The organism is Massilia sp. BSC265, assembly GCF_000740675.1.
Lineage (GTDB): Bacteria > Pseudomonadota > Gammaproteobacteria > Burkholderiales > Burkholderiaceae_D > Telluria.
In genome coordinates this window covers 114,346-171,352 of record NZ_JPXI01000039.1, presented here as the reverse complement: position 1 = coordinate 171,352, position 57,007 = coordinate 114,346, and the positions used below count along the sequence as shown (strand labels likewise).

The following is a 57,007-nucleotide window of genomic DNA, read 5'->3' as shown; positions in this document are numbered from 1 at the left end:
CCCACCGCGAACGCGTGTTCTCGCGCGCACAGCTGCTCGACAAGGTGTGGGGCGACCACGCCGTGATCGAGGAGCGCACGGTGGACGTGCACGTGCTGCGGCTGCGCAAGGCGCTCAAGAGCGCCGATGGCCTGATCCGCACGGTGCGCAGCGTCGGCTATATGCTGTCCGAGAAGTGAGCGACGCATTGGTTAGCGAGTCGGCACGCTCGATGAACCCGAAGGTGCTGTTCTGGGTGCCGGCGATCCTGCGCCTGGGCCTCGTGTTCGCCGCGGCCGCCGTCGTCTGGTGGATGTCGGGCGTGGTCGAGGCGCTGGTGTTCGCACTGGCGGCGGTGCTGATCGCGCTGTTCGTCCAGCTGCGCTACCTGCACGAGCTGGGCGAATGGCTGAACGACCCACACTCGAGCCGGCTGCCGGACGGGTGGGGCGCCTGGACCGACGTGTTCGCGCGCCTGTATCGCCTGCGGCGCGAGGACGAGCGCCACCAGGCCGAGATGGCCGAGTGGCTGGCGCGCTTCCGCCAGGCGATGCAGATGCTGCCGGAAGGCGTGGCGATCATGGACGACGTCCTGTTCCTGGAGTGGTGCAACGAGGCGGCCGAGCGCCACCTCGGTCTCACCATGGCACGCGACAAGGGCCTGAGGGTGACCAACCTGGTGCGCCATCCCGAATTCATCGACTACGTGATCCTGGGGCGCTACGAGCAGCCGCTGACGCTTTCCTTCCGCGGCCGCAAGCTGGAATGCCGCATCATCCCCTTTGAGAACCGGCGCCAGATCCTGGTGACGCACGACGCCACCGATACCGAACGCATCGAAGCGATGCGCCGCGACTTCATCGCCAACGCCTCGCACGAACTGCGCACGCCGCTGACCGTGATCGTGGGCTTCCTCGAGATCGCGATGTCCGATCCGGGGCTCGATGTAGCCACCCGCACCGCACACCTGAACCTGATGACCGAGCAGGCGCACCGCATGCAGCGCCTGATCGGCGACATGCTGACCCTGTCTCGACTGGAGTCCGACGAATTCCCGCTCAAGCGCGAGCGGGTGGACATGCGGGCGATGATCGACTCGGTGGCGCTTGAGGCCCGCGCCTTGTCGGGCGGGCGGCACGAAGTGGTGGTGGAGTTCGATGGCCCCGACGTGATGGGCAGCCTGGAAGAGCTGCGCAGCGCCTTTGCCAACCTGGCCTCGAACGCGGTGCGCTACTCGCCGGACGGCGGCACGATCCGCCTGTCCTGGATGCGCGGTCCGGACGAGCTGCGCTTCGCGGTGACGGACTGCGGCATCGGGATCGAGCCGATCCACATTTCCAGGCTCACCGAGCGTTTTTACAGGGTGGACAAGAGCCGCTCGCGCGAGACCCAGGGCACGGGCCTGGGGCTGGCGATCGTCAAGCACGTGCTGATCCGGCATGGCGGGCGGCTGATGATCAGTTCGGTGCCGGGGAAGGGCAGTACGTTTACGGCGGTGTTGCCGAATACCTCCTTGCCGGGCTGATGCCTAGGTGGGGGATCGCGCTGAAGTTGGCTGTTACCAGCTTGATCATGGCTGATAAGGTCGAGCAGGGTCTTGCGTGGGCTGAACGTGCCCGCGCCCTGAACGCGGTGTCTCGGGAGATGTCCGCCGTAACGATCATTACGAGCCTTCCGACCGCGCTGACATCGTCGAATCATGCCGAGGAGGCGTTGCCGTTTGTCGAACAGCTGAGAGACGTCTATGCGCATTTGCATGTCACCGATCTCACCTTCCTCTATGGGCACCGGCTTCCCTAGTTCCACGTCTTCCTGAAGAAGAGTGCCGGGATCGTCGATAGGCTCCTTGCTGCCGTTCTCCGGCCTAGGCATGCCGAGCGATCAGCCGACGAGTCAGGTTACAATCGTGCCTCGTTCTTTTCGGCACCCCATATGTTCTCTCGTCGTAGCTCCCTGATTGCCTGCGCCGCGTTGTTGCTCACCGCCTGCGGCAGCACCCCGACCCAGCCCCCCGCCACCCCCGCCGCCCAGCAGGTGACACCGCCCCCGCCGCCGCGCAAGGTGAGAATCGGCCTCGCCCTCGGCGGTGGCGCCGCGCGCGGCTTCGCCCACATCGGCGTCATCAAGGCCCTGGAAGCCCAGGGAATCGTTCCCGAGATCGTGGTCGGCACCAGCGCCGGCTCGGTAGTCGGCTCGCTGTATGCCTCCGGCCTGAACGGCTTCGCGCTGCAGAAGACCGCGCTGGCCATGGACGAGGCCACGATCTCCGACTGGGCGCTGCCGCTGTTCGGCAAGTCCACCGGGGTGCTCAAGGGGGAGGCGCTGCAGAACTACGTCAACAAGGCGGTCAATAACGTGCCGATGGAGCGCCTGAAGATCCGCTTCGGCGCCGTTGCCACCGACCTCAAGACCGGCCAGCCGATCCTCTTCAACAAGGGCAATACCGGCATGGCCGTACGCGCGTCCTCCGCGGTGCCGAGCGTATTCCAGCCGGTGAAGATCGGGGCCAACACCTATGTCGACGGCGGCCTCGTCGCGCCGGTGCCGGTCAAGTTCACCAAGGAGATGGGCGCCGAGTTCATCATTGCAGTGAATATTTCCAGCGCCACCGAAGGCGCGGCCACCGCCAGCTCGCTCGACGTGCTGATGCAGACCTTTAGCATCATGGGGCAGCGCCTCAACCACTTCGAGTTGAAGGAGGCCGACATCGTCATCACGCCGAACCTTGGTAACATGGGGAGCGCCGATTTCAGTAACCGCAACCTGGCGATCCTCGCCGGCGAGCAGGCGGCTGCCGCCGTCATGCCCCAGATCAAGGCCAGGCTCAAGGCCAAGCAGCAAGGACAATAAAGGAACCATGATGAAGACGAAGCCTTACCTCACCCTCGAAGACGTCAAGAAGATCGCCGCGGGCGCCGAAGCCGAAGCGCTGCGTAACAACTGGGCCGTGTCCTTCGCCATCGTGGACGACGGCGGCCACCTGCTGTGGTACCAGCGCCTCGACGGCGCAGCAGCCACGTCCGCCTACATCGCCCCGGCCAAGGCCAAGACCGCCGCTCTCGGCCGCCGCGAATCGAAGGTGTACGAGGACGTGATCAACAACGGCCGCGTGTCTTTCCTGTCGGCGCCGGAGCTCGAAGGCATGCTGGAAGGTGGGGTGCCGGTGATCGTCGACGGCCACGTCATCGGCGCGGTCGGGGTCTCTGGTGTGAAGTCGAACGAGGACGCGCAGATCGCCAAGGCCGGCATTGCGGCCCTGATCGGCGAATAACAGCCGAGTTTGTCACCTCGCTGTCATGCAAGGCGCCTGCGGGCCAATGCCGGTCACTTGAGAGGCGCCGCTCATCCGTAGGGTGGGCGGGTCTCCCGCCCACGCGGTCAAATCACAGTACTGCAGCCCGTACGATTTTTCGTATCTTAACTATCACCGCGTGGGCGGGGAATCCGCCCACCCTACAGTTCTTCCTAACTGACAGGCATTGGCCTGAGGGCGCCTTTTCTTTATTTCGCAAAAGCAGCAAAACACCGGTTTGCGCGCCGCTTTCACGCACGTTTGGGCAAAATCAGCGCCACTTTTGTAGAATTGCTGCATTGCCGAATAGGTCCATTCCGCGCTATAATTCGGAAGTTTAACCATTCACACATTTGCCGTAGCGCCTATCCACCATCCCTCATTCAACTAGATGTCCAGCTACCGGCAAGCAGCACTCCGCCCGGCTAGGTTGGATGTCGGTCTGACGTGGCGCAGCTACGGTAACTTTATTGGGAGTTACCCTTGCCGCCATTTTTTTCTGGCCCAGCCGTCCCAGCCATCCTGGCCCTCGCTGACGGAACGATTTTCAAAGGATATTCCATTGGTGCCACCGGTCACACGACCGGCGAAGTGGTGTTCAACACCGCGATTACCGGCTACCAGGAAATCCTCACCGACCCCAGCTACTCGCGTCAGATCGTCACCCTGACGTACCCGCACATCGGCAACTACGGCGTCAACCCGGCCGACGTCGAGGCCTCCAAGGTCCACGCCGCCGGCCTGATCATCCGTGACCTGCCGCTGCTGGCATCGAATTTCCGTTCCACCCAGTCGCTGTCGGACTACCTGAAGCAAGAAAACGTGGTCGCCATCGCCGGCATCGACACCCGCAAGCTGACCCGCATCCTGCGCGAGAAGGGCGCGCAGGCAGGCGCCATCCTTACCGGTGTCCAGGGCAAGGAGCCGCTCGAGACGCAGGCGCTGGAACTGGCGCGCTCGTTCCCGGGCCTGGCAGGCATGGACCTGGCCAAGGTCGTGTCGGTCAAGGAGCCCTACGTGTTCACCGAAACCGAGTGGAAGCTCGGCCAGGGCTTCGGCAGGCAGGACGATCCGAAATACCACGTGGTCGCCTTCGACTACGGCGTCAAGCGCAACATCCTGCGCATGCTGGCCGAGCGCGGCTGCAAGGTGACCGTGCTGCCGGCGCAAGCGACGGCTGAGGACGCGCTGGCGCTGAATCCTGACGGCATCTTCCTGGCCAACGGTCCTGGCGACCCGGAGCCATGCGACTACGCCATCAAGGCAAGCAGGGAGCTGATCGAGAAGGGCATCCCGACCTTCGGCATCTGCCTCGGCCACCAGATCATGGCGCTGGCATCCGGCGCCAAGACCATGAAGATGAAGTTCGGCCACCATGGCGCCAACCACCCGGTGCAGGACCTCGATTCGAAGAAGGTCTTGATCACCTCGCAGAACCACGGTTTCGCGGTCGACCCGGAGACCCTGCCGGCCAACTGCCGCGTCACCCACGTGTCGTTGTTCGACGGTTCGCTGCAGGGCTTCGAGCGTACCGACAAACCTGCTTTCTGCTTCCAGGGCCACCCGGAAGCTTCGCCAGGCCCGACCGACGTCGCCTACCTGTTTGACCGTTTCATCGGCCTGATGCAAGCCGCGGAGAAGAAATAAATGCCAAAACGTAGTGATATCAAAAGCATTCTGATCATCGGGGCAGGCCCCATCGTCATCGGCCAGGCGGTCGAATTCGACTACTCGGGCGCCCAGGCCTGCAAGGCCCTGCGTGAAGAAGGCTACAAGGTCATCCTGGTCAACTCGAACCCGGCGACCATCATGACCGACCCGGAAACGGCGGACGTCACCTACATCGAGCCGATCACCTGGAAGGTCGTCGAGCGCATCATCGACAAGGAGCGCCCGGACGCGATCCTGCCGACCATGGGCGGCCAGACCGCGCTGAACTGCGCGCTCGACCTGCACCACAACGGCGTGCTCGAGAAGTACAAGGTCGAGCTGATCGGCGCGACCCCGGAAGCGATCGACAAGGCCGAAGACCGCGCCAAGTTCAAGGACGCGATGACCAAGATCGGCCTCGGTTCGGCGCGCTCGGGCATCGCCCACTCGATGGAAGAAGCATGGAGCGTGCAGCGCGAACTGGGCTTCCCGACCATCATCCGTCCGTCCTTCACCATGGGCGGCAGCGGTGGCGGCATCGCCTACAACGAGGAAGAGTTCGAGCAGATCTGCAAGCGCGGCCTCGAGGCTTCGCCGACCAGCGAACTCTTGATCGAAGAGTCGCTCCTCGGCTGGAAAGAGTACGAGATGGAAGTCGTCCGCGACAAGAAGGACAACTGCATCATCATCTGCTCGATCGAGAACCTGGATCCGATGGGCGTCCATACCGGCGACTCGATCACCGTCGCGCCGGCGCAGACGCTGACCGACAAGGAATACCAGATCATGCGCAACGCCTCGATCAACGTGCTGCGCGAGATCGGCGTCGACACCGGCGGCTCGAACGTGCAGTTCGCGATCAACCCGAAGGACGGCCGCATGATCGTCATCGAGATGAACCCGCGCGTATCGCGTTCCTCGGCGCTGGCCTCGAAAGCGACCGGCTTCCCGATCGCGAAGGTGGCGGCCAAGCTGGCCGTGGGCTTCACGCTGGATGAACTGCGCAACGAGATCACCGGCGGCGCGACCCCGGCTTCGTTCGAGCCGTCGATCGACTACGTCGTCACCAAGATCCCGCGCTTCACCTTCGAGAAATTCCCGACCGCGGACAAGCACCTGACCACCCAGATGAAGTCGGTGGGCGAGGTGATGGCCATGGGCCGTACCTTCCAGGAATCCTTCCAGAAGGCCCTGCGCGGCCTGGAAGTGGGCGTGGACGGCCTGAACGAGAAGACCCGCGACCGCGAGAAGATCGAAGAGGAACTCGGCGAGCCGGGCCCGGAGCGCATCTGGTACGTGGGCGATGCGTTCGCCCAGGGCTTCACCCTGGAAGAAGTGCACAACCTGACCAAGATCGATCCGTGGTTCCTGGTGCAGATCAAGGAGATCGTCGACATCGAGCTGTGGCTGGATCATCAGAAGCTGGAGAACCTCGACAAGCCGACGCTGTACAAGCTGAAGCAGAAGGGCTTCTCGGACCGCCGCCTGGCCTTCCTGATGCAGACCACGCCGCAGGCAGTGCGCGCCCGCCGCCACGAGTTGGGCATTCGTCCGGTCTACAAGCGCGTCGACACCTGCGCCGCCGAGTTCGCGACCAACACGGCCTATATGTACTCGACCTACGACGAGGAGTGCGAGTCCAACCCGACCGACAAGAAGAAGATCATGGTGCTGGGCGGTGGCCCGAACCGCATCGGCCAGGGTATCGAATTCGACTACTGCTGCGTGCACGCGGCCCTCGCCATGCGCGAAGACGGCTACGAGACCATCATGGTCAACTGCAACCCCGAGACCGTGTCGACCGACTACGATACCTCGGACCGCCTGTATTTCGAGTCGCTGACGCTGGAAGACGTGCTGGAAATCGTCGACCTGGAAAAGCCGGAAGGCGTGATCGTCCAGTACGGCGGCCAGACCCCGCTCAAGCTCGCGCTCGACCTCGAAGCCAATGGCGTGCCGATCATCGGCACCTCGCCGGACATGATCGATGCGGCCGAAGACCGCGAGCGCTTCCAGCAGCTGCTGCAGAAGCTCGGCCTGCGCCAGCCGCCGAACCGCACCGCGCGCACCGAAGCCGACGCCCTGGCGCTGGCCGACGAAATCGGCTATCCGCTGGTGGTGCGTCCGTCCTACGTGCTGGGCGGCCGCGCGATGGAGATCGTCCACGAACAGCGTGACCTGGAGCGCTACATGCGCGAAGCGGTCAAGGTCTCGAACGACTCGCCGGTGCTGCTGGACCGCTTCCTGAACGACGCCATCGAAGTCGACGTCGACTGCATCTCGGACGGCGAAGCCACCTTCATCGGCGGCGTGATGGAACACATCGAACAGGCCGGCGTGCACTCGGGCGACTCCGCCTGCTCGCTGCCGCCGTACTCGCTGTCCGCGGCGACCATCGCCGAACTGAAGCACCAGACCTCTCTGATGGCCAAGGCCCTGAACGTGGTCGGCCTGATGAACGTGCAGTTCGCCATCCAGCAGTCGGAAGTCGACGGCAAGACGGTCGACACCGTGTTTGTGCTGGAAGTGAATCCGCGTGCCTCGCGTACCGTGCCCTTCGTCTCGAAGGCAACAGGCCTGCAGCTGGCCAAGATCGCCGCACGCTGCATGGTAGGCCAGACCCTGGCCCAGCAGGGCATCACGAAGGAGGTGACGCCGCCGTTCTACAGCGTCAAGGAAGTGGTGTTCCCGTTCGTGAAGTTCCCGGGCGTCGACACCATCCTCGGACCGGAAATGAAGTCGACCGGCGAAGTGATGGGCGTGGGCGAGACCTTCGGCGAAGCCTTCGTGAAGTCGCAGCTGGCGGCCGGCATCAACCTGCCGACCAAGGGCACGGTGTTCCTGTCGGTGAAGGGCGCTGACAAGCCGCGCGCCGTCTCCGTGGCGCGCGAACTGGTGGCGTTGGGCTTCTCGCTGGTGGCGACCAAGGGCACCGCCGCCGTCATCGAAGCAGCCGGCATCCCGGTACGCCAGGTGAACAAGGTGCTGGAAGGCCGTCCGCACGTGGTCGACATGATCAAGAACCGCGAAATCGTCATGGTGGTCAACACGGTGGAAGAGAAGCGTTCGGCGATCAACGACTCGCGCACCATCCGTACCTCGGCCCTGCAGTCGCGCGTGGTTACCTACACGACCATCGCCGGCGCGGAAGCCGCGATCGAGGGCATGCGCCACCTGGACGAGCTGCGCGTCTACGATTTACAAGGTCTCCATAAAACCTTAAACTAAGCAGCAAGTAGTACCTCTTGACCACAGAGCTCGCGCGGCTAGCGTCGCGCGCCTCTGTGGTTTTCACTTGGTACGTCCTTATCACGAAACAACGTAGAGCGACATGAACACTACCGTACCACTGACCAAATACGGCGCCGAACTCCTGAAGGAAGAGCTGCACCAGCTCAAGACCAAGGAGCGCCGTAGCGTGATCGACGCGATCGCTGAAGCGCGCTCGCACGGCGACCTGTCCGAAAATGCCGAATACGATGCCGCCAAGGAGCGCCAGGCCTTCATCGAAGGCCGCATCGCGGAGCTCGAGGGCAAGCTGAGCGCCGCCCAGATCATCGATCCGGCCACGCTGGATGCGGAAGGCCGCGTCGTCTTCGCCTCGACCGTCGACCTGGAAGACCTGGAAAGCGGCCAGAAGGTGAGCTACCAGATCGTCGGCATCGACGAAGCCGACATCAAGCTGAACAAGGTGTCGGTGACCTCTCCGATCGCCCGCGCCCTGATCGGCAAGTACGCCGGCGACGTGGTGGAAGTGCAGGCCCCGTCGGGTCCGCGCGAATACGAAATCCTCGAAGTCCGCTACGTCTGATGCCGGACCCCCGCACTGCCGACCTGCCGCGATCCGTGGGCCCGGCCGGCAGGCGCCTGGCCGCTGCCCGGCTGCTGGTGGCGGTACTGTGGGCGGGAGCGCTCTGGGCCCTCGGCTACATCGCGGCGCCCGCGGTGTTCGCGGCCGTGCCCAGCACGGTGGCGGGCGACGTGGTTGCCGGCCTCCTGGACCGCCTGGGCTGGGTATCGCTTGCCTGCGCAGCCGCGATACTGCTGCTGGTGCGGCTGTCGCCGGACCTCGATACCGGGCGCCGGCGCTCCCTGAACCTGCTGGTGCTGGCGATGCTGGCCTGTGCGCTGGTGATGTGGTCCGGGCTGCAGCCGGCCATGGCGCAGATGCGCGAACTGGCCGGGCCAGACGGGGTGAGGGCGTCGCCGTACTGGACCCAGTTTGCGGTCATGCATGGCGTGTCGCAGTTGTTCCACGTCATCGAAAGCGTGCTGGCGGCGCTGCTGGTGCTCAAGAGCCGCTAATCCGTCCACGACCATGACGACGGGCGAAAAAAAACCGGGTTGCCCCGGTTTTGCCTTGCGCGGCCCGCATCACTTATTCAGTGCATTCTTCTTGGTGGAAGCCTGGCGCGGCTTGGCCCGCTTGATGTTGCCGCCCGCCGTCACGCGCTCGTTCCCTTTCAGCATGACCTTGGTGACGCTCGGCTTTTTGGTGCCGCTGGCGCTGGCCTTGACGATGGTGACTTCGCGCATGCCCTTGCCGGCCTTGCTGCTGCGTTCCTTGACGGCTTCCTTTTTCGGACGGTAGAGCACCAGCAGCTTGCCGATGTGCTGGACAGGCGCCGCGTCGAGTTCTTCGCAGATCTGTTCATACATGGCGATGCGGGCTTCGCGGTCGTCGCCGAACACGCGCACCTTGATCAGGCCGTGCGCGTCCAGGCTGGAAGCGATTTCCTTCATGACCGATTCGGTCAGGCCGGATTCGCCGATCATGACGACTGGGTTGAGTCCGTGGGCCTCGGCGCGCAGGGCGCTGCGCTCGGCCGGAGTGAGTTTAAGCATAATAATTTTTGGAAGTACCTTTAAAAGCAGTATTCTACGCGAATGGCCAAGAACAAATTAAACAAAAACTGGTTGCACGACCATATTAACGACCCGTACGTCAAACTCGCCCAGAAAGAGGGCTACCGGGCCCGGGCGGCCTACAAGCTCAAGGAAATCGACGAAAGCGAAAAGCTGATCAAGCCGGGCCAGGTCATTGTCGACCTCGGCTGTACGCCGGGCAGTTGGGCCCAGTACACCCGGCGCAAGCTGGCCGGCGCGGACGGCGGCGGCATCCACGGCACCATCATCGGGCTCGACATGTTGCCGATGGAGCCGATTGCCGACGTCCAGACCATCCTGGGCGACTTCCGCGAAGAGGACGTGCTGGGCCAGCTCGACGCGCTGCTGCAAGGGCGCAAGGCCGACCTGGTGCTGTCCGACATGGCACCGAACCTGTCGGGCATTCCGACCGCGGATGCGGCGCGAATGGAACACCTGATTGACCTCGCCATTGAGTTTTCTCAAATGCACATGAAGCCGGGCGGGGCATTGCTCGTGAAGTGCTTCAAAGATATGGGGTTTACTCAGATACTGGAAAAGTTCAGAACCGAATTCAAGACGGTCAAGCAGGTCAAACCCAAGGCAAGCCGGGACAAATCATCTGAAATTTTCTTGCTTGGGCGTGGTCTGAAGAATCCAGCAGCGTAAAATTTACCGCGAACGCTGCCTTGCCCTTGATATTCGGCGCAGCAACCGCACATCAGCCGCGTGAGGCTCGCTGCGCAAACGCTTGCGTAGCCAGTCTGGCATGAAAAAATGGCATTTCAGCACTATTGCTTACGTTGCGTGGCGGCGTCGGCTTATTGCGGTTAAAATCGACATACTGAAATCGGTAGAGATGCAATCCGCATCGGAGGAGTTTTCGTGAATAATATGTTTTCCAAATCCGCCATCTGGGTGGTCGTTGCGCTGCTGTTGTTCATGCTGTTCAAGCAGTTCGACAACCACAGCGTCGCCGGCGGCAGCAAGACCATCGCTTATTCCGAGCTTCTCGATGAGGTGAAGGCGCGTCGCATCAAGGACGTCGTGATCGAAGGCTCGAACATTACGGCGACCCGCCAGGACGACACCAAGGTCCGCGCCACCGCGACCATCCTCGACCGCGGCCTGATCGGCGACCTGCGCGAGAACGGCGTGCGCTTCGACGTGAAGCCGCCGGAGGAGCCGTCCTTCCTGCAGCAGGTCTTCATTTCCTGGTTCCCGATGCTGCTCCTGATCGGCGTGTGGGTGTTCTTCATGCGACAGATGCAGGGCGGCGGCAAGGGCGGTGCGTTCTCCTTCGGCAAGTCGAAGGCGCGCATGCTCGATGAGACCAACAACACCGTCACCTTCGCCGACGTCGCCGGCTGCGACGAAGCGAAGGAAGAAGTCTCGGAAATCGTCGACTTCCTGAAAGACCCGACCAAGTTCCAGAAGCTGGGCGGCCGTATCCCGCGCGGCGTGCTGATGGTCGGTCCTCCGGGTACCGGCAAGACCCTGCTGGCACGCGCCATCGCCGGCGAAGCCAAGGTTCCGTTCTTCTCGATCTCCGGTTCGGACTTCGTCGAGATGTTTGTCGGCGTCGGTGCGTCGCGTGTTCGCGACATGTTCGAGAACGCCAAGAAGCATTCGCCGTGCATCATCTTCATCGACGAGATCGACGCCGTTGGCCGTCACCGCGGCGCCGGCATGGGCGGCGGCAACGACGAGCGCGAGCAGACCCTGAACCAGCTGCTGGTCGAGATGGACGGCTTCGAAGCCTCCTCGGGCGTCATCGTGATCGCCGCGACCAACCGCGCCGACGTGCTGGACAAGGCGCTGCTGCGTCCGGGCCGTTTCGACCGCCAGGTGATGGTGGGCCTGCCGGACATCCGCGGCCGCGAGCAGATCCTGAACGTGCACATGCGCAAGGTGCCGATCGGTACCGACGTCAAGGCCGACATCCTGGCGCGCGGCACCCCGGGCTTCTCGGGCGCCGACCTGGCCAACCTGGTCAACGAGGCAGCGCTATTCGCTGCACGCCGCAGCAAGCGCCTGGTCGAGATGATCGACTTCGAAGACGCCAAGGACAAGATCTACATGGGTCCGGAGCGCAAGTCGATGGTCATGCGCGAGGAAGAGCGCCGCAACACGGCCTACCACGAGTCCGGCCACGCGGTCATCGCCAAGCTCTTGCCCAAGGCCGACCCGGTGCACAAGGTCACGATCATGCCGCGCGGCTACGCCCTCGGCCTGACCTGGCAGCTGCCCGAGCACGATGCGCTGTCCGGTTACAAGGACAAGATGCTGGAAGAGATCTCGATCCTGTTCGGCGGCCGTATTGCTGAAGAGATCTTTGTTGGCCAGATGTCGACCGGCGCCTCGAACGACTTCGCCCGTGCGACCAAGCTGGCGCGTTCGATGGTCACCCGCTTCGGCATGTCCGAGAGCATGGGTGTGATGGTCTACGAAGACAGCGAGAACGAAGGCTTCTTCGGCGGCGCCACCAAGACCATCTCGGAAGCGACGCAGCAAAAGGTCGACGCCGAGATCCGCAATATCCTCGACACGCAGTACGCCCTGGCGCGCCGCCTGTTAGAGGAGAACCGCGACAAGGTCGAGATGATGACCAAGGCGCTGCTCGACTGGGAAACCATCGACGCCGACCAGATCAACGACATCATGGCTGGCCGCGAGCCGCGCCAACCGAAGACCGGCCTGCTGACCAAGCGCAACCCGCCGAGCGATAGCGGTGGCGGCGTGGCACCGAACGCCACGGCGCCTGCCTGATGCGCGGCTTGATTCCTGGCTTGATCGCCTGATCCACCTCCACAAAAGGCATCCATCCGGATGCCTTTTGCTCGTTAACACCTGCCTGCCCGCCGTTTTCGTCACCGTATGCCCAAGAATCTGCAATGCGGCCAGTACAGCTTCGCGCTGGAAGGCCCAGCCTCCACCCATCCGGTCGTGATGGGCATCCTGAACGTCACCCCCGATTCCTTTTCCGACGGCGGCCGCTACCAGGGGCTCGAGTTCGCGCTCTCGCATGCCGAGGAAATGATCCGCGACGGCGCCACCATGATCGACGTCGGCGGCGAATCGACGCGGCCGGGCTCGCCCAGCGTGCCGCTGGCCGAAGAACTGGCGCGCGTGATGCCGACCCTGTATGCGCTGCGCACGCTCGATGTGGCGCTATCGGTGGATACCTGCAAGCCGGAAGTCATGCGTGAGGCGATCATTGCGGGCGCGGACATGATCAACGACATCAACGGCTTCCGCGCGCCCGGCGCCATCGAGGCGGTGCGGGACAGCGACTGCGGGCTGTGCGTGATGCACATGCAAGCCACGCCGCAGACCATGCAGCAAGCCCCGGCCTACCTTGACGTCGTGGGTGAGGTGATCGACTTCCTCAGGGAGCGCGTGGACACCCTGGAGCGCGCCGGCATCGGACGCGAACGCATCTGCATCGACCCGGGCTTCGGCTTCGGCAAGACGGTCGAGCACAACTACGCGCTGCTGCGCCACCTGGGCCGCATCCGTGACGAGGTCGGCCTGCCGGTGCTGGCGGGGCTGTCGCGCAAGTCGATGGTCGGCGCCGTGACCGGCCGGCCAGTCGAGGGGCGCGTGGCCGGCAGCATCGGCGGGGCATTGGCTGCGGTAGCACATGGCGCTAGAATTGTGCGTGTGCATGATGTAGCGGAGACGGTGGATGCCCTAAAGGTATGGCTCGCCGGAACTCAAACGTAACAAGCAAACTTAACAGCAAGATAAATTCGGGAAAGAGAATAAGAATGGCACGGAAATATTTCGGTACGGATGGTGTTCGCGGCCTCGTCGGGGTCGCGCCGATTACCCCCGAATTCGTCATGCGCCTCGGCTATGCCGCCGGCACGGTGCTGGCCAAGGGCGCGAAATCGAGCAGCGGCCGTCCGGTCGTCCTGATCGGCAAGGACACCCGTATCTCGGGCTACATGCTGGAAGCTGCGCTGGAAGCGGGCTTCTCCGCCGCCGGCGTGGACGTGATGCTGGCGGGCCCGATGCCGACCCCGGCCATTGCCTACCTGACCCGTGCGCTGCGCCTGCAGGCCGGCGTCGTGATCTCGGCTTCGCACAATCCTTTCCAGGACAACGGCATCAAGTTCTTCTCGCAGCACGGCACCAAGCTGCCGGACGCGGTGGAGCTGGAAATCGAGGAAGCGATCGACCAGCCGATGGGCTGCGTTGCATCGGACAAGCTGGGCCGCGCCACCCGCCTGCGCGACGCCCAGGGCCGCTACATCGAGTTCTGCAAGAGCACGTTCCCGAACGAGCTCGACCTGCGCGGCCTGAAGATCGTGGTCGACAGCGCCCACGGCGCCGCCTACAACATCGCCCCGCACGTCTTCCACGAACTCGGCGCCGAAGTCGTCTCGATCGGCGCATCCCCGGACGGTTTCAACATCAACGCCGGCGTCGGCGCGACTGCGCCGAAAGCGCTGTCGGAAGCGGTGGTGGACAACAAGGCCGACCTCGGCATCGCGCTGGACGGCGACGCCGACCGCCTGATCATGGTCGACGCCACCGGCCGCGTCTACAACGGCGACGAGCTGCTCTACCTGATGGTGCGCGACCGCATGTCGACCGGTCCGGTAGCGGGCGCCGTCGGCACCCTGATGACCAACATGGCGCTGGAAGTCGCGTTCAAGCAGATGGGTGTCGGCTTCGCGCGCGCCAAGGTCGGCGACCGCTACGTGCTGGAAGTCATGCAGGAGCGCGGCTGGCTGTTCGGCGGCGAGAGCTCGGGCCACCTGCTGGCCCTGGACAAGCACACCACCGGCGACGGCATCGTGTCGGCGCTGCAGGTGCTGTCGGCACTCAAGCGCAGCGGCAAGTCACTGGCCGAGTGCTGCAGCGAACTGAAGCTGTATCCGCAGACCCTGATCAACAAGAAGGTCAAGCCGGGCTTCGACTGGACCCACGATGCGGCCCTGGTGGCAGAGAAGGATGCGGTCGAGCGTGAGCTGGGCGATGCGGGCCGGGTCCTTATCCGTGCCTCGGGCACCGAACCTTTGATCCGCGTCATGGTCGAGGCCAAGGAGGCCGATGTAGCCGAAAACATGGCACGCCGTATCGCCGACAAGCTGGCTGCCTGAGCGCCAGCGCCTCGGTAAATGGGAGCGCCAATTTGACGCGCCCCCGTTGCGGGAGTATCATCAGTCCCAAATCGGAGTGTAGCGCAGCCCGGTAGCGCACCTGGTTTGGGACCAGGGGGTCCAAGGTTCGAATCCTTGTACTCCGACCAAAGCTTCCTCCGCGGGCTGTCGTTCGACAGCCCGTTTCATTTACGGTGGTCCTGCAACCCGGCTTGCACACCGTCGTCAATCTGCCCATAGCTCAGTTGGATAGAGCATCAGCCTTCTAAGCTGAGGGTCGCTGGTTCGAACCCAGCTGGGCAGGCCATCCCTTGCATGCGTGCTCCCGCAAGCTCAGGCGGCGTGGTGTTTTGCAATTACTGTCCCCTGCAGTAAGATCACGTTCCCGGGCGCCAATTCGCCGGCCTCGACCGATATTCTTTTTTTGGACCGCATGCTTTTCCTGAATGTTCCCTATGCCGAGAAGGATGAAGCGAAGGCGCTCGGCGCCCGCTGGAATCCCACCAAACGCCGCTGGTATGTTCCCGACGGCGTCGCCACCGCCGCCTTTGCCAAATGGGCCGGGCAGGGCGCTGATGGCCCTGCAGGCGGCACAGTAGCAACTGGCGGACGCGTCGACAGTTACCAAGGCAAGACGGTAACCGGCACCAACTACGTCGCGCTCGCCCACGATTGCAATCCCTTCGAGCCTTGTGCGCAGTGCACGGCAGCCTTGTCCGGCACCGAATGGCTGAAGGCGCGCCAGCACCTGGCGGGGCTGGTCGCCAAGCTGTAAGCTTCTGCGGGCTCGTATAGGCAAGCGGACGCCGTCCGCAGCGCTGCCGTGTTAACGTTCCGGCAGCGCACGCCGTCCCGGGGTGCGCGCTTCCGGAGACGACCATGCCGTTCGCTCGACTGTTCCAGCATCCGCTCTTTTGCGTCCGCCTGTCGATCCTGCTCGCCGCGCTCTGTGCCACGGTTCCGGCTGCCCATGCCGACGCGACCGCCACGCCGGCCCAGGGCGAAACCTTCAGGCTGCAGCTGGCGGCGGATGGCGCCGCAGCGCCAAGTGCCCAGGATGCAAATGCCGGCACGGTGCAGTTCATCGGCACGGCCACGGTCATCATCCGCTTCCAGGGCCTTACCATCCTCACCGATCCCAACTTCCTGCACAAGGGCGACCACGTCCACCTCGGCTATGGCCTGACCTCGGAACGCAGGACCAACCCGGCCATCAAGTTCGAGCAACTGCCGCCGATCGACCTGGTCGTGCTGTCGCACTTCCATGGCGACCATTTCGACCAGCTGGTGCAGGAAAAGCTGAATCGCGCCACACCCATCGTCACCACCAAGGAAGGCGGCGAACGGCTCAAGCGCCACGGATTCACGCGTACCTTCGGCCTGAGCTCCTGGGACCGCCTCGAGGTCAGCAAGGGCGCTTCGCGCCTGCGCGTGACCGCCACGCCGGGACGCCATGGCCCGGCCGGCGTGGCGGTGCTGCTGCCCAAGGTGATGGGTTCGGTGCTCGATTTCGGCGCCAATCCGGACGTGCCGGACTATCGCATGTACATCAGCGGCGACACCCTGGTCTACGACGACATCCGCGCCATTCCCCAGCGCTTCCCGAACATCGACCTGGCGCTGCTGCACCTGGGCGGCACCCGCATCCTCGGCGTGCTCAAGGTCACGATGGACGGCAAGGACGGCGTGCACATGATGCAGGTGGTGCGCCCGAAGAAGACCGTACCGATCCACTACAACGACTACGACGTGTTCAAGTCGCCGCTCGAAGACTTCGCGCGCGAGGTCAAGGCAGCCGGCCTGGAAAAGGACGTCATCTACCTCGCACACGGAGAAACCTACACGTTCAGCCGGGTACAGCGTTAGCGGAAGGGGGCGGGGTGGGCAGGCCGGCGACGCGACCTGCTTCAATCGTGCGCGTCTCGCCTCACTGCTGAGTAAACGCTATGATGCCAGCCTGACAATAATCGCTTCCCAGCCACGGCATGTCCCGAGCGCAAGACTCCAGCCCGAACGATCCCCTTGTGCAGCGCGACCGGCGGCTCGTCACCGGCATTGCGGTATCGGCGCTGCTGCATGGCCTGCTGTTGTCGCTACAGTTCGGCATCCCTGGTGTCGACGCCGGTTTCGGCGGACCGATCCAGGTCACATTGGCGCCTTCGACACCGGCGCCGCCACCTCTGCCCGAGGCGCTTCCCGCGCCACGGCCGGAACCGCCGGCCGCGCCGCCGTTCCTGGCGCCCGTAGCGCCGGCTGCGCATCCGCCTCCTGCCACGGGTTTGCGCATGATCGACCCGCATCCCCAGCCAGCGTCACCGGTGCAGACGGCGCAGGCGGCGAAACCCAAGCCAAGGCCCAAACCGGCGCGCCGCAAGCCGCCGAAGTTGGGTACGCCGCCGGCGCCGCCCCTGATCGCGTCGACGCAGGAGGACGCTGCCTTCGCGGTGGCGCCGCCGCCGCTGCCCGAGATCGAGCCGGGGCAGCAGCCCGGCGCGCTCGATGCCGAACCCGACACCAGCCCGGAGCCGGATGAGACGGCGATCGCGGCGCGTGCCGAGCAGCAGGCTGAACAGGAAGCCGAGCGCCGGCGCGAGGACGCGGCGGCGGCAACGGCCCGCATCGCCGCCGCCGAGGAGCAGCAGCGCCGGGACGCCGACGCCGAGCGCCTGCTGCGCGATGAGCAGGAGCGGCTTGCAGCACAGCGCGAACGCGAGCTGCTGGACCAGCGCGCGGCCGCGCAGGTGGAAGAACAACGGCGGGCGGAACAGCAGCTGGCAGAACAGCAGCTGGCACAGCAACGCCTGCAGGAGCAACTGCTGGCCGAGCGCCGCCAGGCGGAACAGTTGGCAGCCGAACAACGGCAAGCGGAACTGCTCGCAGCCGAACGCACGCGGATCGCGCGGCAGCAGCTGGAAGAGCGACAGCGTGCCGACGCCGAGCAGCAGCGCCTGGCACAGCTGCGCGAGCGGGAAGAAGCGCTGGCCCAGTCCGAGCGGCAACGCGCCGCCGAGCGCCTTGCCGCCGAGCGGCTCGCGGGGGAAGAACTCGCGCGCCGCCAGGCCGAAACACGCGAGCGGCAGCGGGTCGAGGAACTGGCGCAGCGCCAGGCCGCCGAGGAAGCGGCGCGCCGGCTGGCGGAGGAGCGCGCCCGTTCGGAACGGCAGGCGCCTGAGCGTGCCGAGGGGGAAGGGCGGCGTATCGCTGCCGGACCGCTGCCGGGTGCGCCTGGTCCGGGCAAGGACAGTCCCGGCCCTGGCGGCGCGGGAAGCGGACCCGGGGAAGGTAGGATGCCGGCCGGCAGCGTCCCGGGCAGTGCCATGGGCACCCGCGCCCGTGACATGCTGCGCGGCCTGAGCATCCCGAACGTGGCGCCGCCGTCACGGCCTGAAGATGCAGCCGGGTCGCGCCGGGTGCTGGCCGACGGCGCCGAGCGCGACGTCCCGTTGCGCCTGTATGTCGACAGCGTGCGCCAGAAGCTGGAACGCACCGCGGTGCTCGGGGGCGCCCGGTTTTCGCTGCGCGAGGTGCGGATCGACCCCCTGGTCAGCCTGACGCTGCGCAGCGACGGCAGCGTCGACGACGTGACCATCGTGCGCTCGAGCGGCCGCGCCGACATGGACGATGCGGTGCGCCGCTTCGTCCAGCTCAATGCCCGTTACGCCGCTTTCCCCCCGAACGTCGCGGCACGCTTCGACATCATCGAAATCCGCCGCGTATGGCGCTTTACCGACGGTCTTAAATTACTGGAGGAAATTCGCTGAGCCGTTGCGCAGCCTCTGTTTGATCAGCTACAAAGCCAAGCCTGATAGACACCGTACGCTGGACTGATCCGTTCAAGTACGACATCTATTTTTGATAGGCAACAATCATGGCTGCGATTTGTTCAGTTGCAATATCGGGTTGCCGGACCCTGGTACTGGTGCCAGTGCTGGTCCTGACCCTCTCCATCTTCCTGCCGGGTTGCACCACCGGCGTCCAGTTCGCCGGGAACGGCAAGGACGGCAGCAGCGATGCACCGCCCACCGAGCTGATCACCGAACAGCTGATCGAAAACGAGCGCCGTACGCTGGCCGAGCAGTCCCGGCAGGACCTCACGCCGCTCATCGTGTCCAACCCGGCCCCCTACACCATCGGCCAGGGCGACGTGCTGTCGATCGTCGTGTGGGACCATCCCGAGCTTGCCGGCAGCGGCATGACTGCGGCCACCGCCGCCGTCGACAGCGGCACGGCGCCGCCCAGCGCGGTCCAGCCCGGCTTTGCCGTGGATCATATGGGGCGCATCCAGTTTCCCCTGATCGGCCTGTTGCAGGTCGAAGGGCTGACCGAAGAGCAGGCCAGGGCGCTGCTGACCAAGAAGCTGGCGCGCTACATCGCCCAGCCCAGCCTCACGCTGCGCGTCCAGTCCTACCGCAGCAAGCGGGTCTATATCGATGGCGAGGTCAAGGCGCCCGGCCTGCAGGCCATCAACGACATTCCCATGACCCTGGTCGAAGCGCTGAACCGTGCCGGCGGCATGCTGCCCAGCGCGGACCAGAGCCGCATCATGATCGAACGCGGGCCGAGCCGCTACATGATCAATTTGCGCGAGCTGGTGCAGAAAGGCGTCAACCCGGGCACAGTGCTGCTCAAGCATGGCGACGTGGTGCGCGTCCATTCGCGCGACGAAAGCAAGGTCTTCGTGTCCGGCGAGGTCGTCCAGCCGCGCGCGCTCACCATGCACAACGGCCGCCTGACCCTGAATGAGGCGCTCGGGGAGAGCGGCGGCGTCAGCCCCCTGAGCGGCGATGCGCGCCAGATCTACGTGGTGCGCAAGACCCAGGAAAGGACCCGCGTGTTCCAGCTCGATGCACGCGTGAGCGGCGCGCTGGCGATGGCCGAATCTTTCGAGCTGCGGCCGAAGGACGTCGTCTACGTCGCCGCCTCGCCGCTGGCCAACTGGAACCGCCACCTGAGCCTGCTGTTCCCTGGCGCACTGACCAACGCGGTCGGTGTAACGACCCGCCCCTGAACATGTCACCGAGCATGTCCACTAGCTCCCTGAGCGAGGCCCGCTACCATGAGTAATCCTGCCGACGCCCATCCGCTGACCCACATCTCGCACAGCCCGCCCGTGCTGTCGGTGCCTTTCGATCCGCGGCCGCCCGAGCCCTTGCCGGAAGAGACTACCGTCGACCTGAAGGGCTATTTCAACACGCTGTACGACAGCCGCTGGCTGATCGGCAGCATCACCGCCTTCATCACCGTGGTGGCGGTCTTGTACGCGCTCGTCGCCAAGCCGGTGTACGAGGCCAACCTCATGATCCACGTCGAGGAGGAGAGCCCGAACGCGTCCAAGAACATCCTGAGCGAGGCCTCGTCCCTGTTCGAAACCAAGAAGGCGGCCATCGCCGAGATGGAGCTGCTGCGTTCGCGCATGGTCGTGTCGCGCGCGGTGGACAACCTCCAGCTCTACATCGAAGTCCAGCCGAAGTATTTCCCAGTGGCCGGTTTCTGGTTCGCCAACCAGAATGCCGGCAACCTGTCCACCCCCGGCCTGTTCGGCTACGGTGGCTACGTCTGGGGTGGCGAGAAGGCCGACGTCTCGGTGTTCGAAGTGCCCGATTCCTGGCTCAACCGCGAATTCGTGCTGACGGCGCGCGCCGGTAACCGCTACCGCTTCTCCGGCGGCGGGCAGCGGCTGGCCTTCGACGGCACGGTGGGCCAGCGCTACCGGGTGCCGCTGCCGGACGGCATGCTCGAGATCAAGGTGGACAACCTGTACGCGAATCCGGGTGCGCGCTTCCGCATCAAGCGCAAGTCGCGCCTGAGCACGATCCAGGATATCCAGCGCGCGATGGTGATCACCGAGCAGGGCAAGCAGTCGGGCGTGATCGAAGTGAAGCTGCAGGGCGAAAACTCGGCGCGCATCAACAACCTGCTGAGCGAGATCGGGCGCGAGTACATGCGCCAGAACCTGGCCCGCAAGACGGAAGAAGCCGAGAAGTCGCTGGCCTTCCTCAATCAGCAACTGCCCATTCTCAAGCGCCAACTGGAACAGTCCGAAGACCGCTACAACCAGTTCCGCAATGCGCACGGCACCGTCGACCTGCGCGAGGAGGCCCGCATGAGCCTTGCGCAGGCTGCGGCTGCGCGCACGCGGCGCATGGAACTCATCCAGAAGAAAACCGAGCTGCTGTCGCGCTTTACCGAAGACCATCCGGTGGTGGTGGCGATCAACCGCCAGCGCAAGGAGGTCGACACGGAGATCGAGGCCATCGCCAGCCGTATCCGGACGCTGCCGGTGATGGAACAGGACGAGGCGCGCCTGACGCGCGACATCAAGGTCAACACCGACCTCTATACGGCGCTGTCGAACACGGCCCAGCAGTTGCGCCTGATCTCCGTCGGGCGGGTCAGCAATGTGCGCCTGGTGGATGCCCCTATCGCGCCGGAGAAGCCGATCAAGCCGAACCGGCCCCTGATCGTAGCGATGGCGGTCGTGACCGGGCTGTTCCTCGGCACCCTGATCGCCTTTACCCGCAAGGCCATGCGTGGCGGGATCGACGATCCGCAGAAGATCGAACGGATGCTGCGCGCGCGGGTCGTGTACGCCTCGATCCCGCACAGCACCAACCAGGACAAGCTGATGCGCAAGTCCAAGCCGAATGGCGTGCTGCCGCTGCTGGCCCAGATACTGCCGGAAGACCCGGCCGTCGAGAGCCTGCGTAGCTTCCGCGCGGCACTACAGTTCTCCATGCCGCACTTCAAGAGCAACGTGGTCATGATGGCGGGCCCGACGCGCGACCTGGGCAAATCCTTCATCGCCGCGAACTTCGCGGCCGTGATGGCGGCCAGCGGCAAGCGCGTGCTGCTGATCGATGCCGACATGCGTAACGGTCACCTGCACCGCTACTTCGGCGTCGACCGCGGCAAGGGACTGTCGCGGGCAATCGCGGGGGGCGCTACCGTGGACGAGGTCATCCACCGCAACGTGCTGGACCGGCTCGACTTCATCCCCACCGGCGAATTGCCGACCAACCGGGCCGAATTCCTCCTTCACCTGAATTTCGGCACCTTGCTCGAAACGGTTAGTCCGCAATACGACCTCGTGCTGATCGACCCGCCGCCCTTGCTCGCCGTGGCCGACGCCCTGATCATCGGCGCGCACGCGGGGGCCGTGTTCCTGGTGACCCGCTCCGCCGTCACGACGGAAGGCCAGATTAACGAGTCGATCAAGCGCCTGAATCACGCGGGGATCTCGCCACGAGGCGTACTGTTCAACGACATGGCGCTTCGGCTGGGAGATTATCGCTCGCAATATGGCGGCGGGCCGCAGCTGGCCTACGTGGCCTGAGCGGCAACTGCCTCGCTATCCGGGTCGACGGGCGCATGGCGCCGTCCATCGACTTGCTCCATTCGCCATGTCCGCTCATGCGTGCGCTGCACACGCACCAGTCATGTCGTTGATCGCCACCCCATGTTCGGGGCGCTATCATAGCGAGGAGCTTCGGCGCCCATCCGGCATGCCAGCTCGGCCACGGGACATAAAAGGCGTCGCTTGGCAATCCGCACTGTTGCCATCCAGACGGTCGCGCAGGCTGTCTTCGCAGCCAGCTTCGAGCTCATCATTTCATCCATTCCGGCTGAATCGACCATGCGCGGGCGGAGGTCGGGAGCACCTGCGGGCTTGCCCACTGAGCTTGCCGACGCTGCAGGTCACCCATCCGTTGATCCGGAAGTGGCGCAGGGCAGGCGGGGCCTGGTACACGGAAACGTCATGGCGGTGTCCACCCGGGCTTTGGCAGCGCCGGCTTCACGTCGCCACGCTGGGCAGGAGCCGGCGTGGCGCGTTGTCTTGCTCCTTTATCAGTGAGGAAGGCGCGGCAAGGAAGTCGGCGGAAGGGAGGGCCGGCGTCGCCTGTCTGCACGAATAGCGAGCGAAGTCGACGCAAGGGTCCTGGCGATCGAATTTTAACGGGAGGCCGGGAGGGCCAGCGGATGGCGGCGAGGCAGTTCAGGTGGCGAGGAGGAGCCGCCGCACCGCTGTCGGCGGGCGTCGGCACCGCGCCGGTTACGTTGACCGCTCAATCCGGTGACAAGACGACCCGGACGGGTTTAGCACGCGGGCTCAAGAGCAGGTTCTTCAGGGCATTCCGGATACGGATGGTATGCCGCTCGAACAGCAGGTAGAAGACATACGCGGCCAGCACCAGGATGCCGAGAACGGCGAAATACCACAGGTAGTCCGTGGCGACGTTCGGGTCGAGGCGCTCGCGTCCGAGGTATTGCCGCCCGAGGTAGCGCATCAGCTCGATGACCGGAATGTGCAGCACGTAGAGCGAGAAGGAGAACTCGGAGAAGAAGACGGCAATCCGGTTGGCACGGATATAGGCTGGCGCGCTCGTATCGACCGGCTGCTGAAGTGAGGCCAGCAGGAGCAGGAAGGGAAGGCTGGAAATGATGTCCTGCACGAAGGAGCCGGGCACCAGGTCATCGTTGGTGCCACGCAGGCGATAATAGACGAACAGCGCCACTGTCACCACCAACAGCAGCGCCTGGCAAGCCTTGCCGCAGTCGATGCGGATGCGCGAGAACGCGGCGCCGAGCAGCCAGACGATAAAATACAGCGAGATCATGTCGCGCAGCGTTGCCAGCAGCAGGATCAGGGCGGCGGCGGCGGCGGCGCGGCGAAGCACGCCACCACCGGCAATCACGAGCAGCAGCAGGGGGAACTGGATGTAGTACCAGGTCTCGTGTGCCAGGCTCCACAGCGGATAGTTGCCGCCGAATTCAAATACGGTGATAGTCTGCAGCCCCAGCAGGTTGCCGACAAATGACGCGGCCGAGAATTCGTTGGTCGGGTCGAAGTCGACCGGGCCCGGCGCGACGGCGCCGACGACCAGGCCGACTGCGAGGGTCAGCAAAAAGGTCGGCAGCAGGACAGCCCAGAGCCGGGTGAAACGGTCGATCGCATAATGGGCGATTGCCTGCGGTTTGCCGAAGCGGTTCATCAGGCTGCCCCCTACCAGCCAGCCGCTGATGAGGAAGAACACGATCACGGCCTGGTGGGCGAAACCGGTGATGAAGGCCAGTCCCATATAGGCCAGCGATGGGTCTTCGAGCGTGCGCAGGCCGGGATAGATTTCGGCGCGCAGGTGCGATGCCGTCACCTGCAGGGCTGCCAGGCCACGCAAGGCGGAGATCAACAGCGACTGCGCCGCGTTCTCGCCCAGGGGCGCCCGTGCCTGCCAATGTATTGAGGGGAAGGAAACCATGTGTCTCTCCATTGGTAGAAAATTGCTAGCCTCATGTATCCCAGGAATAGGGACGCGCGTTACCGGACAGCACCAGCGCGACCTTGATCATCCAGTAACCGACATGGGCCGATTGCATCAGCGAGGCCGACGCGAAGAACACCGCCATTGCGCACAAGGCTGCAGCGGGGCCCGGCACGACGCCGCGGGGTTCGGCCTGGTACACGGTGCCGACGCTGGCGCAGGCGCCGAGAAGCCAGCCGGCGACCGCTTCTGCGACCGCATGTTCGTCCTGCGTGACCAGCGCAATCGCCATCACGACGCCCAGCGCCAGTCCGGCCACGGTGGCGGCCAGGCCCAGCCTACGTCCGGCCGGACGGCACAGCAGGTAGCCGAGCACGGGGTACACCGCAGTGACGCCCGCGGCATGGCCGCTGAAAGCCTTGAAGTCGATCACGGCAATGTCGATGCCCCAGCCCAGATAGGCGATCTTGCTGCCGCCGACGAGCGCGATCGTGCCCCCGTACAGGAGCGCCCAGGCGGCAGCCACGCGCCAGGCGCGGGCCGCCAGCATCCAGATGCCTGCCGCCGCGGCCAGCGGCAGGGTCAGTTCGATGTCGCCAAGGTGCAGCAGCTGCATCGCTAGCCCGCCCCTCAGCGCACGATGGCGGCAAGTGTGTGCGCCAGGATGCGCACATCGCCCCAGAAACTGCGTTCTTTCACATAGCGCACGTAATAGTCCAGCTTGACCGGCAGCACCGCTTCGACGTAGGCCCGTTCGGGGTCGGCCGCACGCGCCAGGATCGCGTTCTCGTCCTTGTAGCGGATCGCGGCCCAGTCGGTGATTCCCGGGGCGACCGACAGCACCACGCGCCGTTGCTCGGGCGGATAGCAGTCGACATAGCGCGGCACTTCCGGACGCGGCCCGACCAGGCTCATGCTGCCCTGGAGGACGTTCCAGAGCTGGGGCAGCTCGTCGAGCTTGTAGTGGCGCAGGAAGCGCCCGGCGCGGGTCACGCGCGGGTCTGCGCCGACGGTGAGCTGGGGGCCGTCTACGGGACGCTGGCGCATGGTGCGGAACTTGTAGATCGTGAACAGCCTGCCGCCGCGGCCGACGCGCTGCTGGCGGTACAGCACCGGCCCCTGCGAATCGAGCCTGATCCAGAGCGCGATCAGCAGCAGTACCGGGGCCAGCAGGATCAGGCCCGCGGTCGCGCCCAGCAGGTCGAATGCCCGCTTGCTCATGACAGCAGCTCGTGCAGGGCGGCGACCACCCGGTCCTGGTCGGCATCGAGCATGCGCGTATACAGCGGCAGCGAGAGCATGGCCTCGAAGCTGGCCTCGGCGACCGGGAAGGCCTCGGGGTTCAGGCCGCAGGTGTCGCGCCAGTAGGGTTGGCGGTGCAAGGGAATGAAGTGCACGCTGGTGCCGATGCCGCGTTCGGACAATTCGTTGATCAGCTCGTCACGCTCGATGCCTGCGCCGTCCTGCAGCCGGATCACGTACAGGTGCCAGGCATGGGTGCTGCCGAAGGCTGGATGTGCAGGCAGCTGCAGCGGCAGCCCCGCGAGGGCTTCGTCGTAGCGGTGTGCCAACCAGCTGCGGCGCTGCTGGAAACGGTCGATCTTGCGCAGTTGCTCGATGCCGATCGCCGAGGCGATGTCGGTCAGGTTGTACTTGAAGCCGGCCGCGACCACCTCGTAGAACCAGGCCGGCACACGGGAAGTGTAGCGGTCGAAGGCGTCGCGGTTGATGCCGTGCAGGCGCATGCAGCGCATGCGTGCGGCCAGTTCGGGATCGCGCGTCACTACCATGCCGCCTTCGCCGGTGGTCATGGTCTTGTTGGCGTAGAAGCTGAAGACCGTGATGTCGCTGTCGAGCGTGCCGACCAGCCTGCCGTCGAGCCGGGTGGGGAAGGCGTGGGCGGCATCTTCGATGACGCGCAGGCCGTGGCGCGCAGCCAGCGCCAGGATGGCATCCATGTCGCAGGCCAGGCCGGCGTAGTGCACCGGCATCACGGCGCGCGTCCGCGGCGTGATCGCCGCCGCCACGGCGGACGGCGAGATATTCAGGGTGACGGGATCGACGTCCACCAGCACCGGGCGGGCGCCGAGGTAGCGCACGACTTCCGCGGTGGCGGTGAAGGTCATGGTGGGGACGATGACCTCGTCGCCGGGACCGATACCTACGCTTTCCAGCGCCAGGTGCAGGCCGGCGGTGGCGGAGTTGACCGAGATCGCTTGCACGTCGCCGCCCAGGTAGGACTGGAATTCCTGTTCGAAGCGGCGCGTGGTCGGCCCCGTTGTCACCCAGCCGGAACGCAGGCAGGTTTCGACGGCCCGGATTTCCTCGTCGCCGATGTCGGGAAGCGCGAAGGGCAGGAAGCTCCGCGGGATGTTGTCCAGCGGCTCAGGGTTCAAGGTCGCGGCAGCCGGTGCCTGTTCAGCCATGGGAAACCTCATGTGCAAAAGTGGTTAGGAAACGTTGTCCAAGGACGGGATAGGTCAGGTTGGCCAGTGCGTAGGCGCGGCCGCGCTCGCCCAGCGCGCGCCGCTCGCTCCTGGCCAGGGCCATCAGGGAGGACAAACCTTCGGCGACGGCGCCGGGATCTTCCGGCGCGACGGTCAGGCCGCAGCCCGCCTCCAGCACCGGATCGTTGCCGGCTTCGACTGAGTGCAGGACCGGGCAGCCGCCCATCATGTAGTCGATCAGCTTGTTCGGTGCGATGCCGAAGCGGTACAGGGGCTGGCGTTGCCAGCCGAGGTAGGCGATGTCGATCAGCGCCATCAGGGCCGGGATCTGGGCCTTCGGGATGGGCGGCGCGAAATACAGGTGCGCGAGTCCGAGCTCCCGTGCGCGCCGCTCGAGCCGGTTCTTTTCGGGGCCGTCGCCCACCAGCACGAAGGCGAGCGGCTGGTCCTTCAGGAGGGCGGCCGCATCGAGCAAGGTGTCGAGCGCATTGGCCAGTCCGTGGCTGCCGGCATAACCCACCACCGTGCGGCCCTGGGCGCGCAGGCCGGCGAGCAGGGCGTCGAGTTCTTCCGGCAACGACGGCGGTGCGGCGAGCCACTCGGCCGGATCGGTGCCGTTCGGGATCACGTGCAGCTTGTGCGGCGCCATGCCGCGCGCCTCGAGGTGTTCGCGCACCTTGGGCAGGATCGAGACCACCGTATCGGCGTGGCGACAGGCGTAATCCTCGGCGGCCTGCAGCAGGCGGATGAAGGGATGGTGGCGCGAGAAGCCGCCCAGCTCCATCGGCGAGAGCGGCCACAGGTCATGCACCTCGTGCAGCAGGCGGGCCCTGGCGAGGCGCGCGATTCGGTGCGCCGGCCAGATGTCGAGCGGGTAGGTGCTGGAGGCGATCACCACCTGCGGGGCGAATTCGCGCGCCAGCGCGGGTGCTTCACGCCACAGGCGCGCCACAAAAGTCGCCATGTTGCGTATCCGAGCAAGGCCATTGCCGCGGTAGGGCGGGGTGGCGAACCAGGTGTAGTCGATGCCGTCGATGCGCTCGTCGCGCCGGCTGCACCCCGCCATGCTAGGGGCGCGGGCGCGCACGTGGGCGTGGCTGGCGGCCACGATCCGCACCCGGTGCCCGAGCCGCACCCATTCGCGTGCAAGGTAGTAGGGCCGGTATTCCATGCCGTGGTAGACCGAGCCGGCATAGTGGTTGATCAGGAGGATGTTCATGGTGGTATCGGGTGATGCGCTCAGGCGCGCCAGGCCATTTCTTCGACCAGCCGGCGCACGTTCAAACGTGTGCTTTCGACCCAGTTGGTCTCCCATTGCACCGGGTGGGTGAGCAGGCAGATGTGCTGGTACTTCCCGAGCGCGTCGAAGGGCGATAGCGGGTAGTAGTAGACCGGGTGCTTGCGGTCGCTGATGTAGAGGTCGAAGCAGCGCAGCAGCTCGGCATCGTAGGATTCGCATTCGATGCCGCAGCGCTTGCGCAGCGCTTCGTCACGCAGCAGTTCGTGGTTGATGACCTTCAGGCGGCGGTTGGCGAAGTCGCCGTGGCTCGCCACCGTCGTCAGAGGCAAGCCCAGGCGCTCCACGATCCGGCTGACATTGCGGGCGAACAGTTCACGGATTTCCGGGAAGCGCTGGCGCACTGCGTCGGCGCTGCGCAGGCGGTGACGCTTGGCGAAATCGGCCACTTCTTCATAGTGGTAGCTGGCTTCGCTGCCGGCAGCTTCGATCTCGCGCATGAAGCCGTAGTCCAGCGTACAAAGGCGGAAGTAATAGCTCGCGTGGACGCCGTGGCGCGATTCGATGGCGAACATCTTCTTGGCGGTGCGCAGGTCGCTGTCGATGTCGTGCCGGTGAACGAATGTGCGGCCCATCGGATGCCCCGGGGCGCAGTCCTTGTCGTAGGCCCGGCGGAAGAATTCGCGCACCGACAGCTGGGCATAGCCGGCGGCCGCCACCTCGCGCACGAGGGCGTCGTATTCGCCGAGCCGGCTCGGCATCAGGTAATCCGCGTAGACGCGGTTGAGCATAGCGTTCATTGCAGGCTCATTGGAGGTGATAGCTGGCGCGGTAAGGGCGGAAGCCCAGGATCGTCTTGAAATTCCGGAGCCCGGGCTGGGCGCCGAAGAACGTGTCGTACATGACGTAGCTGACTTTGCCGGCGTCGATCAGCTGGCAGACCGCTTCGCTCAGGAGCAGGTGCATGATGCCGTCGTTATTGCGGATTCCCATCATTTGGGAAAACGAGGCGAAATTTCCATAAATCCCCAGGGTGGCGTAGGCAACGAGCTTGCCTTGCGGATTTAATACGCCCCAATAATGAAAATGTTTTTGACGGTCGAAGCGTTCCTGTTTCTGCAGGTAGTGCCGGTCCATTTTCCGGCCTTGCCGGACATCAAGGCTGGTATTGATTTCGTGGATATCGTCGACATAGTCGTTGCGGTCGATTTCGCGCACCACATAACCGCGACCGCGCGCGCGCTTGGCGTGATAGCCGCCCTGGTTCTTGCCCTTGATGTGTTCCAGGTAAGCTTCGCGATTCGGGAATTGCGTGAGGTCGATCAGGGCGGCACCGATGGTTTTATGCTTGATGATCTTGAAACGCGGATGCGGTTTCGTGTAATTGCGATAGGTTGCCTTGATATCGACCGGATCGATTTGCTGCGAGAATAAGAGCCGGACGCGCGGCAATTTCATTACCTCGAGAAACGTATTGTAGTGTTCCAAAAACATGGTCGGCCTCATATTTCTTTGATAACTAGACAATACGGCTGATGGCGGCAATGCTTGTTGAACTAAGATAAATGCCGGCCTTTGACATCGTGATTCAGCGGATTGCCTGCGCCGCGAGATTACTTTTCCTGAACAGTTTTTTTCGAAATGGCTCGGGGGATAGCAAGTCCGCATAGAACGCAATTAATTTGTCCTCTTCGTTTTCCCAGTTGTAGCGCTCGAGGACGGCACGGCGGCCGTTCGCCCCCATCTCGCGTGCCTCGCACGGGTGGGCGGCCAGGTGGTCGATCGCCGCTGCGATCGCGGCCGGGTCGTGCGGATCGACGCACAGGCCGCAGCGGCTGCCTTCGACGATGTCGCGCCAGAGGGGGAAGTCGGAAGCGATTACCGGGATGCCCGCAGCCATGTACTCGAACATCTTGACCGGCAGGGCTTCGCGGTAGCTTGCGGTCGGCAACAGGGTGACCAGGCCGGCGAAAGCGCGCTCCAGCACCCCGGTGACGCCCGCGCGGTCAAGGTGGCCGAGCGCGTCGACGCGGTTCCAGCCGGGTTGGCGCCTGACCTCGGCCTCCAGATCGGCCTCGGCAAAGCCCCCCGCCAGCGCCAGCCGCGCCGGCGTGCGCAGCATGGAACATGCCTCGACCAGTTCGCGTATGCCGCGGATCGCCGAGATGCTGCCGACATAGCAGAAGCTGTCGCGTACCTGAGCGCCGGGTGCCGGTCTCGTGAACTCCTCGATCCGCGGGTAGTTGTTGACGTCCACGGTCAGCGCGTTGTACGCGGCCAGCCGGTCGCGGATCACCGGTGTCGCCGCCAGTACCCCGTCGAAGCGCCGCAGCGCGCAGGCTTCGAGCGCGACGTATGCGCGCGCCAGCAGGCGCCCGCCGCGCGGCGACAGGTAGGGTTTGTCGAGCAGCTGGCATGGCACGTCTTCGTGGGCGTCGAACACGACCTTGCGGCCGCCGACGGCGAGTCGCAGGCCGATGGGAATCAGCTCGGGATCGTGCAACTGGTAGACGTCGGCATCGAGCGACAGTGCCGCCCGGCCGACACGCCAGGTGCTGCGCAGCATGCGCTCGCGCCGGCCCGAAGGGCGTCCGACATCGAGGATCCGGATGCCGTTGCGGCAGTCGTCGCCCAGGCCGTCGGCGACGACGAGGGACACCTCATGTCCGTGGTTGGCCAGGCTGCGACACTGTTTCACGAAAATCCGTGTATCGAAGCGTGGATGCGCCGAGCTCAGGTGCACGATGCGGGCCATGTTTCCTCTCGTACGAAGTTGACGCGCCGGCGCCTCATGCCGCCGCGTTGCTGGTCTGCAGCTGTGCCAGCCCCTGGCCCAGCGCCTCGACGACGCGGTACGCATTCGGTCGGTCGAGGTAGGGGCCCATCGGCAGGCTCAGCACCTCGTGTGCCAGGCTGGCAGCGACCGGGCAGCCGCCGGGGCTGGCCCAGTGCGCGTAGGCAGGCTGGCGGTCGATCGGCACCGGGTAGTGGACTGCGGTCGGGACCCCGGCCGCGTGCAGGGCTTCCTGCAGGCGTTCGCGCTGGGGCACGAGGATCGTGTACTGGGCATAGACGCTGCTGCGGTCCGGACGGCACCCGACCGGCTCGAGCATCTCGCCCGACATGCTGGCGAGCAGGTCGTCGTAGCAGGCGGCGGCACGTTGGCGTTGCTCGATCTCCCATTCGAAACGCTCGAGCTTGGCCAGCACGACGGCGCACTGCAGGGTATCCATGCGGCCACCCACGCCGATGCGGGTATGCACGTAACGGCGCGACTGACCGTGCACGCGGATCTCGCGCATGGCGCTTGCCAACCCGTCGTCGCTGGTGAAGATGGCACCGCCGTCGCCGTAACAGCCGAGGGGCTTGCTGGGGAAGAAGCTGGTGCAGCCGATGGTCGACAGGTTGCAGCTCTTGCGGCCGCGGTAGGTGGCGCCGAAGCTCTGCGCTGCATCCTCGATCACCGCCAGGCCGTGGCGCTCCGCGATGGCGTTGATCTCGTCCATGTCGGCCGGCTGGCCATACAGCGACACCGGGATGATGGCGCGGGTGCGCGGCGTGATGCGCGCCTCGAGGAGGCGGTGGTCGAGATTGCAGGTGCCGGCCTCGACATCGACGAACACCGGGACGGCGCCCAGCAGCACGATCGCTTCGGCGGTGGCGATGAAGGAGAAGGGCGTGGTGATGACTTCGTCGCCGGGCTTGATGCCGAGCGCCATCAGCGAGATCACCAGGGCCTCGGTGCCGGACGACACCGTGACGCAGTGGCGGGCGCCGGTGTAGGCGGCGAGGCGGCCTTCCAGCTCCGCCACTTCCGGCCCCATGATGTACTGGCCATGGTCGAGGACTGTCTGGATGCGTGCGTTGATCAGCTCGCGGGAAGCGAGGTATTGCGACTTCAGGTCGATGAAATCCATGGGGGCCTCGTCAGGATTGGAGGGCGGCGCGTTCGAGGTGGCAGACCCCGTCGTGCAGCACGTACAGGTCACCGGTATGGGGGCAGCGGGCTTCGGCTTCGACCTTGCTCCCGGGGTTCCCTTCGCCTTCGGCAGCGCCGGGCAACGGCAGGTCGAGGCGCTCGCCGAAACGGCTGATCCAGCCGATCTGGCGCGCCGGCACCCCGGCCACCAGGGCAAAGGCGGGCACGTCCCGGTTGACGACGGCACCGGCGGCAACGAAGGCATACTCGCCGATGGAGACGCCGCACACGATGGTGGCATTGGCACCGATGGTGGCGCCGCGCCGCACCAGGGTGCGCCGGTACTCGTGCTTGCGGGTCACCGCCGCGCGCGGGTTGTAGACGTTGGTGAACACCATGCTCGGGCCGCAGAAGACCTCGTCTTCGAGCGTGACGGCGTCGTAGATCGAGACATTGTTCTGGACCTTGACCTGGTTGCCGAGCACGACGTCATTGCCAACATAGACGTTCTGGCCCAGCGAGCAGTCTTTCCCGATGCGGGCGCCGGCGCAGACATGGGCGAAGTGCCAGACGCGGGTGCCGTCGCCGAGGGCGGCGCCATGGTCGACGATGGCGCTGGAGTGGATGACGATGGCCATGCTCAATACTCCAGCGGGAGGGCGATGCGCTTGCCGTCGCGTGCCGAACGGTAGGCGGCCACCAGCACTTCGAGCGACTTCAGGCCTTCGCGGCCGTCGGTTTCCGGCTCGGCCTCCCCGCGCAGCACCTTGATCACGTTGTCGTAGTAGAGCGGGTGACCGAAGCCGTAGACCGAGGTGGTCTGGTAGCTGGCTTCCTTGACGCGTTCGTCGTCCGGGTCGGGCTCGGCAAACTCCCACTGCTGCACCTCGTTGACGGCGACGCCGCCGATGCGCGCAGTGCCGTGTTCGCCCAGGATGGTGATCGAACCTTCCATATTGCGCGGGTAGGTCAGCATGGTGACGTTCATCGAGCCGAGCGCGCCGTTGCGCCAGCGCAGGCTGATGACCCCGGTGTCTTCGACCTCGATGTCGCGCGCCAGAGTGGCGGTATAGGCCTGCAGGCTTTCGACCGGGCCGACGATCCAGTCGATCAGGTCGACGTAGTGGCTGGCCTGGTTCATGAAGGCGCCGCCGTCGAACTCCCAGGTGCCGCGCCATTTGGCGCTGTTGTAGTACTCGTCCGGGCGGGTCCAGAACACGTTCAGGTTGACCATGTAAATGCGCCCGAAGCGCTTCTTTTCCACCGCGCTCTTGAGCAGCTGCAGGGTCGCGTTGCGACGGTTCTGCTTGACGACAAACAGGCGCACCCCGGCTGCATCGGCCGCCGCCACCATGGCCTTGCCGTCCTCCCAGCGGGTGGCCATCGGCTTTTCGGTGATGACGTGGCGGCCGGCGCGGGCGACCTGGATCGCCTGCTGCGGGTGCAGCCCGGACGGGGTGCAGAGGACAAAGGCATCGGCCTCGGACTCGGCCAGCATGCGGTCGAGGCTGCGCCAGGCGCGGGCCCCGGTGGCAGCGGCGGCGCTCTCGAGCGCGCGCGGGTCGACGTCGCAGACCCCGACCAGCTCGGCGCGGTCGTGGTGCTCGCGAATGGCATTCATGTGGTTCTTCGCAATGCGGCCGCAGCCGACCAGGGCGAAGCGGATCTTGCGGTCGAGGATGGCAGGGGGGTAGGAACGCATCTTGTTCTCCGGCTTGTTCGGTGTGTTATTGCCTTGATTCCGTGACGTGCGGCTGTCGCTTGTCCAGGGCTGCCCGTGGATCTCAGGCTTTGACGACATTCGGCAGGCGCTCGGTGTAGACGCCGCGGGTGTCGATGATCAGGTTGGCGTACTGGCGTACCAGCTCGTAGTCGAACGCACTGTGTGCCGTCGCAATCAGCACCACGTCGTACGAGGCGATGACGTTCGGCGTCAGCGGTACGCTGGACAAGTCGAAGCGGTGCTCGCGCATGCGCGGGAAGACCGGCACATGCGGGTCGGAATAGTCGACGGTGGCACCCTTGCGGCGCAGGATCTCCATCAGTGCTACCGAGGGCGACTCACGCATGTCCTCGACATCTTTCTTGTAGGCGATGCCGAGCACCAGCACGCGGCTGCCCATGATCGAGCGCCCGCGCTCGTTCAGGGCATCGTTCAGCTTGCCGATCACCCAGTGCGGCATGTCGCTGTTGATCTCGCCGGCCAGCTCGATGAAGCGGGTGTGGACGCCGTATTCGCGCGCCTTCCAGGTGAGGTAGAAGGGGTCGATCGGGATGCAGTGCCCACCCAGCCCCGGGCCGGGGTAGTAGGGGGTGAAGCCGAAGGGTTTGGTGGCGGCGGCACGGATCACCTCGTGGATGTCGATGCCCATGCGGTCGGCGATGATCTTCATTTCGTTGACCAGGCCGATGTTGACTGCGCGGTGGATGTTCTCGAGCAGCTTGGTGAGCTCGGCCGCGCGGGTGGAGCTGACCGGCACCACCCGGTCCACGGCGGCCCGGTACAGGGCCAGGCCGGCTTCCAGGCAGGCGTGGGTGGAGCCGCCGCAGACCTTGGGGATGGTGCGGGTCTCGAAATGCGGGTTGCCCGGGTCTTCGCGCTCGGGCGAGAACACCAGGAACAGGTCGTGCCCCACGGTGAAGCCGCGCGACTCCAGGCGTGGCCGCAGTTCTTCTTCGGTGGTGCCGGGATAGGTGGTGCTTTCCAGCGATACCACCTGGCCTTCGCGCACATAGGGCAGCAGGGCGCTGACGGTGCCGAGCACGTAGGACAGGTCGGGTTCGCGGAAGGCGTTCAGCGGGGTCGGCACGCAGATGATCAGGGCGTCGGCCTCGCCGGCACGGGTGAAATCGGCAGTGGCTTCGAAGCCGAGCTCGCGCGCCGAGCCGATCGCCCTGGCGTCGATGTGCTTGATATAGCTCTCCCCGCGGTTCAGGCGGTCGACCTTCTCGGTATCGATGTCGATGCCGAGCACCTTGAAGCCTTGTGCCGCATAGCAGAGTGTCAGCGGCAGGCCGACATAGCCGAGGCCGACAATGCCGATGACGGCGGTGCGGTCCTGCAGCTTGGTCAGCAGCTGCTCCAGGTGGGGGGAGGTGTTCTCGTCGCGCATGTGTTTCCTCGTCGGTCAGTGGCAGTGGGGGTGGGTTCAGATCCTGAACGGCACGAATTTCTTGATCAGGCTCGGCGCCTGGGTGTCGGCCACCAGGGGCGGTGGCGTCACCGGCGAAGTGGGCACGTACTCGGCGACGATGGCCTTGACCATCGATTCGATCGTGCCGCGCTCGTGGGTCTCGCAGGCCATCATCAGGCAGGTGATGCACGTTTCCAGCACGCTGGGGCGCAGCGCGCTTTCCTTCATCCGCATGATGCGTGGGTGCTCGCTCGGGAAGACGGTGCCGTCGGTCAGTAGTTCTTCGTGCAACTTTTCGCCGGGGAACAGGCCGACGAACTGGATTTCGATGTCGCCGCGTGGGTTCTGCGGCGTGCGCTCGGTGAGGCCGGACATGGCGATCATGGTGCGCGCCAGGTCGACGATCTTGACCGGCTCGCCCATATCGAGCACGAACACGTCGCCACCCTTGGCCATGGCGCCGGCCTGGATCACCAGCTGGGCTGCTTCGGCGATCAGCATGAAGTAGCGCGACACTTCGGGGTGGGTGATGGTGAGCGGGCCGCCGCGCGCGATCTGGCGCTGGAACAGCGGGATGACCGAACCGGACGAGCCGAGCACGTTGCCGAAGCGGACCATGCAGAAGGTCGTGTGGGCGCCGTGGCGCACGGCAGCCGCCTGGAAGATCAGCTCGGCGATGCGCTTGCTGGCGCCCATGATGTTGGTGGGACGCACCGCCTTGTCGCTCGAGATCAGCACGCAGGTTTCGACCTTGTGCTGCGCGGCGGCGCTGGCCACGACCTGGGCGCCGATCACGTTGTTGCGCAGTCCTTCGACGATGTTGGCCTCGACCAGCGGCACGTGCTTGTAGGCGGCGGCGTGGTAGATGGTGTTGACCTTGCCGTCGCTCAGGATGCGTTCGACCAGTTCGCTGTTGCAGACGGAGCCGAGGTGGGCGTGGATGGCCAGGCCGGGGAAGCGCGCAGCGAGTTCCTGGCGGATGGTGTACAGCGCGTACTCGGAGTGGTCCAGCAGGTGCAGTTCGGTCGGGGTGAGGGTGACGATCTGGCGGCACAGCTCGCTGCCGATCGAACCGCCGGCGCCGGTGACCAGCACGCTCTTGCCGCGTACGCAACGGGCGAACAGGTCGAGCCGCGGCGGCACCGGCGGGCGTCCGAGCAGGTCTTCGAACTTGAGTTCGCGGATCGTGCCTTGCGCCGGGGGCCGGTCGTCGGACAGGTCGACCAGGCGGCTCAAGATCTTGACCGGCACGCCGGCCTGGCCCAGGCGCTGCATGATGTCGCGCAGGCGTTCCGGCGATACCGAAGGCAGGGCGATGACGATGGTGCGGATGCCCTGGGAGGCAACCAGCTCGGCGAGGCGCATCGTGTTGAAGACACGCAGGCCGGCGATGGTGCGTTCGTTCAGCGCGCGCTTGTCGTCGAAGAAGCAGACCGGGCGGTATTCGTCGCTGTGGCGCATCGCCTGTACCAGGCGCGCACCGGCGTCGCCGGCACCATACACAGCGACGGCATCCGATGCAGCGGCGGGCCGCCCGCCATGAGCACGCAGCAGGTTGCGCAACCCGATACGGGAAATGACCACGTACGAGAAAACCACGAACCAGTAAATGGCGAGCGCGCTGCGCGGAAAACGCGGCTCGTTCATGATGATTAATACGACATACACGCACAGAATGGCGAAGGCGAGTGCGGCGCCGGTAAAACTCAATAAGCGCTGGTCAATGAAACGGATGACTGCACGATATAGATCGGATACTGAAAAAGCGGCAATCGTTACTACGGCGACCAGGGCATAGGACGCGGGGCCGAAATTCTGCGCAAGCCGCAAATCGCCACCGCGTAATATCATCGCGATCAGGAAACAGACCGGCAATGCCAGCAGGTCGCACCCCACCATCAAGGCAATTTTACTGGTGCGGCTCATCGACACCATTCGTACGCAAAGCTGGCTGAAAAGATCGGATCTGAAATTGGACATGGCAATCCGCTGCGGTTGGAATTAATAAAAGCCTTAAGACATTCGGGCGCGGCAATGCATAAAACGAGATAATCCTGTCTTATCCAGAAATGAAAACGGAAGAAGGAAGAAGTTTTGTAAATTTATTATCGGCGGGATACTACTAATGGAGTTTGACCTGACTCAACGGCGGCAAGTGAATTAATCCGAAAAGGCCTGGAAATAATAATAGGAAATGAAAATAGGAAATAAATCGACGATTTCATTTCCGTTAATCATTTAATTGATGAGCGGAACTGATGAGCAGGGAACGGGCGCAGGCGCTGCCTGCCCGGCGTCGGTAGCGACGAGGAGAGGGGGAAAAGAAAACGCGCCGGCGGGGCGGCGCGTGGACAGGGAGCCGGCCGCGCCGGCGGCAGGGAGTCAGGTGTTCGGGCGGCCGGGGCGGGGCTGCGGCGCCATCGGCGGTACCGTGATCGGTTCATTCAGGCGCAGGAACTTGAAACCGGCCAGCACCTGGCCAGGCTTGCCCTCGCGCGCATTGCGCGCTTCGCGCTCGGCGGCGCGGGCGATGAAGGAATCGAAGCTCTCTTCGCGCACCTGTGGCGCCTGCGAGTGCAGGAAGCGTCGTTCGCCGTCCGGGCCGAGCACCACCAGTCCGACATGCGAGGCCCAGTATTCGCCGTTGCGGGTCGAGATCACCTTCACGAAGTCGCCTTCCTGCAGCTGGCCGGCAATCGCCGCCACCCCTTCCTTTGCCACGAAGGCCTGGCGGCTGCTTTCGACCGGGATGTCGCGCACGGTGTTGTGGCGCGTGCGCAGGAAGCGCGCGCGGTCGACCGTCATCGCGTAGGACGGCCCGTTCGGGCCGGCCAGTTCGGCGCTGATGTCGGTCACCAGCCAGCGGTTGGCCACGTTCCAGTCCATCTCGGTGTAATGGTTGCGGGTCGCAACGCCGATCACCCCGTCGCGGTAGCGGATCCGCTGCAGCATCCAGAAGAACTCTTCCCAGGACTGGGACAGGGCCATTGCATAGGTATGTTCCGCGAACACCACGCAGTCGCTCTCCTTCAGGCTGAACAAGGGCAGGTTGTCGTGTACTTCATACGGAAATTCGCCCAGCAGATGCAGTGAGTAGGGCTGGCCGAGGTTCTTGCGTCCGATCGCCGCGATGCGCTTGCGCAGGTCGGGTTCAGCCGTGTGCATGTGGGCGATATAGCGCCCCGCTTCCTGTGGCGTCATCTGGTAGATCTGCTTCTGCAGCAAGGCGGAGAGCGGGGTTTCCGCAACCGGCGTGCTGGAAGACTGCGGAGTCGGGGGAGTGCTGGCGCAGCCGGCGAGGGCGGCGCCGGCAAGCAGCAGGCTGCTGAGGCGAATGGCAGTGGACATTGGCGGAAAAGAGACAAACAGGGCTGTGGAGATATGGCCACGCTACTCCCGCGAGCCCGGAAAAGGGAATGAAATTTTGTTCATTTGCTATAACTTTTGCAATGCCCGCATATGTACATTCCTCAAAGTTATATAGCCGCGAACACAAGTGATTATTCAGTACGCTTCACATCATCAATACTCCGACCATGGCAGAAAGTGCCTACCAATTGCATACCAATAGCTATAAACTCAGGAGAGACGTCATGTTCAAACAGAAGCCGCTCGCAGCGGCCGTATCGTTGGCGGTGTTGAGCCTCGCACAACTCCCAGCCGTCGCTCAACAGGCAACGACTGGTGATTCAATCCAGACCGTCCAGGTGACCGGCATCCGCGGTTCGCTGCAGCGCTCGCTGGCAGTCAAGAAGGATGCCTCGGCCAACGTCGAGGTCATCACCGCCGAAGACGTCGGCAAGATGCCCGACAAGAACCTTGCCGACTCGCTGCAGCGCCTTGCCGGCGTTGCCGTACGTACCGACTACGACGAGGCGGAGAAAGTCTCGATGCGCGGTACCAATCCGGACATGTCCCTCATCATCTTCAATGGCCATACGGTCAGCGGCGGCGACTGGTACGTTGCCGACCAGGCGTCGAGCTCGCGCTCGACCAGCCTGTCGCTGATGCCTTCGCATGTGCTGCAGCAGGCAGTCGTGTACAAGACCTCGCAGGCCAACATCGTCGATGGCGGCCTGGCCGGCACCATCAACGTCAGCACCCGCCGCCCGCTGTCGTCGAAGGAAAAGCTGTCCGGCGTGGTCAGCGTCGGCGCCGCCTATGCCGACCTGCCGGGTCGCTGGGCGCCGGACATGAACGGTTCGGTCACCTGGAAGAACGACGCCGGCACCTTCGGCATCCTGGCCTCGCTGTTCTCGGAAAAGCGCTACATGCGCCGCGACTCGGTCTCGCGCTTCGCCTACGGCACCAGCAGCGGCTGGGGCGAGATCAACACTGCAACCATGCTGGGCATTACCGATGCCTCGCTGGCCGGTACCGGCTACAAGGCGGCTGACCTGAACGGCGTGCGCCTGCCGGGTTCGATGAGCTCGGAATTCGTCGAGTCCGTGCGCGACCGCAAGGGCGGCATGGTGTCCATGCAGTACAAGCCGAACCGCGACCTGGACGTCGTGATGACCGGCTTCCATTCCGAAATGGGCGCGGACAACCACGGCCGCCTGACGTCGAGCGCGATCTACTCCATGCTGCTCGGTAAGAACGCCCCGCTGGGCGCGACCACCGCGGCTGCCGCCAATACCAATTCCAACGGCCAGCGCGTCTACGCGCAGATCCGCAATCCGGTGATCGCCAACGAGACCACCGTGTACGGCCACCAGCTGAAGGTGCTCAAGGCCGCCGACATCGTGTTCCCGGACGGCACCACGCCTCAGTACGTGGGCAACTCGGAAGGCTTCTTCCGCGACGGCGCCAAGGCCACCAGCGCCTTCCTCGACCTGGACGCGAAATACCGTGTCAACGACCAGCTGACCCTCAAGACCCTGCTGTCGACCACCCGCGGCGTCGGCTCGACCAAGCTCGACCAGGGTCTTACCCTGGCCCGCTATGGCACCGGCATCTCGTATGCGCTGGGCGACCTGCATGACGCGCCTTACGTCAAGTACCACAATGCCGGCAGCAACCAGCCGGGCTTGAATCCGGACGGCAGCGGCTACACCATCGTCGACCGCGCGGCATCCGGTGTGCGTACCGTCGACCAGGAAAAGAGCGCCCAGCTCGATGCGGAATACATCCTCGACCGCGGCGTCTTCAAGTCGCTTGAGGCCGGCATGCGCTATGCCGACCACGAGCGTACCAGCGCCCGCCGCGGCCCTGCATTCCGCAGCGGCATCGCGGTCGACCCGGTCACCGGCAAGGTCACCTCGAATACCCCGACCCCAACCGCCGGCTGGCAGCCGTATCCGGGCGATTTCGGCGCGGACCTGGGCGGCGGCTGGTGGGACAATACCGGTTTCACCTATACGCGTGAAGCCACCAAGGCCTATATCGCCGCCAATACCAAGGCGACCAGCGCGGAATGGGAGCGCCGCGTCAACTCCGAGATCGACATGCGCGAGCGCCAAAGCGCCGGCTACCTGATGGCGAACCTGGAAGGCGATCGTTGGGGCGCCAACATCGGCCTGCGCTATACGCGTACCCAGACCGATGCCCAGATCGCCACCCCGATCCCGTCCGGCGCCTGCGACCGCACCGAGCCGGGCAAGCCGGCCGTCACCTGCGCGAAATATCCGGGCGCGATCACCACCGCTGGCGACGCCACCGCATATTTCGACGGCATGCCGTTCAACCCGAAAGCGGGCATCATCTACTACAAGACGCCGCTCAAGCGCACCTACGACAAATGGCTGCCGAGCGTGAACCTGCGCTACGAGCTGACCAAGGATCAGATCGTGCGCTTGGGCGCCAACCGGACGATCGGCCGCCAGAACTACAACATCCTGGGCAGCGGTTTCGGCACCCCGACCTGCGATGCGAACGGCTGCCGCGTGACCGGCCCGAATCCGGACATGCGCCCGCTGATCTCGGACAATCTGGACGCATCGTGGGCCTGGTACTTCGCCAAGCGCTCGATCGTGGCGGTGAACCTGTTCCATTCGAAGATCGATGGCTATGTGAAGACCGGCGCGACCGGCAGCGCGACCGTCGACCTGCTCGACCCGCGTGACCAGACCGTCAAGACCTTCGCCATCAACACCGCATCGCAACAGGGTGCGAAGATCAGCGGTATCGAACTGCAGTACGAGCAGCCGATCGGCGAGACCGGCTTCGGCTTCACCTCGAACGTCAGCCGCGCCAAGACCAAAGTCGACGACGGTCGTCCGATGGTCGGCGCTTCAGAATGGGGCGGCAACCTGGGCGTGTACTTCGAGAACGACAAGCTCTCGACCCGCCTGGTCGCCAACTATCGCGGCGATTACGTGAGCAGCACCACCGCTCCGTCGCCGACCGCGAACAGCCAGGGTCTGTCGGTGATCAACGGCGTCACGATGCCGACCGCGCCGACCTACGCCGACGGCGTCACCACGCTCGCGTTCTCGCTGAACTACTACCTCACCAAGAACATCGAGCTCGCGTTCAGCGCGACCAACCTGACCAACGCCAAGCGCGCTCAGTATCGCTACAGCGAAGAAGAGCAGCAGAAGCTGGATGTCAGCGGCCGCCAGTACTACATGAACCTGCGCTACAAGTTCTAAGCGTCTGTCGTTCCGCGTGAAGGGGAGCTTCGGCTCCCCTTTTTTTTCGTCCGGAAGGCTTGCCTTCCACGCAGGCCCGCCGCCTTGTAGGAGATGGCCTATCGAAAAATGTGCGCCACCTAACGGTGGGTTCGAGAGCCCATCGTTAACATGGGAACCGTCTGAGTGAGGGACCTGTGCGACAAGCGCACGGTGCCAACAGCTCAACAGGTTAGCCGGTCGCCTCGAGGACCGGCACCAATTCAGGCTGGCGCCGCAAGCGCCGGCCCTAACGGAAGTGGAGGTCGCCATGTCCGAGATCAAGCAGCCGCCCAAGCACCTGGTTCGTGAATACCTCGAGCGCCGCGCGCGGGAAAGCGCACCGCCACCGACGCCGGAGGAAATCCGCCGCCAGCTCGGTTGGGGCATGCTGATGCCGTCGGATCTCAAGATGGGGACCAACCGCTCCTAATCCCGCGCCACGTCGCGGGCCACCACCGCGAAAACGGTGTCCACCCAGGAGACGAGCATGACCAAGAGTATCGGCAACAAACACGAGGCACAACACCGCGGCAAGAAGGAACGCCAGGAGATCCGCCGCACCAACATCGCGCGCGAGGCGGTCAAGCTGGCCGAAGCCCGCGCCAAGTACCGCAACCAGGTCAAGGGCCGTCCGCCGATGGACCTGTCGGCATCGGCCTGAGGCCTTCGACCCCGACAAGCTTGCCCAACTGGCCCGCCGCACCGGCGGGCTTTTTTTACGCCTTGCGTGATACGCCACCATTCACCCCGTCGCCGCCGTCCGCCGATATCTTCGCCATTCACCGCCACCGCGCCGCCGTTCACCGAAAGGCGCTTCCATTGCATGTTGCTGTTCCGGTATCGTGGGTACATACAGTCCACACACAAGGAGCCACGCAACATGCATACCGAAGAATCCTACCGCTGGCGCAAACAAGTCGTCTGGGGCCTGCTCCTGATCGCCTTCGGCACTCTCGTCCTGCTCGACCGCCTGTATTACATCGATGCCGGCGCCTACTGGCGTTACGCGCCGCTGCTCCTCGTCGTGGTCGGGATCAACCAGGCCATCGGTCACCCGAGCCCGCGCGAGCTCGGCAACGGCCTGTGGACCGTCTTCATCGGCCTGTGGCTGTTCGCCTGCTTCGAACAGGTCTTCGGCCTGACCTTCCGTAACAGCTGGCCGCTGTTCATTCTGGCCTGGGGCGTGAAGCTGGTGTGCGAGCCGCTCGTCGCCCGCCGGTCCGCGAACCAGGCAAGCCAGGCGCAAGGCGCGCAGCAGTCCTCCCTCAAGCATCCGGAGTACTGACATGAAGGATAAGCTCCATTCGAAGGGCGTCACCAGCCAGATCGTGCTCGGCCTGCTCGTGATCCTGTTTGGCTTGCTGTTCCTGCTCGATAACCTCGACCTCATCGAGATCCGCCGCGTGGTCACCTTCTGGCCGATGGTGTTCATCATTGCCGGTACCGTGAAGCTGTGCGACACCCAGAGCCGCAACGGCCAGCTGCTGGGCGGCGGCCTGATCGGGCTCGGCGTGCTGATGATCCTGGACCGCATGAACATCATCGACTTCGACATCCGCACCCTGTGGCCGCTGTTCCTGATCGGCGCAGGCATCTTCGTGCTGTACAAGGCGCTGGAGTCGCGCCGGACGCCACCTGGCGCATCGCTGAAGGACGATGCGGGCCCGGGGAGCGACGTGGTCGACGTGGCCGCCATCCTGGGCGGCTTCGAACGCCGTGTCGCGACGCAGAACTTCCGCGGCGGCGAGATCACGGCGGTGATGGGCGGCTGCTCGCTCGACATGCGTAGCGCGTCGATCCAGGGTGAGGCAGTGATCAACGTGTTCGCGTTCTGGGGCGGCGTGACGCTCAAATGCCCGCCCGACTGGACCGTCGTCCTGCAGGGAACCCCGATCATGGGCGGCTTCGAGGAGAAGACCGCGACCCCGCCCCACAGCGAGAAGCGCCTGGTGATCCGGGGCTACGCCATCATGGGCGGCGTCGAGGTACGCAACTGATGCTGCGCAAGCTGGCGCGCCGGCCGGTGGGCTCGCGATGAGCGGCGCTTTCTGGGCGCGGCGCAGCAGCGCGCTATACCTGCTGGCCTGGCTGATGCTGGGCGTGCTGCTGGCAGGGCTGATCATTGCGACGACGGGCGCGAGCCCGGGCGCCGTCCTGCTGTTTGCGTTGCCGCTCACGCTGTGCTATGCCATCGCCTGCGGCTTCTCCAGCTACTACCTTTGCCGTGCCTATCCACTGGCGCAGCGCTCTCTGGGTGCGGTGCTGCTGGTGTTCTTCTTCAGCGGCGTGAGCGCGGCGCTGCTGTGGTGCGCGGCCGGCAGCGCCTGGGCTGCCCTGTGCCGCCTGCTGCTGTTCGAGGTCGAGTCGGTCGAGGTGGACCGGCCGTTCGCGGCGCTGATGCTGGGGATCGGGGTGCTGCTGTACTGGATGACGGCGGTGGGCCATTACCTTGCGCTGGAGTTCGAGCGGGCGCGCCGCGCCGAGACACGCGAGCTGGAATCGCGCCTGCTGGCACAGGACGCCGAATTGCGCATGCTGCGTACCCAGATCGACCCGCATTTCCTGTTCAACAGCCTGAACTCGGTCAGCGCGCTGACGTCCATCGACCCCGGGCTGGCACGCGACATGACCTTGCAGCTGGCGGGCTTTTTTCGCCAGACGCTCGGACTGGAAGCGCACCGCAAGGTGCGCCTGCGCGACGAACTGGAACTGGTCGAGCGCTTCCTGGCGATCGAGGGCGTGCGCTTCGGCCCGCGCCTCGCGTCCGAGCACAGCGTGGGCGAGGACGCGCTGGAGTGCCTGCTGCCGCCGATGATCCTGCAGCCGTTGGTGGAGAACGCGGTCAAGCACGGAATCGCCGGGCTGCTCGATGGCGGTACCATACGCCTGGCTGCCGAGCGGGCCGGCTCGCTGCTGCGCATCCGGGTCGAGAACGATGCCGATCCGGACGAGGCGGGGACAGCGAAGACCGGCAAGGGCATCGGCTTGGTGAACGTGCGCCAGCGCCTGGCGGCGGCGTACGGCAGGGAAGGCAGCGTGCACTGGGCACGCGAAGACGCTACATTTCGGGTGGAGCTGGTGCTGCCCGCGGAGACGGAGGAGAAGTAAGCGATGCGAGTACTGATCGTCGACGACGAACACTTGGCGCGCGCGCTGCTGCGCGAATACCTGGCCGGCCATCCGGATATCGAGGTCGTGGGGGAATGCGCGAACGGCTTCGAGGCCGTCAAGGCCATCGGGGAGCTCGACCCGGAGCTGGTTTTCCTCGACATCCAGATGCCCAAGCTGGACGGCTTCGAGGTGGTGGAACTCGCGGGCAGCAAGCCCTATTACATCTTCGCCACCGCCTACGACCAATACGCGCTGAAGGCCTTTGAGGTGCGTGCGATCGACTACCTGCTCAAGCCCTTCAGCCGCGAGCGCCTGGCGCAGGCGCTGGCCCATGCGCGCAGCCGCCAGCCGCAACCGGAGCAGGCAGCGCAACTGCAGGCCGTAGTGGCGGACGCCGCGCAGCGACGCGGCTACCTGGAGCGCGTGCTGATCAAGGACGGGGCACGGGTGCATGTGGTCCCAAGCAGCACCATCGACTACATCGAGGCGCAGGACGACTACGTGCAGGTGACGGCCTCCGGCAAGGCCTGGCTGAAGAACCAGCGCATGTCCGAGCTCGAGGCCCAGCTCGATCCGCAGGTGTTCCTCCGCATCCACCGCTCGTACATCGCCAACGTGGGATCGATCGCGCGCATCGAGCCGGCCAGCAAGGACAACTACTGCGCCGTGCTGAAGGACGGAACCAGGCTGCCGATCAGCCGGAGTGGCTACCAGAAGCTGCGCGAGATGATGCGCTAGCCGCCGGCGCCAATGCGGGCGGCATCCACGTCCCACCACCCCGGCAACAGGGCGCGCACTTCGGGCCGTCCGAAGCGGTCGTCGATCAGCCAGACCACGCCACGATCGAGCTCCGTGCGGATCACGCGCCCCGCGGCCTGCACCACCTTCTGCATGCCGGGATACAGGTAGGTGTAATCGTAGCCGGCTCCGAACATCGCCTGCATCCGTTCGCGCAGCTGCTCGTTCACCGGGTTCACCTGCGGCAGGCCGAGCGTGGCCACGAAGGCGCCGATCAGGCGCTCTCCCGGCAGGTCGATGCCTTCGCCGAAGGAGCCGCCCAGCACCGCGAAGCCGACGCCGCGGCCGCCCGGCGTGAAGCGCTCGAGGAAGGCGGCCCGCTCCGGCTCGCTCATGCGCCGCTCCTGGCGCCAGGCCGGCACCTCCGGATGGCGGGCCTGGAGCACTTCCAGCACCTGTTCCAGGTAATCGAAGCTGCTGAAGAATGCCAGGTAGTTGCCGGGGCGTTCCAGGTACTGGCGCGCGACCAGGTTTGCAATCGGCCGCAGCGAGCCGGTGCGGTGCTGGTAGCGAGTCGAGATATCGCCGGCGATGTGGACCTCGAGCTGGCTGGCGCTGAAAGGCGAGGCCACGTCGGCCCAGGCGGTGTCGGGCGGCATGCCGAGCAGGTCGCAGAAATAATGCCAGGGGCTGAGCGTGGCCGAGAACAGGGTCACGGAGCGGGCCAGCGCGAAACGCGGCGCGAGAAAAGGCGCCGGCACCACGTTGCGGATGCTGATGGCCGAGTCCTTGACGCCGCTGCGCGCCAGGTCGCACAGCGAATGGTCGCCAAAGGATTCGGCCAGGCGCAGGAATCCCAGGGCATCGAAATGGAAGCGCTGCAGTTCCGGGTCGAGCGGGCCGGGAAACTCCACCAGGAAGTCGTTGACGGTGCTGGTGGCGTTGTGCAGGGCGTCCAGCAGGATGCCCGGGACCTCGGGCAATACCTGGTAGGGCGCCTGGGGCAGTGGCGCCTCCTTGTCGACCTTGCTCCAGGCGCGGCCGACCCGTTCCAGGGCTTTCTTGACGACTCCCGGTGCGTTGGCGCGCGCGGCGCGCAGCTGGCCGCGCTGCAGTTCCGCGCTGTACATGGAGCGGGCCCGCGACACCATGTTGTGGGCTTCGTCGACCAGCACGCTGGCCTTCCAGCCCCGTTCCAGCGCCAGGGCGTAGAGCATCGCGCTGCCATCGAAGTAATAGTTGTAGTCGCCCACCACCATGTCGGACCAGCGCGCCATTTCGCTGCCCAGGTAGTAGGGGCAAACCTCGTGCGCGAGCCCGATGTCGCGCAGGGCTTCGCGGTCCAGCATGGCCACCTGGCTTGCTGCCGCGCGCGCCGCCGGCAGGCGGTCGTAGAAGCCTCTCGCCAGCGGGCAGGCGTCGCCCTGGCAGGCCTTGTCCGGGTGCTCGCAGGCCTTGTCGCGCGCCGTGAGCTCGAGTACGCGCAGGGGGATCGTGGCGCCGGCGCCGAGGCTGGCGGCGGCGTCCAGCGCAAGGCGCCGGCCTGGCGTCTTCGCGGCCAGAAAGAACACCTTGTCCAGGCCTTCCCCCGGCATCGCCCGCAGCACGGGGAACAGGCTGCCGATGGTCTTGCCGATGCCGGTCGGCGCCTGCGCCAGCAGGCAGCGGCCGCTGGTATTGGCGCGGTAGACGTTTTCCGCGAGCTGGCGCTGACCCGGGCGGAAATCCGCATGCGGGAAGCGCAGCGTGCCCAGGGCCGTGTCGCGTGCGGCGCGGTGCGCCGCTTCCTGCGCCGCCCAGCTTGAAAAACGTTCGCAGAGCCCAATGAACAGGGCGGACAGGGCGGACGCATCCTGGGTCTCGCGCAGCACGGTTTCCTGGCCGTTACCGATGTCGTAATAGACCAGGGCGAGGTTGATTGTCTCGAGTCCGAGCTGGCGGCACAGCAGGTGGCCGTAGACCCGCAGCTGGGCCCAGTGCAGGTGTCGGTGGTTGTCGGGGATGGACGAGAACTTGCCGCGGTGGGTCTTGATCTCTTCGACCAGGTTCTGGTCCGGATCGTAGCCGTCGGCGCGACCGCGCACGTGCAGGTCGCCCCAGCTGCCTTCGAGCGATACCTCGGTGCGGTAGTTCGGGCCGCGCCGGCCGGTCACGACCGCATGCCCGGCGATACCTTCCAGGGCGGTGGGCGAGGGCGTGAAGCGCAGGTCGAGGTCGCCCTGCTTGGCGGTGAACTCGCACAGGGCCCGTACTGCGACCGTGTAGGCGGGGACAGCGGTCAAGCCGCCTGCTCCCATTGCAGGTAGCACACCGACACCGGCATCCCGTGCGCCGAGCAGTAGTCAATCCAGCGCAGCTGGTTGTCCTGCAGGCGGTCGCCCGGGCCCTTCACCTCGATCATGGTGTAGCGCGCCTCAAGCGGCCAGAACTGGATCAGGTCAGGAAAGCCCGTATGGTTGGCCTTGACGTCATGCAGGATGCGCTCGCACCACTTGCGCAGGTGGTCCGGCGGGATGCAGGCCAGCGCCAGTTCCAGCAGTTCCTCGCTCAGGGCGCCCCAGTAGACGAAAGGCGAGGCGATGCCGGCCTTGTCGCGGTAGTTTGCACGGATGGCATCGCGGTAGCTGCCGTCGTCCAGTCGGGCCAGGCAGGCATCGAACTCGGCCTTGCGCCGCTGGTGGAAGTCGGGGCTGTGCAGGTCGGCCGGCCCGCGGTGGAAAGGGTGGAAGAAGGCGCCGGGAATGGCCGCGAAGATCGCGCGCCAGCACAGCAGGCCGAACAGGGAGTTGGCCAGCGCGTTCTCGACGTAGAAGACGGGAGCGTCCCTGCTTGCCAGGTGGTCGCGCACCACGCCTTCGACCCACCAGTCTTCGCCCGGCATCGGCAGTGACAGGTCGAGGCGCTGGACGACCGGCTTGCGCGCCGGCAGCCTGGCGTGGCCGAGGCGGCGCGCTAGGCGCGGCCCGATGCGCGTCAATTGCTGGCGCTCGGCCTCGCTCTCCGGCGCGGCCTGGGCTTCCTGGAACAGGGCGTAGGCCTCATCGAAGCGCTCGTGCTTCTCCAGCACGCGGATGGCGCGTCCGCGTGCACCCGGAAAGCGGCAGCGCATATAGACGGCGTAGGCATTGTCCCAGTCCTTGAGCTTTTCAAAGCCCTGGCCGATCTGGAACAGCAGCTTCTCGCGCCGGCCGGCCAGCCAGTCGTTGTCGAAGACGTGGGCCGGCAGGTCGCGCAGCACCTCGTCGAGCGGCTCGCCCGCGTAGAAGCGTTCCTTGCAACCGTGCAGGAGGATGTAGTGCTCGACGTCGGCGCGCGAGCGAAAAGCCCGCGAAGCCTGCGAGATCTCGACCTGTTCGAAGCGGAACATGCCGAGGTCGGACAGCACGAATTCGGTCCAGTCCTGGCTCAGGTTCCCGAAGAAGATCAGGCGCAGCCGGTCGCATAGCGGTTTGACGCCGATGCGCAGGGCCAGGTCCGTGCAATCGCGGTACCAGTGCGAGAAGGGGCGGCTGTCGCCGAAGCCTTCGCGCAGCGCTTCCAGCTGATCGGCCTTGCGCGCGTTCTTCTGCGCGAGGTGCGGACCGAAGGCATGGAGGATCTCGGGCTTCGACAGGAGCTCGAACAGCTCGTCGAGCGAGAGGACCGGATCGGCTTCGATCCAGCCGGTGGCGAGCAGCTGGGTCGAGGCCTCGACCGGGCAGCCGATCTCGGCATAGACCAGCTTACTGGCGCGGAACAGGTTCCCCTTGCGCATGACCATGCGCACGAACAGGGCGCGCGCATTCTGCGGCAGCGTCGGGAAGGTGGCAAGAAAGACCCGCTCTTCCTCGACCAGCAGGTCGCGATAGCGCTCGCCGATCCAGTTGAGGACGCGCTGGAAATTGTCCAGATAATAAAACTCGTTTTCCAGAACCCTGATCATGTCGTGACGCCATACTGTGCTTCTATACAGTATAGCGCCACCCGAGGACAATAACCCAGCAGTAAGCCGGTTTTTCGTACGTTCGGATTATTTGCTGGCTTTTCGCCACGTCACTGGCGTGACGGCCGCGTCTGGCAAGAGTCGTTCGGGCACAGCAGCTCGGTCATCTGCGAGCCTTCGGGCGCATGGCCGTTGGCATGGACAATGACGGCCGAGATCAGGGCCACGTCGGCGTCGACCGGGGCTTGCGCCGTCCTGGCCGGATGCGCGCCGCGCTGGGCTTTCGCCTGGGCCGCTTTGGCGGCCTGCTTTGCCGCCAGGGCCGCCCCGGGCCTGGGTGGCGCTGCAGCGGGGCGGGCAAGCGCCCTGGGCTCGGCCGGCGCCGCTGCTGGACGGGCAGGAGGAAGAGACCTTGCGACCGGCTTTGCAGGCGCCATGGCGGGAACGGGTGGGGACGCGGTGGCGCGCACGGCCGGCGCGGGTTTTTCTGGTGCAGGCGTTTCCGCTACCGCCTTTTCCGGCGCCGGCTTGAGCAGGCGCAGTGGTGGAATCGCTTGGCCCGGGGCGGGCTGGTCCACGATGACGGCCGCGCCTGCCGGCTGCGCTTCCGGAGCCGGTGCCATCGCTACTCGCAGGACCATTGCCGCGCCGGCGGGGTGGACCGGCGCCGTGCTCCGGCCCGCCGTGGCTTCGGCCAGCACCGTCTCCTTGACGTCTGGCCGCAGGCCATCGTTATTGGCCGCCATCCATATTAGTGTCCCGGTCAAGGCCAGCACCGCCGCCGCGCTGGCGCCATACCACGCCAGCCGTACGCCCGACGTGCCGCGGGCGCGCTTGCGCGCAGGCTCGCGTTCGAGCATCGCCAGGATGCTGTCCTCGCCGGAGGTAGTGGGGCGGCGTGGCGACATCAGGTTCGGACGCATGGACGCGGATTGATTTTCGTCTGTAGGCCGCACGGCATTACTCCTAAGATTGGTTCTCCCAATTCTGATTAGAAACAATCTTGGAGGAAGCGATGCTGATTTTCCAGGTGTTCGACAAGGGCGTGATGGACGATGCCGAAGGGCGCCAGATCGACTTCCGCAACACCATCATCATCCTGACTTCGAACGTGGGATCGAGCCAGATGATGGGGGCCTGCCTGAACAAGCCGGCCAGCGAACTGCCGACGCCCGAGCAGCTGGCGGAGCTGATCCGCCCGCAGCTGATGAAGCACTTCAAGCCCGCCTTCCTCGGACGCCTGGCCGTGGTGCCCTTCTACCCGATCCGCGACGAAGTGCTCACGAACATCATCCGCCTGAAGCTGGACCGGATCAAGGCACGGGTGCTGGACAACCACCGGGCCCGTTTCGAGTACGACGATGCGCTGGTGTCGGCGGTCTTGAGCCGCTGCACCGAAGTCGATTCCGGCGCGCGCAACGTCGACAACATCCTGAACGGCACCCTGCTGCCCGAGATCGCCGACAGCGTGCTGGCGCGGATGGCCGAGGGCGGCGCGATCACCCGGGTCAAGGTGGGCGCGACCAAGGCGGGCAAGTTCAAGTACGCAATCGAGTAAGGAGCCATCATGCTGGACCTTGAAAAATTGCTGGTCCCGATCAGCGCGGACCAGCCCTGCGGTGAGGACCTCGCGTTCTCGCCGGAGTTCGACGCCATCAACCGCGCGCGCCAGGCCGACGATCCGTCGATCGAGCAGGGCGCCTGGGTCACGACGCTGAAGGAAGCGGACTGGAAGTTCGTGTCCAAGCGCTGCGCCGAACTGATCGAAACCCGCAGCAAGGATTTGCAGCTGGCGGTCTGGCTGGCCGAAGCCAGCACCAAGACCGCCGGCCTGCCCGGCCTGGCGGACGGTCTGCGCCTGTTGGCCGCGCTGTGCGAGCGCTACTGGGACACCGTGCATCCCTTGCCGGACGAGGACGGCCACGAACGCCGCATCGGCAACCTTGCCTGGATCGCGGCCCGCGTCGGGCCCCTGGTCAAGGAAGTGCCGCTGGCCGATGGCGTCACGATGCTTGCCTGGGAAGCGGCACGGGCGCGCGGGCCGGACAGCGTCGCCGAGCTGGACGCGGCGCGCATCAAGGCCACGCCGGTGGCGCGTCAGGCGCTGGCGGAGGCAGCGCATGACTGCTTGGGCGCGCTGACGGAACTGGAACGCGTCGTCGACGAGCGCTTGGGCGCCGACGGGCCCAGCTTCGGCGTCGGACGCGCGGCGCTGTGCGACTTCGAGGACCTGGCGACGCCGCAGGTAGCACACCCTGCGGCGCAGGCGCAGGCGCAGGCCATGCCCGTGGTCGTGGCCACAGGTAGCCTGCCACGCGTGCAAGGCGTGGTCGATGAAGGCCCCCTGCAAAGCCGCGAACAGGCGCTGGCCCAGCTGCGGGGCGTCGCCGAGTTCTTCCGCCGCACCGAACCGCACAGCCCGGTCGCCTACCTGGCCGAGAAGGCGGCGCGCTGGGGCGAGCAGCCGCTGCACGCCTGGCTGCGTTCGGTGATCAAGGATGACGCTTCGCTGGCGCGGCTGGAAGAACTGCTGGGAATAGAAGCTGAAGGGGGCTGAAAGAAAATTTCATCTGCACAGGGAAAACGAAATTTTCTTTCATTGGAAGGCCGGCGTCGCCGGCCTTCGTGCGTTTATTCGGCCTGCTTCTGCTCGCCCGGCTGTACCATTGACGTGGCTTTCGCGATCTGCGCTTCCACGGTCTGGACTGCCTGGCGGGTCGCCTGGGTCACCTGTTCGTAGCCCTTGAAGGCGTTGTCGATCGCGGTCTTGATGATCTCGACGGCGTTCTCCGAGCCTGGCTTGACGTTCTGCGTGACGTCGTAGATCAGCGCCGACAGGGTGCTCTTGGCTTCGGCCACATGGGTATCGGCGGCCTGGCGGAATTCCTGGTGCATCTCGTCGATAATGGCTTTCAGTTGCTCGCGGTATTCGGCGGCGCCGGCCGCGCCCGGCTGCATGCGCGCATGCAGTGCCGCGATAGCGGCCTTCGGATCCCCGGAACCGGTCAATCCACTGGCCATCTGCTGGCCGGCGGCAATCGAGCCTTCCATCGAGCTCTTCGCTGCATTCATGTTCAGTGCGATCACTTGTTCCACGCCCTTGACTGTCCTGTCTGCCAGGGTATTGAAGGTTTGCATCTGCAGGTCGAACAGGGTCTTGGTGGCGTTGACGAACTGCTCCGGACTCGTAAACATCGGTGTCTCCTCGGTATTGGAATAATCGGACGAAGGTCGAACGAGATGCGCTTGCCACCCCATTATTTAGCAACAATGAGTTTTTCGCAATGCGCGTCCCGGTAGGGACCGCCTGATTTTTCCCAGCCCGGGCCCAGGGGCGTTTGAGAACATGCCATCGTGCCATTCAACTTGCTGCGCCATTGGTAATAGGGCGCAGGACCAGCAAGGATGGCATCCGCGGCAACGCCGAGTACGAGGAGGAGAATCGCGTGCTTCATGACCTGTCGAGCTTACCGCCATCGCGGAACAAGTCAAGCATCGGGACGATTTTCCTCGCGGCCCGGAGCTATGCCGGACGGCTATAGCGCAGCACGATCTCGTAGCGGCTGCCTTCGAGCGACACCGGCACGCAGGCACCGTCGGAAGCGTTCAACGACTCCCTCGGCGTTATCATGGTGCTGGAAGTAGAATCCCGTGATCGGAACAGGCAACAGGAGAGGACAATGCAGCAAGGCACGACGCTGCTGAATATCGGCGAGGCCGCCAAGGCTTCCGGCGTATCGGCCAAGATGATCCGCCACTACGAATCGATCGGCCTGCTCAAGGAGGCCAAGCGCACCGAGGCCGGCTACCGCGTGTACGGCGAAGACGACGTGCGCGTGCTGCAATTCGTCCACCGCGCCCGCGCGCTTGGCTTCTCGCTCGAGCAGATCGGCAAGCTCCTGAACCTGTGGCAGGACAAGGGCCGCGCCAGCGCGGACGTGCGGGCCCTGGCGCGCGCGCATATCGATGAGCTCAACCGCAAGATCGCCGAGATGGAAGCGATGCGCCGCACGCTCGAAGCGCTGGCGGCGTCCTGCCATGGCGATGCGCGTTCGAGCTGCCCGATCCTGGACGACCTGGCGGCGCACTAGGCCTGCTGGGGCAAGGCGAGCGTCCGCGCCGCTGCCAGGTCGGGGAAAGCGGTGACGCGGTAGCGTTCTGGCCAGGCGCCGGGCACGGGCGCCATCAGGTGGCCGAATGCCGCATGCAGCGCGTCCCACGGCAGCACGAGCAGGCCGTCCTCTTCGCGGCTGGACAGGGCGACCCGTTCGGTGCGTGGCAGCAGGGTGGTGACGTCCTCGGTCCAGACGCACAAGCTGTACTCGATGCCGGTGGCCGCTTCGCGCATCACCTTGTAGCCGGCAACAAGGATATCCGTCGCGTCCTTCTCGTGCAGCGTGTCCAGCGTTTCCGCCTGCGCCGCGTAGTCGCCGTACAGGTACTGCCTCCCGAGGCGTGCAAGGCCGGCGCGCGCGGCTTCATCGTCCGGCACATGTTCGACCGGATGCCCATGCTCGTAGCGGTACATCAGCGCCGACACCGGCCGGGTTTCGAGATCGGCGACCCGCTGCGCCAGCGCGACCATCGCGCGCACGCCTTCGGGATCGCTGCCGGAGGCGAGTAGCAGCGTATGACGCGCCGGGATCATGACCAGCGGATTGGCGCCGGCAATGCGGTGCGCCAGGTCGGGCAGCAGCAGGCGCGAGGAATCGTAGGCATCGGCCCAGTCGCCCGCGAACACGCCGCGCTCGACCTGGATGAAGCGGTCGACCGTGGCGTCGCGCAGGTTGTCCATGGCGGCGGCCAGCGCTTCCTCCACGCTCACGCCCCATTGCGCCAGCTGCGCCGGGCCGAAGGACTGCATCATGTCCTGGCCGTCATGCACGAGCATCAGCGCGGTGTCGCTGCTGAAGGGCAGGAACAGCTTGCCCGAGCGTATCGGGCTCTTGCCGAATTCCGTCAGGCACAGGCACTCGGCCATTCCGCGTCCACGCAGCGCCGGCATCAGGTGCGCGCGCGCTTCTGCGAAGCTGGCCGGCAGGCCGGGAAGGCGCATGGGCGAGGGCGGCCGCCGGAAGAAATCGAAGAGGGACATGGGCGCAGTCTAAGGAGATTGGCTGCTGCTGTCCAAACGCGTGATGTAAACGCAAAACGCCGTAAGCCTTTTGCAAAGCTTACGGCGTTTTGCGGGACATGCGCGTCTGCGACTTGTCGTCCAGGTAGAGTTTGGTGCCCACGGAGGGACTCGAACCCCCACACCTCGCGGCACATGGACCTGAACCATGCGCGTCTACCAATTCCGCCACGTGGGCACTGATACTGCTAACAACAAAACTTCTTGCAACTTCTTGCGGATAAACATCCGGTAGATGGTGCCCACGGAGGGACTCGAACCCCCACACCTCGCGGCACATGGACCTGAACCATGCGCGTCTACCAATTCCGCCACGTGGGCACTGGTACTGCAAACTTCCAACTTCTTTACAACTTGCGGAAAACTACTCCGGTAGAGTGGTGCCCACGGAGGGACTCGAACCCCCACACCTCGCGGCACATGGACCTGAACCATGCGCGTCTACCAATTCCGCCACGTGGGCACTGATACTGCAAACTTCCAACTTCTTTACAACTTGCGGAAAACTACTCCGGTAGAGTGGTGCCCACGGAGGGACTCGAACCCCCACACCTCGCGGCACATGGACCTGAACCATGCGCGTCTACCAATTCCGCCACGTGGGCACTGAACTAACTCTGCTACAATAGCAGGCTTTGTCATTTTTCGCCAGATCAACTTTCGTTGGCTGCGGCGTCGAAGCCATCTACTGCTACTGTTTTTCTCCTGCTGCAGCGAGCTGCATTGCTGAAGAGACCGAGATTATAGCGGAAGGATTTCAAAAGTCAAAAGCCCAGAGCAGGGTTTCCGTCGGGGACCCTTCGAGCACGGTTCGTCGCACATGTTAGGCGAATCGCATGGCACTCCGTTACACTATGCCTGTCAAGGTGTTAATCAATCCCAGGCAGCTGCAACGGCAGCGCCGCTACTAAGAGAAATAAGAAAACGATTTGAAGCAACCTACTCATACCATTCCTAGCCGCGAGGAAATCCTCGCCGTCTTCCGCAGTGCCAAGGGCCCGCTTGGAGCAAGCGACCTGGCGCGCGCCCTGAAGGTCAAACCTGCCGCGCAGGAAGTGCTCGGACGCCGACTGAACGCCATGGAGCGCGACGGCCAGATCCGCGCCGACGTTTCCGGCACCTACGTGCTGGCAGACCAGTCCGGTTTCGTCACCGGCCGCGTCAGCGCACACCGCGACGGCTACGGCTTCGTCATTCCGGACGAGGGCGGCGACGACCTGTTCCTGAACGATAAGGAAATGAACAAGGTGCTCAACGGCGACCGCGTGCGCGCACGCGTCACCGGCACCGACCGCCGCGGCCGTCCGGAAGGAACCATCGTCGAGGTGGTCGAACGCGCCAATACCCACCTGATCGGCCGCCTGATGAACGAAGGCGGCGTCTGGATCGTCTCGCCGGAAGACATCCGCATCAGCCAGGACGTGCTGGTGGCGGGCGGGCCGGGCAAGGCCAAGGCCGGGCAGGTGGTCAGCGTCGAGCTGATCGAGCAGCCCTCGCGTTTCCAGCAACCGACCGGCAGGATCGTCGAAGTGCTCGGCGAACTGGACGACCCGGGCATGGAAATCGAGATCGCGGTGCGCAAGTTCGGCGTGCCGCACGTGTTCTCGCCCGCCGCGCTGAAGCAGGCCAACCGCCTGCCGAACGAAGTGGTGGATGCCGACCTGCGCGACCGGGTCGACCTGCGCGACGTGCCGCTGGTGACCATCGACGGCGAAGACGCACGCGACTTCGACGACGCGGTCTACTGCGAACCGGTCAAGATCGGCCGCAGCAAGGGCTACCGCCTGCTGGTGGCGATCGCCGACGTCAGCCATTACGTGAAGCCGAACGACGCGCTCGACCACGATGCGCTCGAGCGCAGCACCTCGGTCTACTTCCCGCGCCGCGTGATCCCGATGCTGCCCGAGAAGCTGTCCAACGGCCTGTGTTCGCTGAACCCGGCGGTGGACCGCTGCACCCTGGTGTGCGACATGGTCGTCACGGCGGACGGCGAAGTCACGGCCTACCAGTTCTACCCGGCCGTGATGCACTCGGCCGCGCGCCTGACCTATAACGAAGTGGCCGAAATCCTCGGCAACACCGCCGGCCCGGAAGCGCAGCGCCGCCCGGGCATCGTGCCGCACCTGCTGAACCTGAACGAAGTGTTCCGCGCGCTGCTCAAGGCGCGCCAGGAACGCGGCGCGATCGACTTCGAGACCACCGAGACCTACATCGTCTGCAACGCGGTGGGCAAGATCGAGAAGATCATCCCGCGCACCCGCAACGACGCGCACCGCCTCATCGAAGAGTGCATGCTGGCGGCGAACGTGTGTGCGGCCGACCTGCTGATCCGCCACAAGCACCCGGGCACCTTCCGCATCCACGCGACGCCGACCGAGGAAAAGCTGCTGCAACTGCGCACCTTCCTCAGGATCGTCGGCCTGAACCTGGGCGGCGGCAACAAGCCGAGCGCGCGCGACTACGCCGAGGTGATGCAGAAGATCAAGGAGCGTCCGGACGCGGGACTGCTGCAGACCATGCTGTTGCGCTCGATGCAGCAGGCCGTTTACAGCCCGGACAACGTCGGCCACTTCGGCCTGGCCTACGAGGCTTACGC

49 protein-coding genes, 6 tRNA genes and 1 pseudogene (2 of these 56 running past the window's edge) are annotated in these 57,007 nt (G+C 65.1%); 31 read left to right on the top strand and 25 right to left on the bottom strand.

Annotation, left to right across the window (positions count from 1 at the left end; translation table 11 throughout):
* The 9 genes from MA09_RS19655 to MA09_RS19615 form a co-directional block, all read left to right on the top strand.
* Positions 1-179 carry the end of a response regulator gene (locus MA09_RS19655; protein WP_036252241.1) on the top strand. Its footprint begins 508 nt before the window's first position, so the window shows 179 of its 687 coding nt (coding positions 509-687); its start codon lies beyond the left edge, outside the window; its stop codon occupies positions 177-179.
* 32 nt (positions 180-211) lie between these two features.
* Positions 212-1,504 (top strand): phosphate regulon sensor histidine kinase PhoR, encoded by a 1,293-nt coding sequence (phoR, locus tag MA09_RS19650; protein WP_036252239.1) that lies wholly within the window; start codon positions 212-214, stop codon positions 1,502-1,504.
* A 47-nt stretch (positions 1,505-1,551) separates the two neighbouring features.
* Positions 1,552-1,779, top strand: coding sequence for a hypothetical protein (locus MA09_RS19645; protein WP_152594719.1), 228 nt, complete (start codon positions 1,552-1,554; stop codon positions 1,777-1,779).
* Between the two features lie 132 nt (positions 1,780-1,911).
* On the top strand, positions 1,912-2,829 hold the full coding sequence (locus tag MA09_RS19640; RefSeq protein ID WP_036252477.1) for a patatin-like phospholipase family protein: 918 nt from the start codon (positions 1,912-1,914) through the stop codon (positions 2,827-2,829).
* Positions 2,830-2,839: 10 nt separating this feature from the next.
* Complete coding sequence (locus MA09_RS19635; RefSeq protein ID WP_036252236.1) at positions 2,840-3,250, top strand: heme-binding protein; 411 nt, start codon at positions 2,840-2,842, stop codon at positions 3,248-3,250.
* A 504-nt stretch (positions 3,251-3,754) separates the two neighbouring features.
* Positions 3,755-4,918 carry a glutamine-hydrolyzing carbamoyl-phosphate synthase small subunit gene (gene carA, locus MA09_RS19630; protein ID WP_051933620.1) on the top strand — a complete coding sequence of 388 codons (1,164 nt, stop codon included), beginning with the start codon at positions 3,755-3,757 and terminating at the stop codon, positions 4,916-4,918.
* Positions 4,919-8,149, top strand: coding sequence for a carbamoyl-phosphate synthase large subunit (carB, locus tag MA09_RS19625; RefSeq protein ID WP_036252234.1), 3,231 nt, complete (start codon positions 4,919-4,921; stop codon positions 8,147-8,149).
* Positions 8,150-8,252: 103 nt separating this feature from the next.
* Positions 8,253-8,732: a transcription elongation factor GreA gene (gene greA, locus MA09_RS19620; protein ID WP_036252231.1), complete on the top strand. Its 480-nt coding sequence runs from the start codon at positions 8,253-8,255 to the stop codon at positions 8,730-8,732.
* Positions 8,732-9,226, top strand: a complete 495-nt coding sequence (locus tag MA09_RS19615; RefSeq protein ID WP_051933619.1) for a DUF4149 domain-containing protein — start codon at positions 8,732-8,734, stop codon at positions 9,224-9,226. Before greA ends, MA09_RS19615 begins: the two co-directional genes overlap by 1 nt.
* A gap of 69 nt (positions 9,227-9,295) precedes the next feature.
* Here MA09_RS19615 and yhbY read toward each other — a convergent pair whose 3' ends face one another.
* Positions 9,296-9,766: a ribosome assembly RNA-binding protein YhbY gene (yhbY, locus tag MA09_RS19610; protein WP_036252228.1), complete on the bottom strand. Its 471-nt coding sequence runs from the start codon at positions 9,764-9,766 to the stop codon at positions 9,296-9,298.
* Between the two features lie 42 nt (positions 9,767-9,808).
* On the opposite strand from yhbY, the gene MA09_RS19605 reads away from it, so the two are divergent.
* From MA09_RS19605 to MA09_RS19555, 11 genes are all read left to right on the top strand, one after another.
* The gene (locus MA09_RS19605; RefSeq protein WP_036252226.1) at positions 9,809-10,456 is read left to right on the top strand and encodes an RlmE family RNA methyltransferase; all 648 of its coding nucleotides are present in this window, start codon (positions 9,809-9,811) and stop codon (positions 10,454-10,456) included.
* 216 nt (positions 10,457-10,672) lie between these two features.
* Positions 10,673-12,556 carry an ATP-dependent zinc metalloprotease FtsH gene (gene ftsH / locus MA09_RS19600; RefSeq protein WP_036252223.1) on the top strand — a complete coding sequence of 628 codons (1,884 nt, stop codon included), beginning with the start codon at positions 10,673-10,675 and terminating at the stop codon, positions 12,554-12,556.
* Positions 12,557-12,664: 108 nt separating this feature from the next.
* Complete coding sequence (gene folP, locus MA09_RS19595) at positions 12,665-13,513, top strand: dihydropteroate synthase (protein WP_036252221.1); 849 nt, start codon at positions 12,665-12,667, stop codon at positions 13,511-13,513.
* Between the two features lie 44 nt (positions 13,514-13,557).
* Positions 13,558-14,898, top strand: a complete 1,341-nt coding sequence (gene glmM, locus MA09_RS19590; protein ID WP_036252220.1) for a phosphoglucosamine mutase — start codon at positions 13,558-13,560, stop codon at positions 14,896-14,898.
* 72 nt (positions 14,899-14,970) lie between these two features.
* Positions 14,971-15,047: transfer RNA gene (locus tag MA09_RS19585), tRNA-Pro, on the top strand.
* Between the two features lie 81 nt (positions 15,048-15,128).
* Positions 15,129-15,205, top strand: a tRNA-Arg gene (locus tag MA09_RS19580).
* Between the two features lie 126 nt (positions 15,206-15,331).
* On the top strand, positions 15,332-15,673 hold the full coding sequence (locus tag MA09_RS19575) for a DUF5710 domain-containing protein (RefSeq protein WP_036252474.1): 342 nt from the start codon (positions 15,332-15,334) through the stop codon (positions 15,671-15,673).
* A 104-nt stretch (positions 15,674-15,777) separates the two neighbouring features.
* Positions 15,778-16,764: an MBL fold metallo-hydrolase gene (locus MA09_RS19570; RefSeq protein WP_081897703.1), complete on the top strand. Its 987-nt coding sequence runs from the start codon at positions 15,778-15,780 to the stop codon at positions 16,762-16,764.
* 119 nt (positions 16,765-16,883) lie between these two features.
* Positions 16,884-18,659, top strand: a complete 1,776-nt coding sequence (locus MA09_RS23840; protein WP_081897702.1) for a TonB family protein — start codon at positions 16,884-16,886, stop codon at positions 18,657-18,659.
* A 158-nt stretch (positions 18,660-18,817) separates the two neighbouring features.
* Positions 18,818-19,906: a polysaccharide biosynthesis/export family protein gene (locus MA09_RS19560; RefSeq protein WP_229440786.1), complete on the top strand. Its 1,089-nt coding sequence runs from the start codon at positions 18,818-18,820 to the stop codon at positions 19,904-19,906.
* A 48-nt stretch (positions 19,907-19,954) separates the two neighbouring features.
* The gene (locus MA09_RS19555) at positions 19,955-22,231 is read left to right on the top strand and encodes a polysaccharide biosynthesis tyrosine autokinase (RefSeq protein ID WP_036252217.1); all 2,277 of its coding nucleotides are present in this window, start codon (positions 19,955-19,957) and stop codon (positions 22,229-22,231) included.
* A gap of 730 nt (positions 22,232-22,961) precedes the next feature.
* On the opposite strand, the gene MA09_RS19550 is transcribed toward MA09_RS19555, so the two are convergent.
* The 14 genes from MA09_RS19550 to MA09_RS19485 all read right to left on the bottom strand — a co-directional run bounded on the left by MA09_RS19550 (position 22,962) and on the right by MA09_RS19485 (position 38,240).
* A complete protein-coding gene (locus tag MA09_RS19550) occupies positions 22,962-24,152 on the bottom strand; it encodes an acyltransferase (RefSeq protein WP_036252215.1) in 1,191 nt (396 codons plus the stop codon).
* Between the two features lie 31 nt (positions 24,153-24,183).
* The gene (locus MA09_RS19545) at positions 24,184-24,771 is read right to left on the bottom strand and encodes a phosphatase PAP2 family protein (RefSeq protein WP_051933616.1); all 588 of its coding nucleotides are present in this window, start codon (positions 24,769-24,771) and stop codon (positions 24,184-24,186) included.
* Positions 24,772-24,785: 14 nt separating this feature from the next.
* Entirely contained in the window at positions 24,786-25,376 is a 591-nt protein-coding gene (locus MA09_RS19540; RefSeq protein WP_036252213.1) for a sugar transferase, read from the bottom strand.
* Complete coding sequence (locus tag MA09_RS19535) at positions 25,373-26,581, bottom strand: DegT/DnrJ/EryC1/StrS aminotransferase family protein (RefSeq protein ID WP_081897700.1); 1,209 nt, start codon at positions 26,579-26,581, stop codon at positions 25,373-25,375. The genes MA09_RS19540 and MA09_RS19535 overlap by 4 nt, the downstream gene beginning before the upstream one ends.
* Positions 26,574-27,821, bottom strand: a complete 1,248-nt coding sequence (locus MA09_RS19530) for a glycosyltransferase family 4 protein (protein WP_036252210.1) — start codon at positions 27,819-27,821, stop codon at positions 26,574-26,576. The genes MA09_RS19535 and MA09_RS19530 overlap by 8 nt, the downstream gene beginning before the upstream one ends.
* Positions 27,822-27,841: 20 nt before the next feature.
* A complete protein-coding gene (locus tag MA09_RS19525) occupies positions 27,842-28,639 on the bottom strand; it encodes a hypothetical protein (RefSeq protein WP_051933615.1) in 798 nt (265 codons plus the stop codon).
* Between the two features lie 7 nt (positions 28,640-28,646).
* Positions 28,647-29,333, bottom strand: coding sequence for a hypothetical protein (locus tag MA09_RS19520; RefSeq protein ID WP_036252207.1), 687 nt, complete (start codon positions 29,331-29,333; stop codon positions 28,647-28,649).
* Positions 29,334-29,427: 94 nt separating this feature from the next.
* Complete coding sequence (locus MA09_RS19515; RefSeq protein WP_081897699.1) at positions 29,428-30,594, bottom strand: glycosyltransferase; 1,167 nt, start codon at positions 30,592-30,594, stop codon at positions 29,428-29,430.
* Positions 30,595-30,628: 34 nt separating this feature from the next.
* On the bottom strand, positions 30,629-31,756 hold the full coding sequence (locus MA09_RS19510; protein ID WP_036252205.1) for a DegT/DnrJ/EryC1/StrS aminotransferase family protein: 1,128 nt from the start codon (positions 31,754-31,756) through the stop codon (positions 30,629-30,631).
* A gap of 10 nt (positions 31,757-31,766) precedes the next feature.
* Complete coding sequence (locus MA09_RS19505; RefSeq protein WP_036252203.1) at positions 31,767-32,396, bottom strand: acyltransferase; 630 nt, start codon at positions 32,394-32,396, stop codon at positions 31,767-31,769.
* 2 nt (positions 32,397-32,398) lie between these two features.
* A complete protein-coding gene (locus MA09_RS19500) occupies positions 32,399-33,460 on the bottom strand; it encodes a Gfo/Idh/MocA family protein (protein WP_036252200.1) in 1,062 nt (353 codons plus the stop codon).
* Between the two features lie 82 nt (positions 33,461-33,542).
* Positions 33,543-34,871, bottom strand: a complete 1,329-nt coding sequence (locus MA09_RS19495; protein WP_036252197.1) for a nucleotide sugar dehydrogenase — start codon at positions 34,869-34,871, stop codon at positions 33,543-33,545.
* A 36-nt stretch (positions 34,872-34,907) separates the two neighbouring features.
* Positions 34,908-36,743 (bottom strand): nucleoside-diphosphate sugar epimerase/dehydratase, encoded by a 1,836-nt coding sequence (locus MA09_RS19490; RefSeq protein WP_229440793.1) that lies wholly within the window; start codon positions 36,741-36,743, stop codon positions 34,908-34,910.
* Positions 36,744-37,274: 531 nt separating this feature from the next.
* The gene (locus MA09_RS19485) at positions 37,275-38,240 is read right to left on the bottom strand and encodes an N-acetylmuramoyl-L-alanine amidase-like domain-containing protein (protein WP_200883102.1); all 966 of its coding nucleotides are present in this window, start codon (positions 38,238-38,240) and stop codon (positions 37,275-37,277) included.
* A gap of 245 nt (positions 38,241-38,485) precedes the next feature.
* Here MA09_RS19485 and MA09_RS19480 point away from each other — a divergent pair, with 245 nt between their 5' ends.
* From MA09_RS19480 to MA09_RS19460, 7 genes are all read left to right on the top strand, one after another.
* The gene (locus tag MA09_RS19480) at positions 38,486-41,485 is read left to right on the top strand and encodes a TonB-dependent receptor (protein ID WP_036252194.1); all 3,000 of its coding nucleotides are present in this window, start codon (positions 38,486-38,488) and stop codon (positions 41,483-41,485) included.
* A gap of 289 nt (positions 41,486-41,774) precedes the next feature.
* Positions 41,775-41,936: a hypothetical protein gene (locus tag MA09_RS25115; protein ID WP_200883101.1), complete on the top strand. Its 162-nt coding sequence runs from the start codon at positions 41,775-41,777 to the stop codon at positions 41,934-41,936.
* 57 nt (positions 41,937-41,993) lie between these two features.
* On the top strand, positions 41,994-42,167 hold the full coding sequence (locus MA09_RS25110; protein ID WP_200883100.1) for a hypothetical protein: 174 nt from the start codon (positions 41,994-41,996) through the stop codon (positions 42,165-42,167).
* A gap of 219 nt (positions 42,168-42,386) precedes the next feature.
* Entirely contained in the window at positions 42,387-42,791 is a 405-nt protein-coding gene (locus MA09_RS19475; protein WP_051933613.1) for a LiaI-LiaF-like domain-containing protein, read from the top strand.
* A 1-nt stretch (position 42,792) separates the two neighbouring features.
* Positions 42,793-43,503, top strand: coding sequence for a LiaI-LiaF-like domain-containing protein (locus tag MA09_RS19470; RefSeq protein ID WP_036252191.1), 711 nt, complete (start codon positions 42,793-42,795; stop codon positions 43,501-43,503).
* Between the two features lie 37 nt (positions 43,504-43,540).
* The gene (locus MA09_RS19465) at positions 43,541-44,614 is read left to right on the top strand and encodes a sensor histidine kinase (RefSeq protein ID WP_036252189.1); all 1,074 of its coding nucleotides are present in this window, start codon (positions 43,541-43,543) and stop codon (positions 44,612-44,614) included.
* Between the two features lie 3 nt (positions 44,615-44,617).
* Entirely contained in the window at positions 44,618-45,355 is a 738-nt protein-coding gene (locus MA09_RS19460; RefSeq protein WP_036252186.1) for a LytTR family DNA-binding domain-containing protein, read from the top strand.
* On the opposite strand, the gene MA09_RS19455 is transcribed toward MA09_RS19460, so the two are convergent.
* The 3 genes from MA09_RS19455 to MA09_RS23835 form a co-directional block, all read right to left on the bottom strand.
* Positions 45,352-47,652 (bottom strand): ATP-dependent DNA helicase, encoded by a 2,301-nt coding sequence (locus MA09_RS19455; protein WP_036252184.1) that lies wholly within the window; start codon positions 47,650-47,652, stop codon positions 45,352-45,354. The genes MA09_RS19460 and MA09_RS19455 overlap by 4 nt on opposite strands.
* Positions 47,634-49,277, bottom strand: a complete 1,644-nt coding sequence (locus MA09_RS19450) for a VRR-NUC domain-containing protein (protein WP_036252182.1) — start codon at positions 49,275-49,277, stop codon at positions 47,634-47,636. Before MA09_RS19450 ends, MA09_RS19455 begins: the two co-directional genes overlap by 19 nt.
* 110 nt (positions 49,278-49,387) lie before the next feature.
* Positions 49,388-50,200, bottom strand: coding sequence for a hypothetical protein (locus tag MA09_RS23835; protein ID WP_051933612.1), 813 nt, complete (start codon positions 50,198-50,200; stop codon positions 49,388-49,390).
* Positions 50,201-50,295: 95 nt separating this feature from the next.
* On the opposite strand from MA09_RS23835, the pseudogene MA09_RS19440 reads away from it, so the two are divergent.
* Positions 50,296-50,835 (top strand): annotated as a pseudogene (locus tag MA09_RS19440) (AAA family ATPase); the annotation flags it as partial.
* A gap of 9 nt (positions 50,836-50,844) precedes the next feature.
* A complete protein-coding gene (gene tssA, locus MA09_RS19435; RefSeq protein WP_036252178.1) occupies positions 50,845-51,834 on the top strand; it encodes a type VI secretion system protein TssA in 990 nt (329 codons plus the stop codon).
* 74 nt (positions 51,835-51,908) lie between these two features.
* Here tssA and phaP read toward each other — a convergent pair whose 3' ends face one another.
* Both phaP and MA09_RS24265 read right to left on the bottom strand, forming a co-directional pair.
* Positions 51,909-52,472 (bottom strand): TIGR01841 family phasin, encoded by a 564-nt coding sequence (gene phaP, locus MA09_RS19430; RefSeq protein ID WP_036252177.1) that lies wholly within the window; start codon positions 52,470-52,472, stop codon positions 51,909-51,911.
* A gap of 62 nt (positions 52,473-52,534) precedes the next feature.
* Positions 52,535-52,732 (bottom strand): hypothetical protein, encoded by a 198-nt coding sequence (locus tag MA09_RS24265; protein WP_081897698.1) that lies wholly within the window; start codon positions 52,730-52,732, stop codon positions 52,535-52,537.
* Positions 52,733-52,978: 246 nt separating this feature from the next.
* Here MA09_RS24265 and cueR point away from each other — a divergent pair, with 246 nt between their 5' ends.
* Positions 52,979-53,368 (top strand): Cu(I)-responsive transcriptional regulator, encoded by a 390-nt coding sequence (cueR, locus tag MA09_RS19425; RefSeq protein ID WP_036252459.1) that lies wholly within the window; start codon positions 52,979-52,981, stop codon positions 53,366-53,368.
* Here the strand turns inward: cueR and MA09_RS19420 are convergent.
* From MA09_RS19420 to MA09_RS19400, 5 genes are all read right to left on the bottom strand, one after another.
* Positions 53,365-54,372 (bottom strand): hypothetical protein, encoded by a 1,008-nt coding sequence (locus MA09_RS19420; protein WP_051933611.1) that lies wholly within the window; start codon positions 54,370-54,372, stop codon positions 53,365-53,367. The genes cueR and MA09_RS19420 overlap by 4 nt on opposite strands.
* 132 nt (positions 54,373-54,504) lie before the next feature.
* Positions 54,505-54,589: transfer RNA gene (locus MA09_RS19415), tRNA-Leu, on the bottom strand.
* Between the two features lie 58 nt (positions 54,590-54,647).
* Positions 54,648-54,732, bottom strand: a tRNA-Leu gene (locus tag MA09_RS19410).
* Between the two features lie 57 nt (positions 54,733-54,789).
* Positions 54,790-54,874: transfer RNA gene (locus MA09_RS19405), tRNA-Leu, on the bottom strand.
* 57 nt (positions 54,875-54,931) lie between these two features.
* Positions 54,932-55,016: transfer RNA gene (locus MA09_RS19400), tRNA-Leu, on the bottom strand.
* Positions 55,017-55,340: 324 nt separating this feature from the next.
* Here MA09_RS19400 and rnr point away from each other — a divergent pair.
* Positions 55,341-57,007, top strand: partial view of a ribonuclease R gene (gene rnr, locus MA09_RS19395; protein WP_036252176.1) — the 5' portion only. 919 nt of this gene lie beyond the right edge of the window; the window shows 1,667 of its 2,586 coding nt (coding positions 1-1,667); it begins with the start codon at positions 55,341-55,343; its stop codon lies beyond the right edge, outside the window.

Bases quoted from the DNA above. Each gene is read 5' to 3' on its own strand.
- MA09_RS19605 (WP_036252226.1), top strand. From the start codon at position 9,809: ATGGCCAAGAACAAATTAAACAAAAACTGGTTGCACGACCATATTAAC.
- phoR (WP_036252239.1), top strand. From the start codon at position 212: ATGAACCCGAAGGTGCTGTTCTGGGTGCCGGCGATCCTGCGCCTGGGC.
- MA09_RS19470 (WP_036252191.1), top strand. From the start codon at position 42,793: ATGAAGGATAAGCTCCATTCGAAGGGCGTCACCAGCCAGATCGTGCTC.
- MA09_RS19475 (WP_051933613.1), top strand. From the start codon at position 42,387: ATGCATACCGAAGAATCCTACCGCTGGCGCAAACAAGTCGTCTGGGGC.
- MA09_RS19575 (WP_036252474.1), top strand. From the start codon at position 15,332: ATGCTTTTCCTGAATGTTCCCTATGCCGAGAAGGATGAAGCGAAGGCG.
- MA09_RS19420 (WP_051933611.1), bottom strand. From the start codon at position 54,372: ATGTCCCTCTTCGATTTCTTCCGGCGGCCGCCCTCGCCCATGCGCCTT.
- carB (WP_036252234.1), top strand. From the start codon at position 4,919: ATGCCAAAACGTAGTGATATCAAAAGCATTCTGATCATCGGGGCAGGC.
- MA09_RS23835 (WP_051933612.1), bottom strand. From the start codon at position 50,200: ATGCGTCCGAACCTGATGTCGCCACGCCGCCCCACTACCTCCGGCGAG.
- MA09_RS19505 (WP_036252203.1), bottom strand. From the start codon at position 32,396: ATGGCCATCGTCATCCACTCCAGCGCCATCGTCGACCATGGCGCCGCC.
- MA09_RS19450 (WP_036252182.1), bottom strand. From the start codon at position 49,277: ATGATCAGGGTTCTGGAAAACGAGTTTTATTATCTGGACAATTTCCAG.
- greA (WP_036252231.1), top strand. From the start codon at position 8,253: ATGAACACTACCGTACCACTGACCAAATACGGCGCCGAACTCCTGAAG.
- MA09_RS19555 (WP_036252217.1), top strand. From the start codon at position 19,955: ATGAGTAATCCTGCCGACGCCCATCCGCTGACCCACATCTCGCACAGC.
- MA09_RS19615 (WP_051933619.1), top strand. From the start codon at position 8,732: ATGCCGGACCCCCGCACTGCCGACCTGCCGCGATCCGTGGGCCCGGCC.
- MA09_RS19515 (WP_081897699.1), bottom strand. From the start codon at position 30,594: ATGGCCCGCATCGTGCACCTGAGCTCGGCGCATCCACGCTTCGATACA.
- MA09_RS19485 (WP_200883102.1), bottom strand. From the start codon at position 38,240: ATGTCCACTGCCATTCGCCTCAGCAGCCTGCTGCTTGCCGGCGCCGCC.
- MA09_RS19480 (WP_036252194.1), top strand. From the start codon at position 38,486: ATGTTCAAACAGAAGCCGCTCGCAGCGGCCGTATCGTTGGCGGTGTTG.
- MA09_RS19570 (WP_081897703.1), top strand. From the start codon at position 15,778: ATGCCGTTCGCTCGACTGTTCCAGCATCCGCTCTTTTGCGTCCGCCTG.
- MA09_RS19635 (WP_036252236.1), top strand. From the start codon at position 2,840: ATGAAGACGAAGCCTTACCTCACCCTCGAAGACGTCAAGAAGATCGCC.
- tssA (WP_036252178.1), top strand. From the start codon at position 50,845: ATGCTGGACCTTGAAAAATTGCTGGTCCCGATCAGCGCGGACCAGCCC.
- MA09_RS25110 (WP_200883100.1), top strand. From the start codon at position 41,994: ATGACCAAGAGTATCGGCAACAAACACGAGGCACAACACCGCGGCAAG.
- MA09_RS19465 (WP_036252189.1), top strand. From the start codon at position 43,541: ATGAGCGGCGCTTTCTGGGCGCGGCGCAGCAGCGCGCTATACCTGCTG.
- MA09_RS19455 (WP_036252184.1), bottom strand. From the start codon at position 47,652: ATGGGAGCAGGCGGCTTGACCGCTGTCCCCGCCTACACGGTCGCAGTA.
- MA09_RS19520 (WP_036252207.1), bottom strand. From the start codon at position 29,333: ATGTTTTTGGAACACTACAATACGTTTCTCGAGGTAATGAAATTGCCG.
- phaP (WP_036252177.1), bottom strand. From the start codon at position 52,472: ATGTTTACGAGTCCGGAGCAGTTCGTCAACGCCACCAAGACCCTGTTC.
- MA09_RS19535 (WP_081897700.1), bottom strand. From the start codon at position 26,581: ATGGCTGAACAGGCACCGGCTGCCGCGACCTTGAACCCTGAGCCGCTG.
- MA09_RS19510 (WP_036252205.1), bottom strand. From the start codon at position 31,756: ATGGATTTCATCGACCTGAAGTCGCAATACCTCGCTTCCCGCGAGCTG.
- MA09_RS25115 (WP_200883101.1), top strand. From the start codon at position 41,775: ATGTCCGAGATCAAGCAGCCGCCCAAGCACCTGGTTCGTGAATACCTC.
- MA09_RS24265 (WP_081897698.1), bottom strand. From the start codon at position 52,732: ATGAAGCACGCGATTCTCCTCCTCGTACTCGGCGTTGCCGCGGATGCC.
- folP (WP_036252221.1), top strand. From the start codon at position 12,665: ATGCCCAAGAATCTGCAATGCGGCCAGTACAGCTTCGCGCTGGAAGGC.
- MA09_RS19540 (WP_036252213.1), bottom strand. From the start codon at position 25,376: ATGAGCAAGCGGGCATTCGACCTGCTGGGCGCGACCGCGGGCCTGATC.
- MA09_RS19550 (WP_036252215.1), bottom strand. From the start codon at position 24,152: ATGGTTTCCTTCCCCTCAATACATTGGCAGGCACGGGCGCCCCTGGGC.
- MA09_RS19530 (WP_036252210.1), bottom strand. From the start codon at position 27,821: ATGAACATCCTCCTGATCAACCACTATGCCGGCTCGGTCTACCACGGC.
- MA09_RS19495 (WP_036252197.1), bottom strand. From the start codon at position 34,871: ATGCGCGACGAGAACACCTCCCCCCACCTGGAGCAGCTGCTGACCAAG.
- MA09_RS19645 (WP_152594719.1), top strand. From the start codon at position 1,552: ATGGCTGATAAGGTCGAGCAGGGTCTTGCGTGGGCTGAACGTGCCCGC.
- MA09_RS19490 (WP_229440793.1), bottom strand. From the start codon at position 36,743: ATGATATTACGCGGTGGCGATTTGCGGCTTGCGCAGAATTTCGGCCCC.
- yhbY (WP_036252228.1), bottom strand. From the start codon at position 9,766: ATGCTTAAACTCACTCCGGCCGAGCGCAGCGCCCTGCGCGCCGAGGCC.
- glmM (WP_036252220.1), top strand. From the start codon at position 13,558: ATGGCACGGAAATATTTCGGTACGGATGGTGTTCGCGGCCTCGTCGGG.
- MA09_RS19460 (WP_036252186.1), top strand. From the start codon at position 44,618: ATGCGAGTACTGATCGTCGACGACGAACACTTGGCGCGCGCGCTGCTG.
- MA09_RS19640 (WP_036252477.1), top strand. From the start codon at position 1,912: ATGTTCTCTCGTCGTAGCTCCCTGATTGCCTGCGCCGCGTTGTTGCTC.
- MA09_RS19525 (WP_051933615.1), bottom strand. From the start codon at position 28,639: ATGAACGCTATGCTCAACCGCGTCTACGCGGATTACCTGATGCCGAGC.
- MA09_RS19545 (WP_051933616.1), bottom strand. From the start codon at position 24,771: ATGCAGCTGCTGCACCTTGGCGACATCGAACTGACCCTGCCGCTGGCC.
- MA09_RS23840 (WP_081897702.1), top strand. From the start codon at position 16,884: ATGTCCCGAGCGCAAGACTCCAGCCCGAACGATCCCCTTGTGCAGCGC.
- MA09_RS19500 (WP_036252200.1), bottom strand. From the start codon at position 33,460: ATGCGTTCCTACCCCCCTGCCATCCTCGACCGCAAGATCCGCTTCGCC.